Raw genomic sequence first — 56,419 nt, 5'->3', positions numbered from 1 at the left:
GAGTTCGGCGACGATTTCGATGCCCGCATGGGTGCCGAGGCTGTCCGCGAACTGCTGCACGCTATCGACCTGGAGCACGAGATTGGCCGTCTGCGTGAAGAGATTCCGCAAACCAACTCCGAAACCAAAATCAAAAAGCTGTCCAAGCGTCTGAAGTTGATGGAAGCCTTCCAGGGTTCCGGCAACCTGCCAGAGTGGATGGTGCTGACCGTTCTGCCGGTTCTGCCGCCAGATCTGCGTCCACTGGTCCCGCTGGATGGCGGTCGCTTCGCGACTTCCGACCTCAACGATCTGTATCGTCGAGTGATCAACCGTAACAACCGTTTGAAGCGCCTGCTGGATCTGTCCGCTCCGGACATCATCGTGCGCAACGAAAAGCGTATGTTGCAGGAAGCCGTTGACGCACTGCTCGACAACGGTCGTCGTGGCCGCGCTATCACAGGTTCCAACAAGCGTCCTCTGAAATCCCTGGCTGACATGATCAAGGGTAAGCAAGGTCGTTTCCGTCAGAACTTGCTCGGTAAGCGTGTTGACTACTCCGGTCGTTCGGTAATTACCGTAGGTCCGACCCTGCGTCTGCACCAGTGCGGTCTGCCGAAGAAGATGGCTCTCGAGCTGTTCAAGCCTTTCATTTTCGGCAAGCTGGAAATGCGTGGTCTGGCGACCACCATCAAAGCTGCCAAGAAGATGGTCGAGCGCGAGCTGCCGGAAGTGTGGGACGTTCTCGCTGAAGTAATTCGCGAACACCCGGTTCTTCTCAACCGTGCACCGACCCTTCACCGTCTGGGTATCCAGGCGTTCGAACCGGTACTGATCGAAGGTAAGGCTATCCAGCTGCACCCTCTGGTCTGCGCCGCGTACAACGCCGACTTCGACGGCGACCAAATGGCCGTGCACGTACCGCTGACGCTGGAAGCCCAGCTCGAAGCGCGTGCGTTGATGATGTCGACCAACAACATTCTGTCGCCAGCCAACGGTGAGCCAATCATCGTTCCGTCGCAGGACGTTGTATTGGGTCTGTACTACATGACTCGTGAAGCGATCAACGCCAAGGGCGAAGGTCGTGTGTTCGCGGATCTGCAGGAAGTTGACCGTGTGTTCCGTGCCGGCGAAGCCGCACTGCACGCCAAGGTCAAGGTGCGGATCAACGAAACCGTCAACGACCGTGATGGCGGCAGCGTGACCAACACCCGTATCGTCGACACCACTGTCGGCCGTGCGCTGTTGTTCCAGGTTGTGCCAAAAGGTCTGTCGTACGATGTCGTCAACCTGCCGATGAAGAAAAAGGCGATCTCCAAGCTGATCAACCAGTGCTACCGCGTGGTTGGTCTGAAAGAGACCGTGATCTTCGCTGACCAGTTGATGTACACCGGTTTTGCCTACTCGACCATTTCCGGCGTTTCCATCGGCGTTAACGACTTCGTTATCCCGGATGAAAAAGCCCGCATCATCGGTGCTGCCACCGACGAAGTGAAAGAAATCGAAAGTCAGTACGCCTCCGGCCTGGTAACCCAGGGCGAGAAGTACAACAAAGTGATCGACCTTTGGTCCAAGGCGAACGACGAAGTTTCCAAGGCGATGATGGCCAACCTCTCGAAAGAGAAAGTCATCGACCGTCATGGCGTCGAAGTCGACCAGGAATCCTTCAACTCGATGTACATGATGGCCGACTCGGGTGCGCGGGGTTCCGCAGCACAGATTCGTCAGCTGGCCGGTATGCGTGGTCTGATGGCCAAGCCAGACGGCTCCATCATTGAAACGCCGATTACTGCGAACTTCCGTGAAGGTTTGAGCGTACTTCAGTACTTCATCTCGACTCACGGTGCTCGTAAAGGTCTGGCGGATACCGCGTTGAAAACCGCGAACTCCGGTTACCTGACTCGTCGTCTGGTAGACGTAGCGCAAGATCTGGTTGTAACCGAGATCGATTGCGGCACCGAACACGGTCTGCTGATGACTCCGCACATTGAAGGCGGTGACGTTGTAGAGCCGCTGGGTGAGCGCGTATTGGGTCGTGTTATTGCCCGTGACGTATTCAAGCCAGGTACCGAGGACGTCATCGTTCCTGCCGGCACCCTGGTAGATGAGAAATGGGTTGAGTTCATCGAGCTGAACAGCATCGACGAAGTGATCGTGCGTTCGCCGATCAGCTGCGAAACCCGCTACGGCATTTGCGCCAAGTGCTACGGCCGTGACTTGGCTCGTGGTCACCAGGTGAACATCGGTGAAGCTGTCGGCGTAATTGCTGCACAGTCGATCGGTGAGCCGGGTACCCAGTTGACGATGCGTACGTTCCACATCGGTGGTGCGGCAAGCCGGACCTCCGCAGCCGACAGTGTTCAGGTGAAGAATGGCGGTACCGTCCGTCTGCACAACCTGAAGCACGTTGAGCGCGTGGATGGTCACCTGGTAGCTGTGTCCCGTTCCGGTGAGCTGGCCATCGCTGATGACTTCGGTCGTGAGCGTGAGCGTTACAAGCTGCCGTACGGTGCCGTGATTTCGGTTAAAGAAGGTGACAAGGTCGACGCTGGCGCAATCGTGGCCAAGTGGGATCCGCACACTCACCCGATCGTTACCGAAATGAAAGGTACCGTGACCTACGTGGGCATGGAAGAAGGCATCACGATCAAGCGTCAGACTGACGAATTGACCGGTATGACCAACATTGAAGTACTCGACGCCAAAGATCGTCCAGCTGCCGGCAAGGACATTCGTCCTGCCGTGAAGATGGTCGACGACAACGGCAAGGATCTGTTGCTGCCAGGCACTGACGTTATCGCTCAGTACTTCCTGCCAGCCAACGCCCTGGTCGGTGTAGCGGACGGTGCGAAGATCGCGATCGGTGATGTTATCGCTCGTATTCCGCAAGAAACTTCGAAGACCCGTGACATCACCGGTGGTCTGCCGCGTGTTGCCGACTTGTTCGAAGCCCGTCGTCCGAAAGAAGCGTCGATTCTGGCTGAAGTCAGCGGCACCATCGCGTTCGGTAAAGAGACCAAAGGCAAGCGCCGTCTGGTCATTACCCCGAACGACGGTAGCGATCCGTACGAAGAGCTGATTCCGAAGTGGCGTCACCTGAACGTGTTCGAAGGCGAACAGGTAAACCGCGGCGAAGTTATCTCCGACGGTCCGAGCGATCCACACGACATCCTGCGTCTGCTGGGTGTGAGTGCGCTGGCCAAGTACATTGTTAACGAGATCCAGGACGTTTACCGTCTGCAAGGCGTGAAGATCAACGACAAGCACATCGAGACCATCCTGCGTCAGATGTTGCGTAAAGTTGAAATCGCTGAATCCGGCGATTCCAGTTTCATCAAGGGCGACCAGATGGAATTGACTCACGTTCTGGTAGAGAACGAGCGTTTGAGCAACGAAGACAAATTTGTCTCCAAGTTCACTCGCGTTCTGCTGGGTATCACCAAGGCGTCGTTGTCCACCGAATCGTTCATCTCGGCGGCTTCCTTCCAGGAAACCACCCGCGTACTGACCGAAGCGGCGGTAACCGGCAAGCGCGACTACCTGCGCGGCCTGAAAGAAAACGTGGTCGTGGGTCGTCTGATCCCGGCTGGTACCGGCCTGGCTTATCACAGCGAGCGTAAGCGTCGTCGTGATGCCGACAAGCCGTTGCGCGTAAGCGCCAGTGAAGTGGAAGCTGCACTGACCGAAGCGCTGAACTCTAGCGGTAACTGAGTTCTGCGATAAATGAGCGTAAGGCCCTGGCAGCTCCGTTCATCGAATCGCGACAATTTGTCGAGGTTGGATGGGCGGGGAGGTCGGGGCCTTGCCTTGACTGGGGACAAGATCCTCTTTAGACTCTTGTACCCCTAAATTTGGCGGGGATTCGTTCCTGCCATTTTGCTTTTCTTGCAAGACAATAGCGTCGCAAGACAACAGTGGAGCTAGTAGATGGCAACTATCAACCAGCTGGTACGTCAGCCGCGTAAGCGTATCGTCGAGAAATCCGACGTGCCTGCGCTGCAGAACTGCCCGCAACGTCGTGGCGTGTGCACCCGTGTGTATACCACTACGCCGAAAAAACCTAACTCGGCACTGCGTAAAGTATGCCGTGTGCGTCTGACCAACGGTTTCGAGGTTTCCTCGTACATCGGCGGTGAAGGCCACAACCTGCAAGAGCACAGCGTGGTACTGATCCGCGGCGGTCGTGTAAAAGACTTGCCAGGTGTTCGTTACCACACCGTTCGCGGTTCTTTGGATACTTCCGGCGTTAAGGGTCGTAACCAGGGTCGTTCGAAGTACGGTACCAAGCGTCCGAAGTAATGGTCGCTTGCTGCAAAAAACTGATTTCTATTTTTCTGAGTCGATAAGAGTAAGGTCGGAGGCGTCCCTGATAGGGCACCAATTCCGAGCGAACCTGAAGACCGTTTGAGGGCTTATCCATGCCAAGAAGACGCGTAGCAGCCAAGCGCGAAGTGCTTGACGATCCAAAATACGGAAGCCAAATCCTGGCCAAGTTCATGAATCACGTGATGGAAAGCGGCAAGAAAGCCGTTGCCGAGCGTATCGTTTATGGCGCGCTGGAAAAGGTTAAAGAACGCAAGAACAGCGACCCCCTGGAAATCTTCGAGAAAGCTCTCGACGCCATCGCTCCGCTGGTCGAAGTAAAGTCGCGCCGTGTAGGCGGTGCTACTTACCAGGTTCCGGTTGAAGTTCGTCCGTCCCGTCGTAACGCTCTGGCAATGCGCTGGTTGGTAGACTTCGCTCGCAAGCGCGGCGAGAAGTCTATGGCTCTGCGTTTGGCTGGCGAACTGTTGGACGCTGCCGAAGGTAAAGGTGCTGCAGTTAAGAAGCGTGAAGACGTGCACCGTATGGCTGAAGCTAACAAAGCTTTCTCGCACTACCGCTTCTAATTTTAGCGTCACTAATTTTGCGAGGGCTTTATGGCTCGTACTACACCGATTAATCGCTACCGTAACATTGGTATCGTTGCTCACGTGGATGCTGGTAAAACCACCACCACCGAGCGCGTCCTTTTTTACACTGGCAAAAGTCACAAGATGGGCGAGGTGCATGACGGCGCCGCGACCACAGACTGGATGGTTCAGGAGCAGGAGCGTGGTATTACCATTACTTCTGCTGCTATTACCGCCTTCTGGCAGGGTTCTGCGAAGCAGCACAAGGACCAATACCGCTTCAACGTCATCGATACCCCGGGTCACGTAGACTTCACTATTGAAGTTGAGCGTTCCCTGCGTGTACTCGACGGCGCTGTCGTTGTGTTCTGTGGTACTTCCGGCGTTGAGCCTCAGTCCGAAACCGTATGGCGTCAAGCCAACAAGTACGGTGTTCCACGTATCGTTTACGTGAACAAGATGGACCGTGCCGGCGCGAACTTCCTGCGCGTGATCGCTCAGATCAAGCAGCGCCTGGGTCACACTCCGGTGCCGATCCAGTTGGCTATCGGTTCCGAAGACAACTTCCAGGGTCAGATCGATCTGATGACCATGGAAGCGGTTTACTGGAACGATGCTGACAAGGGCATGACTCCACGTCGCGAAGCTATCCCTGCTGAACTGCAGGAGCTGGCTGAAGAGTGGCGCAGCAACATGGTTGAGGCTGCGGCCGAAGCCAGCGAAGAGCTGATGAACAAGTACCTCGAAGGCGAAGAGCTCTCCATCGAGGAAATCAAGGCCGCTCTGCGTCAGCGTACCATCGCTGGTGAGATCGTTCTGGCTGTTTGCGGTTCTTCCTTCAAGAACAAGGGTGTTCCCCTGGTTCTCGACGCCGTTATCGACTACCTGCCTGCACCAACTGACATTCCTGCCATCAAGGGTACTGACCCGGATGACGAGGAAAAGCAGATGGAGCGTCACGCAGACGACAACGAGCCGTTCTCGGCTCTGGCGTTCAAGATCGCTACCGACCCATTCGTGGGTACCTTGACCTTCGTTCGAGTTTACTCGGGCGTGTTGGCCTCCGGCGACGGCGTGATCAACTCGGTTAAAGGCAAGAAAGAGCGCGTGGGTCGTATGGTGCAAATGCACGCAAACGCCCGCGAAGAGATCAAGGAAGTACGCGCTGGTGACATCGCGGCCCTGATCGGCATGAAGGACGTCACCACTGGTGAAACCCTCTGCAACGCTGACAAGCCAATCATCCTGGTTCGCATGGACTTCCCGGAGCCGGTTATTTCGGTTGCCGTAGAGCCTAAAACCAAGGATGACCAGGAAAAAATGGGTATCGCTCTGGGCAAACTTGCTCAGGAAGACCCGTCTTTCCGCGTCAAAACTGATGAAGAGACTGGTCAAACGATCATCTCTGGCATGGGCGAGTTGCACCTGGACATCCTGGTTGACCGGATGCGCCGTGAGTTCAACGTCGAAGCCAACATCGGTAAGCCTCAGGTTTCCTATCGTGAGCGCATCACGAAGAGCTGCGAAATCGAAGGCAAGTTCGTTCGTCAGTCCGGCGGTCGTGGCCAGTTCGGTCACTGCTGGATTCGTTTTGCACCTGCTGACGAAGGTCAGGAAGGTCTGCAATTCCTGAACGAAGTAGTGGGTGGTGTGGTTCCTAAGGAATACATCCCGGCTATCCAGAAGGGTATCGAAGAGCAGATGAAGAACGGTGTTGTTGCCGGCTATCCGCTGATCGGCCTGAAGGCTACCGTGTTTGATGGTTCTTACCACGACGTCGACTCGAACGAGATGGCGTTTAAGGTGGCTGCTTCCATGGCGACCAAGCAACTGGCCCAGAAGGGCGGTGGTGAGTTGCTCGAGCCGATCATGGCGGTAGAGGTTGTTACGCCTGAAGACTATATGGGTGACGTGATGGGCGACCTTAACCGTCGTCGCGGCATGATCCTGGGTATGGAAGATACGGTTTCCGGTAAGGTTATCCGTGCTGAAGTTCCGTTGGGCGAGATGTTCGGTTATGCGACCGACGTTCGTTCGATGTCCCAGGGTCGCGCAAGCTACTCTATGGAATTCAAAAAATACAATACGGCTCCGTCGCACATCGTCGAAACCGTTACCAAAAAACAAGGCTGATTCAGTCCTTTAGGCAAGGAGTTAATTGTCGTGGCTAAAGAAAAATTTGATCGTTCCCTACCGCACGTCAACGTTGGCACCATCGGTCACGTTGACCACGGTAAAACCACTCTGACCGCTGCTCTGACTCGCGTCTGCTCCGAAGTTTTCGGTTCGGCCGTAGTTGAATTCGACAAGATCGACAGCGCGCCAGAAGAAAAGGCTCGTGGTATCACCATCAACACCGCGCACGTCGAGTACAACTCGAACATTCGTCACTACGCTCACGTTGACTGCCCAGGTCACGCTGACTACGTGAAGAACATGATCACCGGTGCTGCCCAGATGGACGGCGCGATCCTGGTTTGCTCGGCCGCCGATGGTCCGATGCCACAAACCCGTGAGCACATCCTGCTGTCCCGTCAGGTAGGCGTTCCGTACATCGTGGTTTTCCTGAACAAGGCTGACCTGGTAGACGACGCTGAGCTGCTGGAACTGGTTGAGATGGAAGTTCGCGACCTGCTGTCCACCTATGACTTCCCAGGCGACGACACTCCGATCATCATCGGTTCTGCTCGTATGGCGCTGGAAGGCAAAGACGACAACGAAATGGGCACCACTGCCGTTCGTAAGCTGGTTGAGACTCTGGACACCTACATCCCAGAGCCAGAGCGTGCTATCGACAAGCCATTCCTGATGCCAATCGAAGACGTATTCTCGATCTCGGGTCGTGGTACTGTTGTGACTGGTCGTATCGAGCGCGGTATCGTTCGCGTTCAAGATGCACTGGAAATCGTTGGTCTGCGTGACACCACCACCACCACCTGCACCGGTGTTGAGATGTTCCGCAAGCTGCTCGACGAAGGTCGTGCTGGCGAGAACTGCGGCGTTCTGCTGCGTGGCACCAAGCGTGACGACGTTGAGCGTGGTCAGGTTCTGGTTAAGCCGGGTTCGGTTAAGCCGCACACCAAGTTCACCGCAGAAGTTTACGTTCTGAGCAAGGAAGAAGGCGGTCGTCACACTCCGTTCTTCAAAGGCTACCGTCCACAGTTCTACTTCCGTACTACTGACGTGACCGGTAACTGCGAGCTGCCAGAAGGCGTTGAAATGGTAATGCCAGGTGACAACATTCAGATGACTGTTACCCTGATCAAAACCATCGCAATGGAAGACGGTCTGCGCTTCGCTATCCGTGAAGGCGGCCGTACCGTTGGTGCTGGTGTTGTAGCCAAAATCATCGAGTAATCTCTTTTTTGAGATGGCTTTGATGCTTTGAGAAAGCCCCCGCTCAGCGGGGGCTTTTTTATTGGGTTGACACCTATCTGGGGCGTCTATAGAATTGCGCCTCCTTTTAACGGGCGTATTGCGCCCGGTGGGAATAGCAGCCGGAGTCTGAAATCCAATGCAAAATCAGCAAATCCGTATCAGGTTGAAGGCTTTCGACCATCGCCTGATCGACCAATCAACCCAGGAAATCGTGGAAACCGCGAAACGTACTGGTGCTCAAGTGCGTGGTCCAATTCCACTGCCTACCCGTAAAGAGCGGTTCACCGTTCTGGTCTCCCCGCACGTCAACAAAGACGCGCGTGACCAGTACGAGATCCGTACTCATAAGCGCGTTCTGGACATCGTCCAGCCAACGGATAAAACCGTTGATGCTCTTATGAAGCTTGATCTTGCGGCCGGTGTGGAAGTGCAGATCAGCCTCGGCTAAGACTCGGTCTTAGTCGTGTAACGCTCTGAAATGGGCGGCCATAGCGGGTGAAAGCCCCGTACACTCATGAGGTTTACAACATGACTATTGGTGTAGTCGGTCGTAAATGCGGTATGACCCGTATTTTCACCGAAGAAGGTGTCTCCATTCCGGTCACGGTCATTGAGATCGAGCCGAATCGCGTCACCCAGTTCAAAACTGAAGAGACCGATGGCTATCGTGCAGTGCAAGTCACTGTCGGCGAGCGTCGCGCTTCGCGTGTAACAGCAGCTCAGGCTGGCCACTTCGCCAAGGCGAACGTTGCCGCTGGTCGTACCGTAATGGAATTCCGTCTTGAAGAAGGCGAGTACCAGGCCGGCGATCTGATCAACGCTGAAATCTTCGCCGCTGGTCAACTGGTTGATGTAACCGGTCAGTCCAAGGGTAAAGGCTTCCAGGGTACGATCAAGCGTTGGAATTTCCGCGGGCAAGATAACACCCACGGTAACTCCGTATCCCACCGCGTTCCAGGCTCTATCGGCCAGTGCCAGACTCCTGGTCGTGTATTCAAGGGCAAAAAAATGTCCGGTCATATGGGCGCTGAGCGCGTGACCGTGCAGTCCCTCGAAGTAGTGCGCGTGGACGCTGAACGCAATCTGTTGTTGGTCAAGGGCGCTGTTCCTGGCGCTACTGGCGGCAACTTGGTTGTACGTCCAGCAGCCAAGGCTCGCGGTTAAGGGGAAGCTGACATGCAATTAAATGTAAATGACGCTCAAGCGATCGAAGTTTCCGAACTGACATTTGGCGGCGAGTTCAACGAGACGCTGGTTCACCAAGCAGTCGTGGCCTACATGGCCGGCGGCCGTCAGGGTAGCAAGCAGCAAAAGACCCGTTCCGACGTTCGTGGTGGCGGTAAGCGCCCATGGCGTCAGAAAGGTACTGGCCGTGCTCGTGCCGGTACTATCCGTAGCCCAATCTGGCGTGGCGGCGGTACCACTTTCGCAGCTCGTCCACAGGATCACTCCCAGAAGCTGAACAAGAAGATGTATCGCGCAGCAATGCGTTCCATCCTTGCTGAGCTGGTGCGTACTGATCGTCTGGTCGTGGTTCAGGATTTCGCCGTTGAGACGCCGAAAACCAAAGACCTGCTGGGCAAACTGAACAACATGAGCCTGACCGACGTTCTGATCGTGTCGGACGCTGTTGATCAGAACCTGTACCTGGCTGCTCGTAACCTGCCACACGTAGATGTACGTGACGTGCAAGGTTCCGATCCAGTTAGTCTGATCGCATACGACAAGGTGTTGATCACCGTGTCGGCCGTGAAGAAATTCGAGGAGCTGCTGGGATGAACCAGGAACGCGTATTTAAAGTTCTGCTTGGCCCGCACGTTTCCGAGAAGGCTACGGTTCTGGCAGACAAGAAAGGCCAGTTCGTTTTCAAGGTTGCTACTGACGCAACCAAGCTGGAAATCAAGAAGGCCGTCGAAAGCCTGTTCAGCGTGAAAGTAGAGCGTGTTACTACCCTGAATGTTCTGGGTAAGAGCAAGCGCACTGCTCGCGGTCTGGGCAAGCGTAATGACTGGAAGAAGGCAGTTATCTCCCTTCAGCCAGGCCAAGATCTCGATTTCAGCAGCAGTGCTGAGTAAGGAAGGGGTGCATCATGGCAATCGTTAAATGCAAACCGACTTCCCCTGGCCGCCGTTTTGTGGTCAAGGTGGTCAACCAGGAGCTGCATAAAGGCGCTCCTCACGCACCGCTGCTCGAGAAGAAGTCGAAGTCTGGTGGTCGTAACAACAATGGCCGTATTACCACTCGTCACATCGGTGGTGGTCATAAGCAGCATTATCGTCTGGTCGACTTCCGTCGCAACGACAAAGATGGCATCGCTGCCACTGTCGAGCGTATCGAATACGATCCAAACCGTACTGCTCACATCGCTCTGCTGCTGTACGCAGATGGCGAGCGTCGCTACATCATCGCCCCTAAAGGCGTGAGTGCTGGCGACCAGCTGATCGCAGGTGCTCTGGCACCGATCAAGCCGGGCAACGCTCTGCAACTGCGTAACATTCCAGTTGGTAGCACCGTACACGGCATCGAATTGAAGCCAGGTAAAGGCGCGCAGATCGCTCGTTCCGCTGGTGCTTCGGCTCAGCTGATCGCTCGTGAAGGTGTCTACGTGACCCTGCGTCTGCGTTCTGGTGAGATGCGTAAAGTGCTGGCTGAGTGCCGCGCGACCCTGGGCGAAGTCTCGAACTCCGAGCACAGCCTGCGTTCGCTGGGTAAAGCTGGTGCCAAACGCTGGCGTGGCGTTCGCCCAACCGTTCGTGGTGTTGCCATGAACCCGGTTGACCACCCACATGGTGGTGGTGAAGGTCGTACCTCTGGTGGTCGTCATCCGGTATCGCCATGGGGCTTCCCGACTAAGGGCGCGAAGACTCGTGGTAATAAGCGTACCGACAAAATGATCGTCCGTCGTCGCAAGTAAATAGAGGGATACGACAGTGCCACGTTCTCTGAAAAAAGGTCCTTTTATCGATCTTCACCTACTGAAGAAGATCGAAGTGGCGGCGGAAAAGAACGATCGCAAACCAGTTAAAACCTGGTCGCGCCGTTCGATGATCCTGCCACAAATGGTCGGTCTGACCATCGCAGTACACAACGGTCGTCAACACGTCCCAGTTCTCGTTAACGAAGACATGGTCGGCCACAAACTGGGCGAGTTCGCCGGTACCCGCACTTATCGCGGGCACGTGGCAGACAAGAAAGCCAAGCGTTAAGGGGTTAGGAAATGGAAGTAGCCGCTAAGTTGTCGGGCGCTCGAATCTCCGCCCAGAAAGCCCGCTTGGTCGCCGACCAGATCCGCGGGAAGAAGGTGGGCGAAGCGCTCAACCTGTTGGCTTTCAGCAGTAAGAAAGCCGCCGAGATCATGAAGAAAGTGCTGGAGTCGGCCGTAGCCAACGCCGAGCATAACGAAGGCGCAGACGTTGATGACCTGAAGGTCAGCACCGTTTTCGTCAACGAAGGGCGTTCGCTGAAGCGCATCATGCCACGTGCCAAAGGCCGTGCTGATCGCATCGTCAAGCGGTCTTGCCATATCACTGTCAAGGTTGCTGACAAGTAACGGAGTCGAAGAGATGGGTCAGAAAGTACATCCCATTGGCATTCGCCTGGGAATCGTCAAGGAGCACACCTCCGTCTGGTACGCAGACGGTCGGACTTATGCGGACTACTTGTTCGCTGATCTGAAGGTGCGTGAGTATCTCCAAGACAAACTAAAAAGCGCGTCCGTAAGCCGTATCGATATCCATCGTCCGGCCCAAACTGCACGTATCACCATCCACACCGCTCGTCCAGGTATCGTTATCGGGAAGAAAGGTGAAGATGTTGAGAAACTGCGTCAGGACCTGACCAAGCAAATGGGTGTGCCTGTGCACATCAATATCGAAGAGATCCGCAAGCCGGAGCTCGACGGTATGCTGGTTGCGCAGAGCGTAGCTCAGCAGCTGGAGCGTCGCGTAATGTTCCGTCGCGCTATGAAGCGCGCTGTACAGAACGCCATGCGCATTGGTGCCAAAGGCATCAAAATCCAAGTGAGCGGTCGTCTCGGCGGTGCTGAAATCGCACGTACTGAATGGTATCGCGAAGGTCGTGTGCCACTGCACACCCTGCGTGCCGACATCGACTATGCCAACTACGAAGCTCACACCACTTACGGTGTGATCGGTGTAAAGGTTTGGATCTTCAAAGGCGAAGTAATTGGTGGTCGCCAAGAAGAACTGAAACCACAAGCACCAGCGCCTCGTAAAAAAGCTGCTAAGTAAGGGGTACGCCAAATGTTGCAACCAAAGCGTACGAAGTTCCGCAAGCAAATGACTGGTCACAACCGTGGCCTGGCATTGCGCGGTAGCAAAGTCAGCTTCGGCGAGTTCGCGCTGAAGTCTGTTGCTCGTGGTCGTCTCACCGCTCGTCAGATCGAGTCAGCGCGTCGTGCTCTGACCCGTCACGTAAAACGTGGCGGCAAGATCTGGATCCGTGTATTCCCGGACAAGCCGATCTCCAAAAAACCTCTCGAGGTTCGGATGGGTAAAGGTAAGGGTAACGTGGAATACTGGGTTGCCCAGATTCAGCCAGGCAAAGTCCTGTATGAAATCGAGGGTGTTTCTGAAGAGCTGGCGCGTGAGGCTTTCGCCCTGGCTGCTGCAAAGCTGCCGCTCGCCACCTCCTTTGTTAAACGGACGGTGATGTGATGAAAGCGAATGAACTTCGTGAAAAATCCGCACAGCAGCTGAACGAGCAACTGCTCGGCCTGCTGCGCGACCAGTTCAATCTGCGTATGCAGAAAGCAACTGGCCAGTTGGGGCAGTCTCATCTGCTCTCGCAAGTTAAGCGTGACATCGCTCGCGTGAAGACTGTGCTCAACCAGCAGGCAGGTAAGTAATCATGGCTGAAGCCGAAAAAACTGTCCGTACGCTGACTGGCCGTGTTGTCAGCGACAAGATGGACAAAACCATCACCGTTCTGATCGAGCGTCGCGTTAAGCACCCGATCTACGGTAAATACGTTAAGCGTTCGACTAAGCTGCACGCGCACGACGAAACCAATCAGTGCCACATCGGCGACAAAGTCACTATTCGTGAAACTCGTCCTTTGGCCAAGACCAAGTCTTGGGCGCTGGTTGATGTTCTCGAACGCGCTGTGGAAGTCTAAGGACTAGGGGTCGGAGAAATTATATGATTCAGACTCAATCCATGCTCGATGTGGCCGATAACAGCGGCGCTCGCCGTGTTATGTGCATCAAGGTGCTGGGTGGCTCCCATCGTCGTTACGCTGGTATCGGTGACATCATCAAGGTTACCGTCAAGGAAGCAATTCCTCGCGGTAAAGTGAAAAAAGGCCAAGTGATGACTGCTGTTGTAGTCCGCACTCGTCACGGCGTACGCCGTGCCGATGGCTCCATTATCCGCTTTGATGGCAACGCTGCTGTTCTTCTGAACAACAAGCAAGAGCCGATCGGCACCCGTATCTTTGGGCCAGTGACCCGTGAACTTCGTACTGAGAAGTTCATGAAGATCGTCTCGCTCGCCCCAGAAGTGCTGTAAGGAGATCCGACATGCAAAAGATTCGTCGTGACGACGAGATCATCGTGATCGCCGGCAAAGACAAAGGTAAGCGCGGTAAGGTGCTGAAGGTTCTTGCTGACAACCGTCTGGTTGTTGGTGGTCTGAACCTGGTCAAGCGCCATACCAAGCCTAACCCGATGTCGGGCGTACAAGGCGGTATCGTCGAGAAAGAAGCGCCACTGCACGCTTCCAACGTCGCCATCTTCAACGGCGAAACCAACAAGGCTGACCGCGTTGGTTTCAAAGTAGAAGACGGTAAGAAAATTCGTGTCTTCAAGTCGACCCAAAAAGCGGTTGATGCTTGAACACTGCTAGGTAGAAGACCATGGCACGACTAAAAGAGATTTACCGGAAGGAAATCGCTCCGAAACTTAAGGAAGAACTTAAGCTTTCGAACGTGATGGAAGTTCCGCGCGTTACCAAAATCACCCTGAACATGGGTCTGGGCGAAGCGATCGGCGACAAAAAAGTCATCGAGCACGCTGTTGCTGACCTGGAAAAGATCACCGGCCAGAAAGTCGTTGTGACCTACGCTCGCAAATCCATCGCTGGCTTTAAAGTCCGTGAAGGTTGGCCGATCGGCGTCAAAGTGACCCTGCGCCGTGAGCGTATGTACGAGTTCCTGGATCGTCTGCTGTCGATCTCCCTGCCTCGGGTTCGCGACTTCCGCGGCCTGAATGCCAAGTCCTTCGATGGTCGTGGTAACTACAGCATGGGCGTAAAAGAGCAGATCATCTTCCCGGAAATCGACTACGACAAGATCGATGCTCTCCGCGGTCTGGACATTACCCTGACCACCACTGCCAAGAACGATGATGAAGGCCGCGCTCTGCTGCGTGCGTTCAAATTCCCGTTCCGCAACTGATTGGAGTAGGACCATGGCCAAGATGAGCATGAAAAACCGCGAGCTGAAGCGTCAGCTCACGGTTGCCAAGTACGCCAAGAAGCGTGCAGCACTGAAAGCAATCATCGTTGATCTGAACGCAAGTCCAGAAGCGCGTTGGGAAGCTACAGTAGCCCTGCAGAAGCAGCCACGTGACGCAAGCGCCTCGCGCATGCGTAACCGCTGCCGCCTGACTGGTCGTCCGCACGGCGTTTACCGCAAGTTCGGCCTCGGCCGTAACAAGCTGCGTGAAGCGGCAATGCGTGGTGACGTACCAGGTCTGGTTAAAGCCAGCTGGTAAATACTGTCAAAGTCTCGGTGTTCGGGGTCGCAAGATCCTGACCACCGGTGGCCTTGAATCTGAATCAAGCCCCTTTTGGGGCTTGATTCATTTCTGGGGTGTGTCTAGAATACCCGGCTCGCCTGAGCCCGTGTTTTATACGCTCGGAGATTCTCGGCGACACGTAGTAGCCGCAAGGCTAATTTTTCTGTATTAGGAGCGTCTAGCCCATGAGTATGCAGGACCCGTTAGCGGACATGCTAACTCGAATCCGTAATGCCCAGATGGCTGAAAAGTCCGTCGTAAGCATGCCATCTTCTACTTTGAAGGTAGCTGTTGCCAAAGTCCTGAAGGACGAAGGTTACATCGCGGGTTATCAGATCAGCAGCGAAACCAAACCACTGCTGTCTATCGAGCTGAAATATTTCGAAGGCCGTCCGGTTATCGAAGAAGTCAAGCGCGTTAGCCGTCCAGGCCTGCGTCAGTACAAGTCCGTCGAAGATCTGCCGAAAGTTCGTGGCGGTCTCGGTGTGTCTATCGTCTCCACCAACAAGGGTGTGATGACTGATCGTGCTGCGCGCGCTGCCGGTGTCGGCGGCGAAGTTCTTTGCACTGTGTTCTAAGGGGGGATAAGCATGTCTCGCGTCGCTAAGAACCCCGTTAAGCTGCCAGCCGGTGTCGAAGTAAAATTCGCAGGCCAACAGCTTTCGGTGAAGGGTGCCAAGGGCACTCTCGAACTGAACATCCATTCGTCCGTTGAGATCGTTGAAGAAGCCGGTGAGCTGCGTTTTGCTGCTCGCAATGGCGATCAACAGACTCGCGCAATGGCTGGTACCACTCGTGCGTTGGTAAACAACATGGTCCAAGGCGTAAGCCAAGGCTTCGAGCGCAAGCTCCAGCTGGTCGGTGTTGGTTACAAAGCGCAAGCTAAAGGCACAGTGCTGAACCTGGCTCTTGGCTTCTCGCACCCAGTGGATTACGAACTGCCGGAAGGCATCACCGCTGAGACTCCTAGCCAGACCGATATCCTGATCAAGGGCATCGACAAGCAGCTGGTAGGTCAAGTGGCCGCCGAGATCCGCGACTTCCGTCCACCAGAGCCGTACAAAGGCAAAGGTGTGCGCTACGCGGACGAAGTCGTCCGTCGTAAAGAAGCCAAGAAGAAGTAGGGCATAGCAAATGACCGACAAAAAAGTTACTCGACTGCGTCGCGCTCGCAAAGCACGCCTGAAAATGCACGAACTCGAAGTCGTGCGTCTCTGCGTGTTCCGCTCTTCGCAGCACATCTACGCCCAGGTCATTTCGGCCGACGGCAACAAAGTCCTGGCAAGTGCCTCGACTTTGGATAAAGAACTGCGTGATGGCGCCACTGGCAACATCGACGCGGCCACTAAGGTTGGCCAGCTGGTCGCTACGCGTGCTAAGGCCGCTGGCGTCTCGCAGGTGGCTTTCGACCGCTCTGGCTTCAAGTACCACGGCCGCGTTAAAGCGCTGGCTGATGCTGCTCGTGAAGCTGGGCTGGAGTTCTAAGTTATGTCAAATAACGACCAAAAGCGCGACGAAGGCTACATCGAGAAGCTGGTTCAAGTTAACCGCGTAGCCAAAACCGTTAAAGGCGGCCGTATCTTCACTTTCACCGCGTTGACCGTGGTTGGTGATGGTAAAGGCCGTGTTGGCTTCGGCCGTGGCAAGTCGCGTGAAGTGCCTGCTGCGATCCAGAAGGCAATGGAAGCTGCTCGCCGCAACATGATCCAGGTTGATCTGAACGGCACCACTCTGCAGTACGCAATGAAGTCCGCTCACGGCGCTTCGAAGGTGTACATGCAGCCTGCTTCTGAAGGTACCGGTATCATCGCTGGCGGCGCAATGCGTGCCGTTCTCGAAGTTGCTGGCGTTCAGAACGTTCTGGCCAAGTGCTACGGCTCGACTAACCCGGTAAACGTGGTTCACGCCACTTTCAAGGGTTTGAAAGCAATGCAGTCTCCTGAATCCATTGCCGCCAAGCGTGGCAAAAGCGTCAAGGAGATCTTCTGATCATGGCTACCGTTAAAGTTACGCTGATCAAAAGCATGACCGGCCGCATCCCTAACCACAAACTGTGTGTTAAGGGTCTGGGTCTGCGTCGCATCGGTCACACTGTAGAAGTCCAGGATACTCCCGAGAATCGCGGGATGATCAACAAGGCTTACTACATGCTGCGTGTCGAGGGTTAATCGATGAAACTCAATGATCTGAGTCCAGCGCCGGGTTCCCGTCGCGAAAAGCATCGTCCGGGCCGTGGTATCGGTAGTGGTTTGGGTAAGACTGGTGGCCGTGGTCACAAAGGTCAAACCTCCCGCTCCGGTGGCACCATTGCTCCAGGCTTTGAAGGCGGTCAACAGCCGCTGCATCGTCGCCTGCCGAAGTTCGGTTTCGTTTCCCTGAAAGCCATGGATCGCGCAGAAGTGCGTCTGTCCGAGCTGGCTAAAGTGGAAGGCGACATCGTCACCGTGCAGTCCCTGAAAGATGCCAACGTGATCAACGTCAACGTACAGCGTGTGAAAATCATGCTGTCCGGTGAAGTGACTCGCGCTGTCACTATCGGCAAGGGAATCGGCGCCACCAAAGGTGCGCGTGCGGCTATCGAAGCAGCTGGCGGCAAGTTCGAGGAATAAATGGCTAAGCAAGGTGCTCTCTCTGCGCTCGGCAAAGGCGGTATGTCTGAACTCTGGGCTCGTCTGCGTTTTCTGTTCCTGGCGATTATCGTCTACCGAATAGGCGCACACATCCCGGTTCCAGGTATCAACCCGGACCGACTCGCGGACCTGTTTCGACAGAATGAGGGGACCATTCTTAGCTTGTTCAACATGTTTTCCGGCGGCGCGCTGGAGCGGATGAGCATCTTTGCACTGGGGATCATGCCGTACATTTCGGCATCGATCATCATGCAGTTGATGACAGCCGTCAGCCCGCAGCTGGAGCAGTTGAAGAAGGAAGGTGAAGCTGGCCGTCGCAAGATCAGCCAGTACACCCGCTACCTCACCGTCGCTCTTGCTCTTGTCCAGGCCATTGGCATGTCCATCGGCCTGGCGGGGCAGGGCGTTTCGTTTACTGCTGATTTCAGCTTTCATTTCGTTGCGGTAACCACATTTGTGGCTGGTGCGATGTTCATGATGTGGCTGGGTGAGCAGATCACTGAGCGCGGTGTAGGCAACGGTATCTCGATGTTGATCTTCGCAGGTATCGTCGCCGGTCTTCCGAGAGCGATCGGGCAGTCTTTCGAGTCTGCACGTCAGGGTGATATCAATATCTTCGCCCTGGTTGCCATCGGTTTGCTGGCAGTAGCGATTATCGGTTTCGTGGTGTTCATTGAGCGTGGTCAGCGTCGTATTGCTGTTCACTACGCCAAGCGTCAGCAAGGCCGTAAGGTGTTTGCTGCGCAGACTAGCCACTTACCGCTGAAGGTGAACATGGCCGGTGTTATTCCGGCTATTTTCGCGAGCAGCATTTTGCTGTTCCCGGCTTCGTTGGGTGCCTGGTTCGGTCAGTCTGAAGGTATGGGCTGGTTGCAGGACATCTCGCAGTCGATCGCTCCTGGTCAGCCGTTGAATATTCTGCTGTTTAGTGCAGGGATTATTTTCTTCTGCTTCTTCTATACGGCGTTGATGTTCAATCCGAAAGACGTAGCGGAAAACCTGAAGAAGTCCGGTGCCTTTATTCCGGGCATTCGTCCAGGTGAGCAGTCTGCGCGCTACATTGATGGCGTTCTGACTCGCTTGACCCTGTTCGGTGCTCTATACATGACGGCCGTGTGCCTGTTGCCCCAGTTCCTGGTGGTTGCAGCCAACGTTCCGTTCTACCTTGGCGGGACCTCGTTGCTGATCGTCGTCGTGGTTGTGATGGACTTCATGTCCCAAGTACAATCGCACCTCGTTTCGCACCAGTACGAATCCCTGATGAAGAAAGCCAACCTGAAGGGTTACGGCAGCGGCATGCTGCGCTGACCCATAAGGTTCGAGGAGTTGGTGATGAAAGTTCGTGCATCGGTGAAAAAGCTGTGCCGTAACTGCAAGATTATTCGCCGCGAAGGTGTTGTTCGAGTAATTTGCAGCGCGGAACCGCGTCACAAACAGCGCCAAGGCTGAGTGTGATTGTGCTTCAAGCCCGGTAGCTAGTGCGCTACCGGGTTGATTATTTGTTATTACAGCGATATTATCTCGCGCCCTATTTCTTGGCTTCCGGGGCGTAGGTAGCTGTCAATTGGAGTCCCACTGAATGGCCCGTATTGCAGGCGTTAACATTCCAGATAACAAGCATACTGTTATCTCGCTGACCTACATCTATGGTGTTGGTCGCACTACTGCACAGAAAATTTGTGCAGAGACTGGGGTAAACCCAGCAGCAAAGATCAAAGATCTGAGCGACGAGCAAATTGAACAGCTGCGTGGCGAAGTGGCGAAGTTCACCACTGAAGGTGACCTGCGTCGCGAAATCAACATGAAAATCAAGCGCTTGATGGACCTCGGTTGCTATCGCGGTCTGCGTCATCGTCGTGGTCTTCCAGTACGCGGTCAGCGTACCAAGACCAACGCGCGTACCCGTAAAGGTCCGCGTAAGCCGATCCGCAAGTAATCGCCCCAGCGAATCGACAGGAATTTAATCATGGCAAAACCTGCTGCTCGTCCTCGTAAAAAAGTTAAAAAGACAGTGGTTGATGGCATCGCCCACATCCATGCATCTTTTAACAACACCATCGTGACCATCACCGACCGTCAAGGTAACGCTCTTTCCTGGGCTACCTCCGGTGGTTCGGGTTTCCGCGGTTCCCGCAAGTCCACCCCGTTTGCTGCTCAAGTAGCTGCTGAACGTGCTGGTCAAGCTGCGCTGGAATACGGCCTGAAAAACCTCGACGTCAACGTCAAAGGTCCAGGTCCAGGTCGTGAATCCGCAGTCCGCGCTTTGAACGGCTGTGGCTACAAGATCGCCAGCATCACCGACGTGACGCCAATCCCGCACAACGGGTGCCGTCCGCCGAAGAAGCGCCGCGTGTAATCCAGGAGATTGTAAAGAATGGCTCGTTACATTGGTCCAAAATGCAAACTCGCTCGTCGCGAAGGCACCGATCTCTTCCTGAAGAGCGGCGTGCGCGCGATCGAATCGAAGTGCAACATTGAAGCAGCACCTGGTATCCACGGCCAACGCCGCGGTCGCCAGTCCGACTACGGCACCCAACTGCGTGAAAAGCAGAAGGTCCGTCGTATCTACGGCGTTCTCGAGCGTCAGTTCAGCGGCTACTACAAAGAAGCTGCTGGCAAGAAAGGTGCAACCGGTGAAAACCTGCTGCAACTGCTCGAATGCCGTCTGGACAACGTTGTATACCGTATGGGCTTTGGTTCGACTCGTGCCGAATCCCGTCAGCTGGTATCGCACAAGTCGATCAGCGTAAACGGTCAGACCGTTAACGTTCCGTCCTACCAGGTTCGTGCTGGTGACGTGGTTGCTGTTCGCGAGAAAGCAAAAAACCAACTTCGCATTGTCCAAGCTCTCGATCTGTGTGCCCAACGTGGCCGCGTAGAATGGGTAGAAGTAGACACTGAGAAGAAGTCGGGCGTTTTCAAGAACGTTCCAGCTCGCAGTGATCTGTCCGCCGACATCAACGAAAGCCTGATTGTCGAGCTCTACTCCAAGTAAGGGCTAGAAAATAGGTGCATCCATGCAGATTTCGGTAAATGAGTTCCTGACACCCCGCCACATTGATGTGCAGGTTGTCAGTCCAACCCGCGCCAAGATCACTCTCGAGCCTCTCGAGCGTGGTTTTGGCCACACCCTGGGCAACGCGCTGCGCCGCATCCTGTTGTCCTCAATGCCTGGCTGTGCAGTAGTCGAGGCCGAGATTGACGGTGTGCTCCACGAGTACAGCGCCATCGAAGGTGTACAGGAAGACGTAATTGAAATCCTGTTGAACCTTAAAGGTCTGGCTATCAAGCTGCACGGCCGTGACGAAGTTACGCTGACCTTGTCGAAGAAGGGTTCGGGGGTGGTTACCGCTGCCGATATTCAGCTGGATCATGATGTCGAGATCGTTAACCCCGATCACGTAATCGCTAACCTGGCGTCTAACGGCGCCCTGAACATGAAGCTCGTAGTAGCTCGTGGTCGTGGTTATGAACCAGCAGACTCGCGTCAGAGCGATGAAGACGAAAGCCGCAGCATCGGTCGCTTGCAGCTCGACTCTTCGTTCAGCCCGGTTCGCCGTATCGCATACGTGGTGGAAAACGCCCGTGTCGAGCAGCGTACCAACCTGGACAAGCTGGTTATTGATCTGGAAACCAACGGTACTCTGGATCCTGAAGAGGCAATCCGTCGCGCTGCAACCATTCTGCAACAGCAGTTGGCTGCGTTCGTCGACCTCAAAGGTGACAGTGAGCCAGTGGTTGTCGAGCAGGAAGACGAGATCGATCCGATCCTGCTTCGCCCGGTTGACGATCTGGAACTGACTGTACGTTCGGCTAACTGCCTTAAGGCGGAAAACATTTACTACATCGGCGACCTGATTCAGCGTACCGAAGTAGAACTGTTGAAGACTCCGAACCTGGGCAAGAAATCCTTGACTGAAATCAAGGACGTTCTGGCCTCCCGCGGTCTGTCCCTCGGCATGCGCCTCGACAACTGGCCGCCTGCAAGTCTTAAGAAGGACGACAAGGCGACTGCCTGATCGTCGTAATCACCGAACGTAGTGTTTGGTAAGGAATGAACCATGCGTCATCGTAAAAGTGGTCGTCACCTCAGCCGCACCAGCTCGCACCGCAAGGCCATGTTCCAAAACATGGCGGTGTCGCTGTTCGAGCACGAGCTGATCAAAACTACTCTGCCAAAAGCTAAAGAACTGCGCCGCGTTGCCGAGCCGCTGATCACTTTGGCCAAGACAGACAGCGTTGCTAACCGCCGCCTGGCTTTCGACCGTACTCGTTCGAAAGCTATCGTTGGTAAGCTCTTCAACGACCTGGGCAAGCGTTACGCTACCCGTGAGGGTGGCTACCTGCGCATCCTCAAGTGCGGTTTCCGCGCTGGCGACAACGCGCCTATGGCGTACGTCGAGTTGGTTGATCGTGCTACTGCTGGCGAAGCTGTATCCGCCGAGTAAGACGTCAGTCTGAAACAAAGAACCGGGCCTAGCGCCCGGTTTTTTGTGTCCGCTTCAAAAGCCCGCCGAGCCGCCTATAAATTGAAGAGTGATCAGGTTTCTCTATCGATTTATATCAGTCAATGAATTAGAAGATGTCATCTCGATCGTCAATACTTCCTTTCAGCCGTTTAGCCGGCAGTTCAAGACCGACAAAGGAAGAGATCGCATGAGCCAAAACAAAACGCTTACCACCGCCAGTGGCGCTCCTGTCGCCGATAACCAGAATTCCCGATCCGCCGGTCCTCGTGGCCCGCTGCTGCTCGACGATTTTCATCTGATCGAGAAGCTTGCCCACTTCAATCGTGAAAACATCCCGGAACGCCGTGTACACGCCAAAGGCTCGGGCGCTTACGGTACCTTCACCGTGACGCGTGACATCACTCAGTTCACTAGCGCCAAGCTGTTCGAGACTGTAGGTAAGCAGACTCCGACGTTTCTGCGGTTCTCAACCGTTGGTGGTGAGCGTGGTTCGGCAGACACCGAACGTGACCCCCGCGGCTTTGCCTTGAAGTTCTATACCGAAGAAGGTAACTGGGACATTGTCGGCAACAACACACCGGTGTTTTTCATTCGAGATCCGCTGAAATTCCCGGACTTTATCCACACGCAAAAGCGTCTGCCGCAGAGCAACCTCAAGAGTGCGCAGGCGATGTGGGATTTCTGGTCGCATTCTCCAGAGGCATTGCATCAGGTCACGATCCTGTTTTCAGATCGCGGCATACCTGATGGTTACCGTCACATGCACGGCTTTGGTAGCCACACGTATAGCCTGATCAACGCCAGTGGCGAGCGTCATTGGGTCAAGTGGCACTACAAGACCCGGCAGGGCATCAAGAACCTGGCACCGGCAGATGCAGCGCGTCTGGCCGGGACTGATCCTGATTACGCTCAGCGCGACCTGTTTGAGGCCGTCGAGCGCGGTGACTTTCCGAAATGGAGCGTGTGCATTCAGATCATGACGCAAGCTCAGGCTGCCGCACATTATGAAAACCCGTTTGATGTCACCAAAACCTGGTCGCAGAAAGAGTTTCCGCTGATCGAGGTCGGTGAGCTGGAACTCAATCGCAACCCGCTCAATTACTTCGCTGAGGTTGAGCAAGCCGCATTCGGTCCTAGCAATATGGTGCCGGGTGTTGGTCTGTCGCCGGATCGCATGCTGCAAGGCCGAGTATTCGCGTATGCGGATGCACATCGCTACCGTGTTGGTACCAACCACCAGCAACTGCCAGTGAACGCGCCTCGCAGTCCTGTAAACACCTATCAGCGTGATGGCTCCATGGCTTTTGGAAGCAATGGCGGTGCGGCACCGAACTACGAGCCGAACAGCTATGTGGAGGCACCTAAACAGGCGCCTCGTTATGCCGAGCCTGCGTTGGCTGTAAGCGGGGCTGCCGATCGCTATGACCATCGTGAGGACACCGACTACTACAGTCACGCTGGTGCACTTTTCCGATTGATGAGCGATGAGCAGAAAAACTTGCTGGTCAGCAACATCGCTGGAGCAATGGCAGGTGTGTCGAGTGATGTGGTCGACCGGCAGTTGCAGCATTTCTTCAAGGCCGACCCGGCGTATGGAGAAGCAATCGCAACGCTACTCAACGTACAGCTTAACGAAGTCTAAATGAGAAGCAGAACCGCCCTTATTAGGGCGGTTTTTGCGTTATTTCAGCTGGTTTTCTCAGAATATCTTCGCTTTTATTGCGTCTGCCGAGTGACGTTGCAGCCCGGTTGGTTCAAACTACAGACTTTAAAGCAGGGAGATGTAGGGCGATGCAAGGCCACCCAGACGTTATCGATTACCTCAACACGTTGCTGACCGGCGAGCTGGCCGCGCGTGATCAATATTTCGTCCACTCGCGGATGTATGAGGACTGGGGTTTCACCAAGCTCTACGAACGTATCAACCATGAAATGGAAGAAGAAGCAGGTCATGCTGATGCGCTGATGCGTCGCATCCTGATGCTCGAAGGCACACCGCGCATGCGTCCGGACGACCTCGATGTCGGCACCACCGTACCGGAAATGCTCGAAGCGGATCTGCGTCTCGAGTACAAAGTTCGCGCCGCTCTGTGCAAAGGTATCGAGCTTTGCGAGCAGCACCAGGATTACGTTAGCCGCGAAATGCTACGCATCCAGCTCAACGACACCGAAGAAGATCACACTTACTGGCTGGAGAAGCAGTTGGGTCTGATCAAGTTGATCGGTCTCGAGAACTACCTGCAATCCCACACCTGATCTCAGCGAATACAAAAAAGCCCCTGTCACCGATAAAGTGACAGGGGCTTTTTCATTGCGTCAGGTCAGGCGCGATCACGCTCCAGCAGCGGCTTGAGGTAGTAACCCGTGTGAGACTGCTTCATTTCGGCCACCTCTTCGGGTGTGCCGACCGCAATGATCTGTCCACCCTTTGACCCGCCTTCCGGCCCCAGATCCACCAGCCAGTCGGCGGTCTTGATCACGTCCAGGTTGTGTTCGATGACGACGACTGTGTTGCCGTGGTCGCGCAATCGATGCAGTACGTCGAGCAGTTGCTGGATGTCCGCGAAATGCAGCCCTGTCGTCGGCTCGTCAAGGATGTACAACGTCTTGCCGGTATCGCGCTTGGAGAGCTCGCGGGACAGTTTGACCCGCTGGGCCTCACCACCGGACAAGGTTGTCGCCGATTGCCCCAGCTTGATGTACGACAGGCCGACGTCCATCAACGTTTGCAGCTTGCGCGCCAGCGCCGGTACAGCGTCGAAGAACTCACGCGCTTCCTCGATGGTCATCTCAAGCGTTTCATGGATGCTCTTGCCCTTGTATTTGATCTCAAGGGTTTCACGGTTGTAGCGTTTGCTCTTGCAAACATCGCATGGCACATAGATGTCGGGCAGAAAGTGCATTTCGACCTTGATCAAACCATCGCCCTGGCAAGCTTCGCAGCGACCGCCCTTCACGTTGAAGGAGAAACGCCCGGGGCCATAACCGCGGGAACGTGATTCAGGCACGCCAGCGAACAACTCGCGAATCGGCGTGAACAAACCGGTGTAAGTCGCCGGGTTGGAGCGCGGCGTGCGACCGATCGGGCTCTGATCGATGTCGACAACTTTGTCCAGATGCTCCAGTCCCTTGATGCTGTCGTGGGCCGCGGCTTCCAGCGTGGTTGCGCCATTCAGAGCCGTGGCGCTCAGTGGGAAAAGCGTGTTGTTGATCAGCGTCGATTTGCCCGAGCCGGAGACTCCGGTCACGCATGTCAGCAGGCCGATCGGGATTTCCAGGTCGACATTGCGCAAGTTGTTGCCGCGAGCGCCCTTGAGCGACAACGACAACTTCTTGTTGCGGGGCGTGCGTTTGGCGGGTACCTGGATTTTCACCCGGCCCGACAGGTACTTGCCGGTCAGGGAGTCCGGGTGGGCCATGACTTCGGCCGGTGTACCTTCGGCGACGATATGACCGCCGTGAACCCCGGCGCCTGGGCCGATATCCACCACGTAGTCGGCCAGACGGATCGCATCTTCGTCGTGTTCGACGACGATCACCGTGTTGCCGATGTCGCGCAGGTGCTTGAGGGTACCCAGTAGCCGGTCGTTATCACGCTGGTGAAGGCCGATCGATGGTTCGTCGAGGATGTACAGAACGCCCACCAGCCCAGCGCCGATCTGGCTCGCCAGACGAATACGCTGCGCTTCACCACCGGACAGCGTGTCCGCGCTGCGATCCAGCGACAGATAGTCGAGGCCGACGTTGACCAGGAACTGAAGGCGTTCGCGGATTTCCTTGAGAATCTTGTCGGCGATTTCCCCGCGACGGCCGGTCAGTTTCAGGCCACCGAAGTAGTCACAGGCATCGCCGATCGGCAGATTGGTGACTGCCGGCAAGGTTTTCTCACCGACCCACACATGCCGCGCCTCACGGCGCAAGCGTGTACCGCGGCAGTCCGGACACGACTGGGTGCTGAGGAACTTGGCCAGTTCTTCACGCACCGAGGCCGATTCGGTTTCGCGGTAGCGCCGCTCCAGATTCGGCACGATGCCTTCGAACGGGTGCGAGCGTTTGACGATGTCGCCACGGTCGTTCAGGTACTTGAAGTCGACGTTCTGCGAGCCACTGCCGTGCAGGATCTGCTTTTGTTGATCGGCCGGCAGTTCGTTGAATGGCACTTCCAGACTGAACTTGAAGTGGGAGGCCAGTGACCCGAGCATCTGGAAGTAATAGACGTTGCGCCGGTCCCAGCCACGTATCGCGCCTTCGGCCAGCGTCAGTTCGCCATTGACCAGCCGCTTGATGTCAAAGAACTGCTTCACACCCAAACCATCGCAAGTCGGGCAGGCGCCGGCCGGGTTGTTGAAGGAAAACAGCTTCGGTTCGAGTTCGCTGATGGCGTGACCGCAAATCGGGCAGGCGAAGCGTGCGGAGAAGATCATCTCTTCGCCGGGCTCGTCGTCCATCGGCGCCACCAGGGCGATGCCGTCCGCCAGTTTCAGTGCGGTCTCGAAGGATTCGGCCAGGCGCTGCTGCAGGTCGGGACGGACCTTGAACCGGTCGACCACGACATCAATGGAGTGCTTCTTCTGTTTGTCGAGCTTGGGCGCTTCGTCCAGCTCATACAACTTGCCGTTGATCCGGGCGCGTACAAACCCTTGGGCGCGCAGCTCTTCAAAGACCGACAGGTGTTCGCCTTTACGCTCGCGGATGACCGGGGCCAACAGCATCAGTTTGCTGCCCTCCGGTTCGGCGAGGACCAGGTCGACCATCTGGCTGACAGTCTGCGCTTCCAGCGGAATGTCATGGTCCGGGCAACGCGGAATACCCACGCGTGCATACAGCAAACGCAGGTAGTCGTAGATTTCGGTGATGGTGCCGACGGTCGAGCGCGGGTTGTGCGAGGTCGATTTCTGTTCGATGGAGATCGCCGGCGACAAGCCTTCGATGGTGTCGACGTCGGGCTTTTCCATCATCGACAGGAACTGGCGGGCATACGCCGACAGCGATTCGACGTAGCGGCGCTGGCCTTCGGCGTACAACGTGTCGAACGCCAGGGAAGACTTGCCGGAGCCGGACAGGCCGGTGATGACGATCAGCTTGTCCCGTGGCAGGGTCAGGTCGATGTTCTTAAGGTTGTGGGTTCGAGCCCCACGAATCAGGATCTTGTCCAAGGTGGCCTCGCTTGGCGGGCGTCGAAAACGTAGGAGTATACGGCCAAATACTGGATGGATGCACACTATCGAATGATGTCATTGAAGGCTTACATGAAAGCTCTGTCATCTACACGCGGCAAAGCGTCGCGATATACCCTGCCAATCGATGGGACTGGTAGAATCGCCGCCGGTTCACATGAGGTTTTTCCATGCACGATCCCCACAGCGAACGCATGAGTGGCAGCGAGACCCGCGCAGCGAGCGGTCTGGCCCTGGTGTTCGCCTTCCGTATGCTTGGCATGTTCATGGTGTTGCCGGTGCTGGCGACCTATGGCATGGACCTGGCAGGCGCGACCCCGGCCCTGATCGGGCTGGCGATTGGCGCTTATGGCCTGACCCAGGCGATTTTCCAGATTCCCTTTGGTTTCATTTCCGACCGTATCGGTCGCCGCCCGGTGATCTACCTTGGGCTGATCATCTTCGCCCTGGGCAGCGTATTGGCGGCCAACGCCGATTCGATCTGGGGCGTGATCGCCGGTCGCATCCTGCAGGGCGCCGGGGCGATTTCCGCAGCGGTCATGGCGTTGCTGTCGGACCTGACCCGCGAACAGCACCGGACCAAGGCCATGGCCATGATCGGTATGACCATCGGTCTGTCGTTCGCCGTCGCCATGGTCGTGGGGCCATTGCTGACCCGTGCCTTCGGCCTGTCCGGGCTGTTTCTTGCCACGGGCGGCATGGCGCTGTTGGGCATTGTGATCGTGATGTTCATGGTGCCGCGCTCCACCGGGCCGTTGCAGCATCGCGAGTCCGGCGTGGCGCGCCAGGCTTTGATTCCTACCCTTAAACACCCGGATCTGCTGCGTCTGGATCTGGGGATTTTTGTCCTGCATGCAATGCTGATGTCGAGCTTCGTTGCCTTGCCGCTGGCGCTGGTGGAAAAAGCCGGGCTGCCCAAGGAGCAGCATTGGTGGGTGTACCTGACTGCGTTGCTGATTTCCTTCTTCGCCATGATTCCGTTCATTATCTACGGCGAGAAGCGACGCAAAATGAAACGAGTTTTACTCGGCGCCGTCGTGACGCTGATGCTCACTGAGCTATTCTTCTGGCAGTTTGGCGATAGCTTGCGGACTCTGGTGATCGGTACGGTGGTGTTCTTCACCGCGTTCAATCTGCTGGAAGCCTCATTGCCATCGCTGATCAGCAAGGTTTCACCGGCCGGCGGCAAAGGCACGGCGATGGGGGTGTATTCCACCAGTCAGTTCCTCGGATCGGCATTGGGCGGGATACTCGGCGGCTGGTTGTTCCAGCATGGCGGTTTGTCGGTTGTCTTCCTGGGATGTGCCGGGCTGGCTGCACTTTGGTTGGTCTTTGCTGTTACCATGCGCGAACCTCCCTATGTAACGAGCCTGCGCTTGCCGTTGTCGCCCGAAGCGATTCGTGAAGCTGGCCTGATCGAGCGCCTCAAGGCCGTCGTAGGGGTAACAGATGCAATTGTCGTTGCCGATGAAGCCGCCATTTACATCAAACTGGACACAGAATTATTGGATCGCACCACTCTCGAGCGTCTGGTGAACAACCCGGCCGCGACAGCGTGCGAAGCCTAGGAGAACGCAATGGCCCGTGGGGTTAACAAAGTCATATTGGTCGGCACTTGCGGCCAGGATCCTGAAGTTCGCTACCTGCCCAATGGCAACGCCGTGACCAACCTGAGTCTGGCGACCAGCGAGCAATGGACTGACAAGCAAACCGGTCAGAAAGTCGAAAAGACCGAATGGCACCGTGTGTCGATGTTCGGCAAGGTCGCAGAAATCGCTGGCGAGTACCTGCGTAAAGGTTCGCAGGTCTACATCGAAGGCAAACTGCAGACCCGCGAGTGGGAAAAAGACGGTATCAAGCGTTACACCACTGAAATCGTGGTCGACATGCAAGGCACCATGCAATTGTTGGGTGGCCGTCCTCAGGGCGACCAGCAGGCTCAGGGCGGCGGTAACTACCAGCAATCCGCTCCGCGCCAGCAGGCTCCACGTCCTGCTCCGCAACAACAGCCACAGCGTCCGGCCCCACAGCAGGCCGCACCGCAACCGGCTCCGGATTTCGACAGCTTCGATGACGATATCCCGTTCTGACCCTCATAAGAGAAGAGTGTAAAGATAAGAAGCGAAGCCATTGATTTGGCTTCGCTTTTTTATTGTTTACAGATATTTGCGGAGTAAGGGCTACATTTGTTAAGCGTTTACCTTTCGAAGGTGTAAACAAATGGCCCTCAATCCCTACGCGGTAAAGACGCTCGTATTGAGTTCCGGAGAGCGGTTGCCGGTGCTTATTGCTCTGGCCACGGGAGTCCCCCTATTCGAGCCGTCTATTTACGTGCTCAGCGAGATTCGCGCTACCAACAAAGCGAGCAATACGATTGACCAGGTCTTGCGGTCGATCATGGTATTGCAGCTATTCCTCGACTCGAGCTCAATTGATATTGATCAGCGGGTCCGACAGGGCGGAGTTTTTCGTCTGAGCGAGCTCGACGAACTTGTCTGGCACTGCAGGCGCCCTGTCGCGGATCAACTGAAGCGCAATTCAATTCTCCCTCCCCGGCAATCCGTTCGTAGAACCTCCACGGAAAGCGTGCGCCTTGTTCAACGACAAGCTGCACCAACGGAGGTGGCGGGCCACACCGCTGCTAACCGTATTCGGGTCATCCGTGACTATCTCGATTGGCTTGTGAGATACCACATGGCTCGCCATCGCTGGGGTGCAGCTGAGGGAGAGCGGCTTTGGAATGAATGGACGTCCTGCAAGGCTGCGCTGGACGCCCGGCTGCCGCGCCACAAAGGGCGAAATGCCATCGGGCAACGGGAAGGGCTACAGCCAAGGGTGGTGGAGCGACTTCTCAATTTTACATCGCCAATATCGCCAGAAAACCCTTGGAAAGGGGGAGGCACATGCATTCGAAACGCTCTCCTGATCCGCTGGCTCTACGAGCTTGGCCTGCGTCGTGGCGAAGTGTTGAACGTCAAGATTTCCGACATTAACTTTCGGTCGAAGGAGCTGACGGTGGTTAGGCGAGCAGACGATCCGGAAGACCCTCGAAAGGACCAGCCACTGGTCAAGACCCGTGATCGAAAGATTCCGTTGTCCCCAGGCCTTTGCAAACTGACGCACGAATACATCATGAGCACACGCCGAGCCACTGAGGGCGCGAGACGTCACCCATTCCTGTTCATCGCCATGGGCACAGGTGCGCCTCTGTCGCTCAGTGCTGTAAATGCGATCTTCGCCGAACTCCGCAATGCATTTACTCGTTCAGGCACAGTAGCTCATAAGGCAAATTTTGATAGGGCACGTTTGCGCGGGTCAAGCTTCGAAAAGGTTAAGATGATCGGTGATCATGGCGAAATGCTATTTTTTTCCGATAACAGTAAGCTCAATACTCTGCAGGTACGCTCAAGGTGGTTAGGACGAGGATATGTCAAAAATTCAAGCGATAAGAGTTGAGGATCGACTGATCGAGCTGCTACCACAAGGTGTGGATCGTCTCGGTAGATTGTTTGAAATTGATAGCGTCAGTTTATTATTGGGGACTAATGGCTCGGGAAAGACGCGGATGTTGTTGTCTCTCGCGAATGCTGTTGGCTCTTCTCAAGATGACTCTGTCCAATTCTATTTTCAAGGCACTCCTAACGGAAACTACGAGCCGCGCGCCCCGTACAATAAAGATTTTTGTGCGATCTACTACTCAGCGTTGCCGTACAGGCGAAAGTTCGTCCGGAAGCCTGGGGTTATAAACGCATCTCCTAGCATTAAGCCTTATACTGATAGCCGAAGAATTGAGCAGCTGGGTGAAGTGGCCGAAGTTTTAAAAGTAGATACTCGGTTAATCGGTACTTTTGGGTATTCCAGAATTGTTTTTCGAGCGGTTCTAATTCCCGCTCTAAAGAGCTTTAGGGAGATATTGTCATCAGAATTGGAGCGCACCATTTTTGATCTCAATAGCTTAGTGAGTAAGCTTGATTCTGCAGAGTTGGATGACTATAAGATTTTAGATGGCAAGCGAGAATCGATATTAAAGCGGCTTGAGGAGCTTTTGGAGCAGGAGATAGACGTTCGGATTGGAGAGACTGATCGATGTTTGTTTTTGTCGGCATTAGAGTATATGTATTCGAAAGACAAGCACTATGACGAAAAGTCAGCGGCGCTTGCGTTTCTGGTTCATGTGAGTCTCATTCTTGCTCCTTCGGATATATCATCGTTTAAAAAGTTAGAAAGTATAGTAGACGGTACGAAGGTTGTGCTGGCCAATTATGCCTATAAGGAGGACTTTGACTGGAGTCAAAGAACTCACAGATTTCAAATTGACGGCATTAGCCAATCGGAGATAGTTCGGCGGCATGAGACTCCTATAAAAATAGAGTGGTCAAATCTGAGTTCAGGGTTGCAGGCCTTAGTGGAGCAATTTTCGTTAATTGATGAAGCGATAGGCAAAGCTGCTGCACAGGGGCGCTTTTCTATCTTGTTATTGATTGATGAAGGTGACGCCTATTTGCATTTGGATTGGCAGCGTAGATATTTTTCTATGCTGAATAAATTTCTCGGTGGCCTCAAGCGAAAACATAATCTACACAGTTTACAATTGATTATGGCGACGCACTCTCCTTTGCTAGCAGCGGATATTCCGGGTGAGCTGGTTACTAGCCTTGACTCTAGCTCCTCCATAAATTCATTTGCCGCACCTTTGGAGGAGGTCATTGCTGGGGCTTTTGGTTCTAACTCTCTAGGAGAATTTGCTGCTGGTAAAATTAATGAAATATATAAAAGGGCGCAAGCTGGAAAGACTACTGGCGAGGATCGCAATGTAGTTGAAGTTATTGGGGATGTGGCTATTAAATCAGCTTTAAGACGGAGTTTTCAAGAGTGATTATAAATATCTCTGATGTGTGGGATGACGCAGTAGCCCATCACTCAATATTTCTCAATGCTGAAATTGATAAAGGATTGCTAGCGTTAAGCGATTCATTTTTAGATGTTGCTATTTGTGACTTTGTCGAAACAAACAGAAGGGTAATAGTGGGCGGAACTCCGCTAGAGTTACCTGTGTGCATTGCAGATTATGAAAGTCGCTTTGGTGGTGGATTTCTACGTGAATGTGCTTCTGAGAGGCTCAAAGATATTTTTGATTTTTCTGAGTTCTCAAAAAAGTCTCAAAGACCTTGGACTGCGTATCATCTTTGTCTTCAGGCAAAATACAAAATATGTTGTTATTGTCATATGGTAAGCACCGGAACTTGCCTCCCTGATGAGGGCTTAAAGGGATACAGGCCACCGATTGATCATTACTATACGAAGTCAGATTATCCCTTTCTAGCGTTGACCCTCTCAAATTTTATACCATGTTGTGAAAAATGTAACGGCAGCCAGATGAAGCACGCGGTTGATTTTGCAAAAAACATTCATTTAAATCCATTTACTGATGAAGAGTCTATCGAGTTTGAGCTTCGTCCTATAGTAGTTGCTGAGGGGAAGGTTGCTGAAGCTCTTGCGTTAGCGCTACCTTCGACGAGTTACCGGTTGACTGTCGAGGCTAGAAAAAATCATGCTGCGTCTAGTGCGTCAATCAAGACGTTTCAGTTAAAGAGCCGTTACGAAGATTATTCCACCCAGGCATTTTATCTCGCAAGAAAAATGAAAGGCTACACCGCGCGCCAAGCTATGCTTGATGCGGCATTAGATTTTCCGCTTACGCTAAATGATCATCTAGAGTTTGAACTGGATTCCTACAAAAGCTTTCCTTACGGAAAGGCAAGGGTGTGTATTGCAAAACAATATGGTGCAATACCTGAGTGACGAAACTTGTGCGCTTTCAATGATGCATGTTTTCTAAGCGGGCTTTCATAGTAGTGAAGGCTAAATTATTTTCCGGGTTTTCAGTAAGTCATTAGATATCTGAAAATTATGTCTTCTGGCTACCAATAGGTAGCCAGCAGGTTTCGCTGCTCGGTTGTCATTCGAGAGTGTTTGAGTCCTTCTGCGGTTCTTGAGGTGATTCCAAGAACGGTTTGCGTCCGTTTAATTTGTCACGCTGTTCTTTCAGCGTAGGTCGCCCTTCAATAACACGAAAAATGCGTTCCGTAATATTTTTCCATCCGGGCCAGTAATTATGGTCTCGAAACTGGTTCTCATCCCAAAAGTCCTCCCACCAGCAACTTCTCTCCTCATGTTGAAGAACGTTCATAGGGTGGCTTTTTCCGGCTAACAGTGAAGAGTATGCGCTCTCGCTAACCAAGTAGCCTTCAACAAATACACCGCTGCCGCCTTTACCTGTCCAGCGCTTGTACAGGCCTTGAAGTACAAGGCTAAGCGAGGCCAAACTTGACTCACCTCCTGCCCCAATGACGTCGCTAACGTGGTATGGTGTTGAGAAGGTTTGTGAGTTCCAGTCAGAGAAGCTTTTCACAAAAGCGAACTCACCGGCTTCGCTTTTGTTGCGGACTAAGTGGATTTTTGGGTTTTCCCCTGACTCAGATGGAGTTAGAAGCCAGTCTGGACCTAAAAATGCATCTTCAGGTATACGCGTATAAACGGAAGAATATGGGCTACCCTCGCCATGTAGGAGCCAGTCTTTTTTACACCCTAGCAGATCTGCAATTTGCGAGAGCTCCGTCAGCGACGGCTCTACTTCCCCTGCGCACCAACGCTCAACATTCCCTGCGTGAGTCCACCCTAACGCCTCCGCGAGTCTAGAAGGTGTTGCCACTTTTGAAGGCCGCAATTCACTTATTTCAGTCTGCAGATAGCGTAGGCGCTGACCTAGTAAGGCGACTCGTGAATTACGTTCTTCGCCCGCAATTTGTGGTTGCACCCATGCACGTATAGCTTGCCGGGCCTCCGCCTCAAGTGAGCGGTCATGGCGGTCAGCCAATCGACTCAAGGCGTTTAGGACCTCTGGTGGCAGATTCCGAACCGTTATTTTCCCAGCGGGGGCGTCGCTATTGAACATCTTAGGCACCGGTAAACAAGAGATGGGATTCAAGACTAAAACAAAATGACATCAAAATGCAGCATTTTGTTTTTTGCCATGCCTCCGGCCTGTTCGCACGCTGTCGCAACCCTCCCGTTTGATCAGGGGCTACCTATGCATTGGTATAGCTGGAGTCGATCAAGCCGGTTCAGCAGTAGGCTGGCCCCAGCTCGGGTCGTATCCGGGATAATTAAGTACTGAGCTTGGAAATTTTTATATTGACCTCTTGAAGCTCCACTCCGCCTGGCCCGTAATCAAACGCCGCTCCCAGTTCAATCCCAAGGGTCAACTGTATTTCGCGCACAAGGTTCCTGCTGTGCTCTATAACTTCTTTAACCTGCTCGGCAGAAGACAGGAACCATTCACCGCCACCTCCACTCAAGATTTTTTCAAGATACTCATAGATAGGCTCGAAAAACCGTTCATTTTCACGCGTGGTATGCTTACAGTAGTTGTATAGCTCATAAAATGCACGCAGCCTATTATCACTTTCTGAATAGAAACTAATGCTAGCTTGATCGTCTTCTAGTACCACATTGTAGAGATGCTCGCGCAGTCTCTCCATAGAGGAAATTTGGCGGGTCATTGTATGATACAGATTCTCTCTCCCCGAAAATTCAAGCAAAGCACTCACTACTTCTTCGGCGCGAGTCAAATCAGAACTGATATTAAATAGATTTAAACCGGTCTGTTTATTTCCCCGATAACTTATATGCCCTTCGTACACTCGGAAATCACCTTCACGGTCCGCTTGCAACCAGCTAATTCCCAATTGTTCATTCAACCTTCGAAGAGCCCAACCAAATTCCTTGGCGTGTTCAAGGTCTTTACACCTGACAAGCGTAATTTCGGTGTCCAGCACATTCTGAAAGTTATCGATGAGTGCTTCGCAGTATGGCCCGCCTTTATAATCCATTTCAAATGCGCTGTTCCTTGGGAAGAAATAGCGATAAAGTTGGCCGCGATCTCTAAAAATGAAAACGCTGCCAAATTTTCTTTCCAATTCTTCTAAAGTCTCTATGAATAGAGACCTATGCTTGACGTATTGCTCAAACTGCATAGCAATCATCTGCTTAGCTACGACCTTGTCAGCATCTTTTTTCTGCCATATCAAAAGCAAGAAAGTTGCTGTGGTTGAAGCTGCAGCAAGAAGCGTAAACGACCCTGACATTACTGACCCAAAAGCGGACCAATCCTGAGGGTCAGCAGAAACACTACCCAATTTCAGGTAATAGGTAACCAGCACCGCCAGAGGAACTAAAGTCCCTAAAACCAGAAAAAGAACCAACAGAGCTAACAACACCTTTCCGAGAGTACTGCCCGCGAAATCTTTCATCCTTTGATAATTCCTTAAAGCACTCTACTGGGTTAATTAATCCTCGATATTACTACATGTTCACGGGAGAAATTAGAGCGTCTCCGACCAAGTCAGTACAAGACGTCTGACCCGTGCTGAAATAGCTCTCCATCAAACTGTCCCCAGCAAGCCCTTAACCCCATGAGGAGAATGAGCTTTTTCGATTTCTAGTACGCCGGGAAGCGCAAGCAAACCCGCTGCGAGCGTTTTTTGGCCGAGATGGAACAGGTGGTGCCGTGGAGCGGTTTGGTGGCATTCATCGAGCCGCATTATCCAAAGTCGCATCGCGGTCGAAAGCCGTATCCACTGGAAGCCATGCTTCGTACTGGGGGATCTACTGAGCGAAATGATTTCAATTCGAGAGCTGCATTGCTAGCAGGCGCAGCTATGGCGGGTCCGGTAATCCCAGCGGTAATCATTTCAGCATTCGCAGCGAGCCCTGATAATCGCCGCTACGGCTTGCCTTTTTACTAGGCCCACAAGGCTGTCAATTTAGACGACGTGCTGGCGATAGCTCGGGGCAGCAAGGCAGTCAAGGAAAGAGCTTAAACTTACTGTCTGGATAACGTTGTTCAGGCTTCACGCTTGAGGTGTCTAAACCGTAAGTCCGGAGCAACCAGCGAGTCGTCCCGCCATATTCGCTGCCCACATTCGCCCTACCGTGCAGCGCGATCCTGTTATTGACCAGCACGATGTCACCTGGATACAACTCAATACCCTGTACGCACTGGACGCATCCTGCCTGGAATTGTTGTATCGCTTCCTGAGCGGCAGAGTCTGCATCTGCTGGTCCGGTGTTGCTGTGGCTATATCGAATCCAGTTTGTATCTTTGACGCGGAACAGCAGACTGGCGTCATCCCTCACCAATTCATCTCCTAGGATCTCGTGCATGCCAGATTCGAAGGTGCGTTGCGAGGTGATCCAGTATTGTGGCTTGCGCAATTCATCGACCAAATTGTCAGGCATGCCTTTGAGTACAGCCTCCAGCGACATGACATTGGTCGGGACGCCATCTGGGTTGCGCAGGCAGCAAAGACCCACGAAATCCGGAGAAGGAGCGATTCTTTCATCTTCCGGATCGTTCTGACCGCGAATTGGGAATGACACACCATCGGTGTGGCCGGACATGGATTTGGTGGATTTTTTGGGAATGTCGCCAGTGCCGGGAATAACGACAAGGTTTACAAAAAGATCCCCACCATTTTCCGACCCATAAGAGATTGTTGCGGAGCCCAGTGCGGCAAAGGCCGCCACGGCACTCACCATCGCAAGCGCGGTACCCTGGCATTGCGGAACTGGCGCGAACGCCAAGGGGGTGCTTGGCAGCTGGGTCGGATCAAAAACAGCTCGCAGATGGACTGCTGGGGCAGACCAGGCATAGGCGATCACGTCGGCCAATGTAGTGGCTCCGGCCGATGCCAAGTGGGCTTCAATAGAGGGAACGATTCGAACCCCCAATGCCACCGGATCTTCAAGCATTGTACGGATGTCGGCCTCGGCGTGAGAGGCCATCAAATCCCCCACAGCTGCGCGGAGTGCCGCGCAAAAATGAGCAATAACCATTGTTTCCCTACAGTATCCGGTGATATAAAATTGATACGACCACCGCCGTGAAGCGTCACGCGCATCGACCCATCAAATCAGTACGTCATGAAAAATTCCAATGCTGTTGTTGCCGATTGTCTCAAGAGCTGGGCCTCTTTGCTAGGCGATTTGGCCGAGAACGTCTGCACCCGACAAACCCGATCGGGTCTACGGTGCAAAGTGTCGCTACCGTCGGGGCATAACGTTGTAGCTGTCGGCGAAGACAGCTCCGGCGCGGTTCGTAACCTGCTGATTGAGCTGACAAAGCAGATGCCGACGCTTCCGGAATGCGAACTCGGAAAAGATCACCCTGTCACACGTGAAGTCATTCAGGCAGCGCCTGGAAAGGCGCAGTTTAGAACTCAGGGTACGGATGAGGGTAAGCGAATGGACGCAGCAGCGACTACTAAAGTGCGCCGGGAAACCATAGGCGTCACCACGAAGAGAACATTGCATGTGGCTATCGTTGAGCTTGCGGCTGCCCGCGAGATCGACACGGCAGTGATGGCTCGGTCTCTGTTAATGGCAGGTTGGGATCGATTCCGAAAGGACCGCATTACGCACGATCCTGATGAGTTATTTGACCAGTACGAGAGCGTTGCGCTCAGCTCAGGTGGTACAGAATCCGAGCAATGGATGGTTCGCGTCGACCGGAAGCTTGCGATTAAAATTCAATCGGCGGCGCAGGAATATGAGCGTTCGGCGTCGGCAATTACCCGTGGTCTTCTAGCAGAGGCTCTGCGTCACGAGTCAGTTGTTGCTTCTCCGCTTGCTGAGGCGCCTGATAAAGGGGTGGTAGAAAACGCTATTGCGCAGATTGGCGTTCATCGCGGTCCTGCTGCCAGGCAACTGGCTCGCCAGGTAGGACTGGGGGAACAGCGGGTTCTGATGAACGAAATCCTTTCTGGAGCCGTCATCCCACCAATCCGTGTGTTGAATGACGTTGCGGCAGTGTTGAACCTGCCTTCGGAAGTCTTGAAGGTGGCGTTGAATGACTGTTTCCAACTGCAGACGGTATCGGGGTTTAAGGCCCAAGAAGGCAAGCCTGAGGTGCGAATTCAACCGCAGACTTGGCAAGAAGCTGTTATCGCCTTGGGGCTTCCTCCAGATGAAGAGCAACGGTTGCTGAGCCTCGATCAGTGAATCCTTTTGATCGGGCTCGCCAGCAGGCCATAGCTGCTCGCTCACAACTGTCTGCGCACTCACCGGCTCCGTTGGCTTCTCCGCAGCTGCTCGATAATATCGAGACGGTGTTTAATGTAGCTGTTGATCGTATGCCGCATGGGCACCCACTGCTCGGGAATGGTTGCGGTGCGCTTCGTCGAGATCAGCGAACAATCTACGTCAGAAATGACGTGTCACTGGCGGATGGGGCCTACCTGATAGCTCACGAACTAGGCCACTGGTTCTTGGACGCGGACAAAAAGGAGCTCACCGTGGCTGAGCTGTCCGCGATCTATGCATCGCATGGCAGCTCGGCGACCATGATTGTCGAATCTTACGGCACTCATGAGCGCTTAGAGCTCCAGGCAAATGTGTTTGCCAGGGAGCTTCTGATGCCCAGAGACCTGGCCCGAGATCTGTGGGGTAAAGGGCTAACGTCAGAACAGATCGCTACCGCTTGGGTGGTACCGCTAGAAGTCGTAAGGCAGCAGATGATCGATGCGTTGATGCTACCTGCTCTCCCGCCGCACCCTGGATCACCGTTGCCCACACTCGACAAGGCTCAACTGAGCGCAGCTACGGCCGTTGAACGATTTGTTAACGTTGTCGCTGGGCCAGGAACCGGGAAAACCACGACCCTCGTCCATCGCATCAAGCATCTCATTGAGAGTGGCGTTGAACCGAACAAGATTCTTGCCCTCACGTTCACCAACAAAGCAGCAAACGAACTAGTGGAGCGATTAAAGGCATCTGCAATTCAGGGGGCATCGGACGTCTGGGCTGGAACGTTCCACGCGTTCGGGCTGGAGTTCCTCCGTAAATTTCATCACCTCTACAACCTGCCCTCCGAGGTGCAAGTTGCGGACTTGCTGATGCAGGTTCGACTCCTGGTACGGCAGCTACCAAAAGTCACTCTGAAGTACTACCTCCGCCTGCAGGATCCGTACGACTGGATACCCGACGTCCTTGGGTACATCAAACGGCTCAAGGAAGAGTTGATTACACCTCAAGAATACCGAAATCGGCTTAGCCTCCTTGGTCCATGTGATCCAGATGTTGACGCCCAGCGGCACGACGTTGCGGTCCTGTACGAGGCCTTCCAGGTCGCGATGGCTGACAAGAAGCTCGTCGATTATACCGACCTCATCGCGCACCCTTCACGACAAGCCAAGTCGAACCGGGCCGCTATCGGGTTGTTCATCGATCATTACGATCACGTCCTGGTCGACGAGTATCAGGACGTGACTGAGGTCATGGTCGAGTTGCTGCGGCATCTAGCCGTCAACGCAAAATCGGTCTGGGTAGTAGGTGATGTCAGACAAGCGATCCACCATTGGCGTGGCGCTTCGATTATGAGCCTTGTGAAGTTTGGTCCGGCGTTTTCCGCTCTTGCCGCGAAGTCGACTGCCAAGAGCTACTCGTTGCAGATCAACCGGCGGAGTAGTCCGGAGATTCTTAGCCTGTTCAGCATTGCTGGTAAGCGTCACGCCCTGGAGTCCCGCCAACCACTCGAAGCAGTTGTCCCCTCGAAGGGATCTCAGGGTAAAGTGCCCACCCTCTTTACGTGCATTTCTTCGCGTGCTGAGAGCGCAACCCTGCTTCAGAATATTCAGCACCTGAATCAGGCAGGTACGAAATTTAGAGACCAGGCAATCATTAGTCGCCGCACCGCTGACATCGAGCGTGTCGCCGAGGATCTCGCACTGGCCAACGTACCGTTCCTGCACATCGGAGACCTATTCCAGAGGCCAGAGATCAAGAAGCTCATGTGCTTGATACAGCTTCTGTGCACTCGCCAACCCAGATCTCTCGTTGGGCTCATGTACGACCCGCAATTCGGGTTCGACGTGTCGGATATCGAATTGCTCATCAATGCAACCGCCGCCGGCACTGGCACAGGTTTTCAGCGAGGCAAATGGATTTTCAAACCTGTCGCAGGATTGAGTCCGAATGGGGCTGTGGCGAAAGCCAACTTGGCGGCGCTCCTGCAAGGCTGCCACCGCCGCATGACTCCTTGGCAGCTAGTATGCAAATTGTTGATTGATCGTCGTTTCGGTGTTCCCCCGGTAGCGGATCAATCCATTGCTGCCCATACCATTCGGCTGTGCCTCTGGCTGTTTGCATACTGCGTTCGAAACGCTGATGGTGACGGCGCCCAACCGAAGCTATCGGAGTTTCTGTTGCGAGAGGACCTGCGACGCCGAATTGGCGAAAAGCTGGCTGATAGAGGGCTGCCGCCAGAGGCGCGAGCACTGGATGCGATATCGCTGCTGACGGTGCATGCCAGTAAAGGTTTGGAGTTTTCGGCAGTGCATGTCGTTGATGTCGACAATTCGGCATATGGTCCTGATCGTCCGTTCAATTACAATTACCGGCCATTGATGATCGTCCCGCCTGAGATCCTTAATAGCAGTGCGGCCGAGCACCAATTTGAGGAGTCGGTTGAGCGAAACAACCTTCTCTATGTGGCTTTATCTCGGGCGAAAGACGATCTGTTCCTGTACGAAGTGGATGCTGCGAAAAGACCATTACCTATTCGGGTTGCTGGGACTGCGTTGAAGCATCACGATGGAATTCGGATTCGCCAGGTGCCTGCGCCTGTTCCACCCTCGACGTCTACACATCCGGTGGAACCGATTAGCTTCGGGGCACTGGAAACCTATTTAGCGTGTCCGCTTCAATACCATTATCGTTACGAGCTTTCTCTCACAGCGGAGCAGGAGATTGATATCTCCATACGTGCCCGATGGGCTGTCATGGACATGCTCCGAGCTCATCTTATGGATAATATTCCAGCGCAGGCTGCTTTGGACGACGCTTGGACGTTGCATCGGTTACCTCCACCGGAAGATGATCCAGGATTGCGCCGTGATGCCGTGGAAGCTGCTAATCGTGGTCTGAAGGTCTTCAAGGACCTGGGCGGCAAAGTGGTAGATGGGCTGGTGTCGGAACTAGAAGGGTTGAAGATCACGCTGCCTTGGTTGATCTATGTTAAAGACAGCAACGGTCATCATCTTCACTGGCTTCGTGCTCAAGGACTGGGACACACGCTCAGCCAGTTTAGGCCATTGATGAGATCCATTAATGGGCAGCGCGTGGCCAACGGTACGGTGCATTCTTTGACCACCGGGACTCAGAGCTCAGAAGCCTGTTCGAAAATGCCTGAGCGAACTGCGGTCTACCATGCGGTTACGGGCTTCCTGGCCGGAGATCGGCAACCGAAGAAGGGCTGGGCATGCGGTCGATGTGCTTATCTCAGTATTTGCAGCAACCGACCGTAGTATTAGCAGTCCTCGGTGGGAATGCTCACCCTACAGGTCTTATTGGATCTCATATGCCCATGAGCTTTACCGACTTCGGCCTGGACTATGGCAACCCGGACTTCGCCAACTATGCCGTAGCCTACGGCGCCAATGGCCATCGCGTGGAAAGCGCCTAGGGCTTCCTGCCGCTGCTGGATCACTGCATCAACACCCCCAGCGTGCATGGTAGTTGGCGGCTCAGTGGATTGCAGAGAGAACGATCGCGTCCTCAACGGTGAGTTGCGGGAACGCGCGGTTGCGATCTAGTCGACGAATCGATCGATGGATTTAGGGGAGGGGGCTTCGCTAGCGTTCTAATGCAGTGGATGGATTGGGCTGACTCCGACCCTAAACGCTATATTTACATAAGTGGCTATCGAGAAATTGTAATTATTTAAAACTATGATGTGGGGACTTTATGGATATGAGAGTCAAGGAGTTTTTTGCCAAAAGCGAGATGCTCGATTACGCAGTCTTGCGGCCATTGTCGCATCTAAATGTATGCTGGGAATTGATTTGGGATGGCCAAAATTACGTAGATGAAGAAGATACATTTTCGGGTGTTTTGATTCGTCTGATAGACCGCATGTCTTCAGCTTCGCCTCCTAAAAAATATCATGAAAACGAAGACATTTTGGCAGAAAGCGTTGTTGCTTCTTTAGGTTGGGGAATAGAGAAAGTTGGAAGGCGTTGGGAGGGTGCTGATTATGTATCTATACTGGAGCAAGGCTCTATTGGTAACGCCGTTAACCAGGACGAGCTATTTTTAGCTACGACTGGCAGGGTTGTTGCTGCTATTAATCATGGGCAGCACAGGTTTGATGATATGGAGGAAGGGCATCAAACTATTCTCGCTGCTGCGTTATCAATATTAGTTTTCTGCGAAGTGGTTGAGCGATAGATCGCTACCATGTCTCATTCTTTTCATTGTAAATTTCGTCACTGAGGGCGGGGCTGGCGGAGTCGGTGCGAAAGTGTAAATAAAAGGTATTTGCTCAGGCAGTTGTTGTTAGTTTAAAGGCGCCAGCAAATAATTTTCTTTTATGTATATGATATTTTGCATGTTAATTTCTGTTGCACTTCGGTAGCTAGGCATAACCGTTCTGATCCGCAGCTTTTTCAGAACTCTAAATACTAGAAGCGAAGCCATTGATTTGGCTTCGCTTTTTTATTGGTTACAGATTTTTGTGGAGTAAGGGCTACATTTGTTTCTTGCCGTGGTTCATCTTCGCCAAGATTGGCGTCGGCGAGAAAGACGCAAACGTAATTTAGTGGCTGATTTGCCGGTATTTTTCGTCAAGTGCGACGGTCATTATGTAGCTTGTCGGAGTTCGTTCCTTACCCTTCGCCTCAAGCTGGCGCCACAGCATCTTCTGTATTTTCTTCTTCGTCTCCTGGCACATCCTCTAGAACGAAGCGAGCGTCGAAGCCTGGATAAGTGGTGTTCACGTCATCGAGTATGCAGTTCACCAGATGCAATGCGTCGTCTGTTGTGGGCTCCAACATGCGATGGAAAGGGAGTGGGAGGCGATGGAAGCGATGCAGAGGATTCAGGCAGTGAGTGAAGTTGGTGTCCCGCATTGCTCCCCATTGGCCGTGGACAAATCCGGAGGCCCAGCCGTAGTAGCGGTCATAGTCCTCTTTCGTGCCCGATTCCTCCGCCAGCCGTCGAAGGTCTTTCCCGCACCAGTGGCCCAGGTCAATTTCCACGTATTCCTGGAAGTAGTCTTCGTTCGCCAGCGCCTCGAGCGTCGCTTGGGTAACGAACCGAGGCCTTTGGCCCGACATTTCCTCGTGCTTCAGCAGTGCCAACTTGGCCTGGCCGGCACCGTATGAGCGAAACTTCTTCCACATCTCGTCGGTGCCGTTTCGAACAAGGTAGGCTAGGGATATCCGGCATTCTGTGAGCGAGCGGAGCAGTAGTCGGCCAGTGATCGCGGAGCTTAGTGGTCCCATGCTCATCTCGGCTAGGCAGGCCAGTGCATAGAACCCGAAGCCGAACACACCGTCGTGTTTGGGATTTAGTCCAGTAGTGCTAAGAGATTCATACCAGTGCTGGAGTAGAGCCTCTCGGACTTCAATGAGATGCCTTTGAATGTCCTCTGGATGGAACTCGCCCTCTCTTGAGTCGAGGGGGGCAGCCACGCAGGTGGTGTGCTGCAGAACGTACTCCCAAAATAGGTTCGGCCATGGATGGAGAACCGCGTCGGCAAAGGTCATTTCCATCGCGCGGATGGACGGCCTAACCGACCGCATATCCCCTCTGTAGGGGTAATCCGTGAGCTCGTACCACTCTTCCTCCGGCATGTGGATTTCGCCGAGCGCCATTCTGAAGAGAATGCTGACCCAACGGACATCCGTAGCTTCCTGCGATTGATGGTCAAAGGTGGTTTGAACAGCTTTTCCGAGAGTTTGCCAATCGTCTTCGTTAGGCTCAACTGCTAAGGCGGTTTTCCACCACTGATGTGCTGGTAGGCCTTCAAGCAGGAGCAAGGGACGCAGTGCCTGGGCCCCCGTATGTGACTGACGCACGATGCCAACAATTTCTTCTACGAGCTCTCGAGATTGGTCTTGGAGATCTGAGTGCCTAAGTGTCCATCCGCTGCCGTTCTCCTCCGGCGGCCTTCGGTAGCGCACGCCAATTGAGGCGATCTTCCGGAACAGCTCCAAAGCCGCTTCTCGAGGGACGACAGTGATGATGAGACAAGCCCAGAGCATTTCTGGTAGTCGGTCATTAGACCATGAAGCGAAGCTGATGCCCGGTATTTGCATGAATGGAGGCACCAGCGTCTTGCCTACCCTTTTATGCCCGGCAAGCGGCGTTGTATTTCGACAGCTACGATGCGTTTTTTTCTTCTTCTTCGACATGCGTGTGCCCAGTTTTTGATCGTCAGTCGTTGGGTTCATCAATAGGGGCGCTGACTGTCGGCACGAGGCCGGGACTTGATGAATCGCGCAGCTCACCCTTGTCGGTATCATCGTTCCAATGGTGCATTTGAGGTTTCCCCCTTTTCAGCCATACGAAGCCTTCAGAGCGACGCCAGGATGCGTGCGAATTACCACCTCCGGGCCAAGCACCACGTTCGGCAACAAACACCCAGACGCAAGAGAGACTGTCTTCCTTGAGGAATGCGTCGAAAATTTTTCCATCAATGAATGCGTGCGAACCATCATCTCGGCTTTTGCCGCTTACGAAGCAAGGCGTGCCTGCGCTGTCCAAATAGACGCTGGGGTTGTCAGCATCAACTTTGAGGCCAAGCCGGTGAGCTAACCAAGGTGCAGGTAGCAACGCTTGGGCTCCATCAGGCAACGAGGAGTCACAGTGCGATTCCCAGTAATACTGATAGCAGGGATAGGCGATCTCAACTTCGCCAATGTCGCGGAATTCCATCCGCGACCACTGCTCCTGATCCCACGTAGAACGCCACGGCGCCTCGAGTAAAAAAGCGGAGTTGGTGGCGCCCCGAGTTGACCAGTCGTTGACCTCAATGTCGTGCTTGGCAAGCAGGTATTCAATGAGTCTTTTCTCATCTTTCTGCCTAACGACTATTGGCAGAAGAAACCGCCACTCCTGTTTTCTGAGTCCGTGCTCACGTTTAGCTTTGTCCTTGTAGTATTCGGATACAGAGCGATGTTCATTGAGAACAACCCATTTGCGTCTTTCGGAATCCTCCCTGGCTATGAGGTTCTTCATGTTCACAGAGGGGTCTTCTCCGAAGGGCCATTTGCTCAGCTCGGCCTCAGAGGTGTCCCTCATGGAGATTTCATGCTTGGGGATCGAGAGCTTTGGAACGCGCCGAGCCTCGTCCGGAAGCAAAACGGTGGGATCGATGTCTCGATGGAATCCTATATCTAGCGGGCCTGAATACTGGCGAGAGCCATGGTAGGCCGACTCAGACATCCAATTATTGTCAGCAAGGCTGCACAGAAGCTCGTCGAGAGCTAGCCATTGGTACTTTTTGCCTATTCGCTCACCAGCGGGGCGCTCGCGACCATGTTGATGCCGGAAGCTTTGGTCATGAGGGAAGCGCTTGGTTGTCCAACCATAACCATAGGCGCGTTTCGCGACCCAGAACTGAGCAGCTTTGGCGTCTACGTGTGGCTGCCTGTCGTGGCGACCCGCTGAGGCATCAAAGCGCGGCTTATATTCCTTGGTGTATCTCCTCTTCTCAGCTGGGGTCAGTAGTAAGAAAAGCAGAGCTTCGCACCGCTTGAATAATGTCTTATATTCTTTGGATTCTTCAGCGTCTTTATGCCCTAGGAGCATTCTGAATGGATTGTCTCTGAAGGAGTGCATCATACGGAGAATCTCGGATCTCTCCTGGCAGTGATTGATCACATCTTCTTCAAAACGCTCATATAGCTCATCCGCCGAGAGCGGTTCAGGCTTCCTCAGCGAAATGTTCAGGAATGAACCGACCCGAGGTTGAATCTCATAGTTGGCGAAATCCCCAATCCATCCAGTACAGGAGTGACTGATTTGTGAATCACCAGCCTTTTCGACGACTTTTTTGAGAGAATCTTCCGTGACAGTGAGTCGAATTGGTTTCGTCCCGTACGGCGGACGGGCATGCTGGATGTCGATGCTAGTAGGTAGGCTCTCGTGGAATTTGGCAAGCTCGATAATTCCAAGTGCCGAGTCCCTAAGATGTATCGACAGAGGCACCACATCACGGTCAAACACGGATCGGTAGGCAACCTCTGCGAATATCGGCAACCGGTCTTTGCTTGGGTCTATACAGCAGGCACCGTAAGCGGCGGTGTGCAGGCGCTCAACGACGTAAAGGTCATCAACGGTCTGGAAGGCCTCACTCAGTTCTTTGTAGAGGCTCAGGTTGTGACGTAGCAACGAGGTGAGGGCCTTCGTTGCTTTGTCCCGAAGCTCCCTACATGTGCTAGAGGTGAACCAGGTGAGGGTAATAGCACAGAGGTACTGAATATTGGGGGCTGCATCCTCACTTTGTTCAAGTGCGCTCCAATCAATCAAGCGTCGGGTGATACTTCCCTCGTCAAGAGAGAGATCGTTGATCTGGCGAGTCCAGAATGAATCGCGCTCAGCTATCTTCATGCTGAGCAGCTTTTTGTGAGTGAACTGTGCGTTAAAAGGGTGGTCAGGGATCGTGCTGAGTTGAATAATGATGTCGAAGTAATTATTGAAATAGTTCTGGAGTGCTTCGTATATTTCGAAGGTTCGTTCCGTGAAGGCACTACTGTTGCGCCACTTCAGGCTCTCAATAAACGATTCGCGAACTTCATAATCGTTTGCCCAGGTATTGATGTCGCCAGGCAATAGATCTAGCAGTTCTCTATTGAAGCGCTCAGGCAGCTGTATGGAAAGAGCTTCAACCAGGCCAGTCCACTCCCAATCGAGTTGATCGCCATCATGAATAAAGCTGAGAGAGCCATTCTCAAGTGCTGCCGAAGGGTCTTGAACCTCTTTGAGTAGGGCATCAGCCATCAGATGATCCTGCAATCTCTGAAAGCTGAATCGGATGATGTCTTCTGGGTAATCAAATAGGTTGCCACCATCACTTTGTTGGCCTGGATCTACCCTGAACAGCCCATTGCGCTGAAGTACTTCAAGCCAGTTTGTGCCTGTTGGTGCAGGATGACCCTCAAATCGCTGCCCTACGATTTGTATGGCTTGGTTCTGAGGAACGTAGTCACGGCGTTTGTCCGCCATGTCCAAAGCTATTGCGCCCAGAGCTTGGATAGTAGGCGGTACTAAAGTCTCGGTGCCGTCCTGGCCTACCCCTAGATTTCGAGCGATGCTTTTTAGATAGAATATAAATACGTCTCTAGTTCCATTTAGCCCTAGTGGGAATGAGGTTTTTTTGTCTTTTTGAAGGGCGATACATGCACTTCTAAGAAAGAGCGGATTTACAAACTCCTCAGATAGCCAGGGGCTGTTTGGCTGAGATATTCCACGCTTGCTAAGATAAATTCGGGCTGCCCTTGCTTGCTCGCCAGCCGTCTCAAAGCCTCGGACTTCAAAAGAGGGCAACCTGTCAAGCACCGGCTCTGGGATTATATTCTTCATGTACTCAGTTCGGCAGCTGATTACCAGTACCAAGTTACGGTACTTTTCAACTTTAGTGATAAACTCTGCCAGCTCAGCATTCCAGAGCCTCCGGCCAGCCCCTTCATTTATGGCGTCGACTAACAGTAGGCCTCGTTTACCAGTAGCCTCGCACGCAGCGCTTAGAGTTTTAAGGAAGACGTCAGAGGTGATATCGCCCAGCTCTAGCCTTGACGTGATCTGTTTCCAGAGGTTGCCACCGCTAAGATGCTGCCCCAAGATCAATATCGCCCTTCTTCCCTCCGATACGGCCCGTTGCGCAATATTCCCCAATAGGTGAGATTTGCCTGTTCCCGCTCTGCCATATAAGAGGATCGTTCGTGAGTTCTCTCCGTCAAAATACTGGCCTCCGAGTAACGAGAGCAGAGAATCGACTTCACCGCCAATTCTGCCGAGTCTGTATTCTAAGTCGCTCGAATCTTGGTCATGCCCGTTTTTGGGTTTTTCTTTGGATGCGTCAGACTCCCATTTGGCATTCCACAACTGTGACAATTGCTTGCTGATTTCAGTGGCGGATTCTGTGCATTCTGCAATGGGCCATGGGCGCCACGGGTCTGTTGTTATGTCTAGCGCCAATTTCTCAAGGCTTTTAGCTGATTCGCGGATGTTAATGGCTATGGGGATTGCCTTTTCGCCTAGATTTCTCTCAACCTTTTCCAGGCTAATCGCGTCACAGAGCTTGGCTATTTGACTCCGGATCTCAGAAGCTACGCTTTCATCATGAAGCGCTGCTTTGAATAGCTTTTCGATTCGTACTTCAACGTGATCCTCGGGATGATAGCGCTCTTCCAAAGACTTAACTGATAGCTCAATCTTTTCTCTGAACCAACATTCCGAAAGCTCAACATCGCCAAACCAAAAATTACGAAGCCCTTCAGCGTTCGCTCGTATCAGCCGCTCAGTAATGGTAGAGGCTGGCCAGGGAACAAATTCTACTTGTTTCCCTTTAGGAGCAAGGCTTTCCCACTTAGCCTTGTGCGTTGCCCAATGCTCCCATCCGGTCATGCCTCCGCCTTTTCGACCTGTCTTATCAGTAAGGTCACATGGAATGGCAATGACATACTTTGTCAGAGAAGGATGAATCGTGAGAGCTTGTTTAACTGACTCGTCAATATTGGCCCAGTCAATCTCGCTGGACTTTAAATAGTATTTCGCTTGGTAGCCGATTTCGCTTGTGTCTTTGAGCAACCAGTAGGCCTCGATCCCGCCGTCTCCCCCTGCACCTTCAATTCGCCTGAATTCTGCGTAAGCGGCTGGCCGGTCAAGGTGTGCCAGCTGACAAATGAGCTCTTCGAAAGCGAGGCGCTGTCCTGATTCCATGCCCCTGATGCGTGAGTAATCCATGCGGGTATCCGTAGCAAAAACTGATTGATGGCACCTTGCTTTATTCGAGTGTAACCGTTCGGGCAGGTATCGACATGCTGGATTGGCACTTCCGGAATACGATGGGTTCCACCAGGTTTTGGACAACTACTGAACCTGTGCCGAGCTCTGCTGGCGGAGCTATTGAGTGCCGTTCGCCACCACAGCAGTAACCTGGTTAGTCCGTAAAGTATCGGAGGCTTGACCTCACTGTCGGCAGCTCTGCAGCGTCAGTAGGGAGTCACCTGACCCTCCGTTCGAGCTTGGCCGTGCGAATAGATGATTTGCCATGACAGCGGGTTTGAAATCGGTTTAGCTGACACGGCTTTACTGTGTGAGGGTGGTTGCTAAAACAAGCAAAATGTAAACAGCCCGCCCAGTTGCAGGGAGCTTATTTACATCCTTTCTTTTCAGAGATCGCTATTTTTGTCCAACCTCTTGATTTAAAAAGCGTATACGAGCTGTTTACGCTCTACACCTATACAGAACCGTTCTGATTCCTGCAAGCAGCAATAGAACCTGAAAAGCCCGGCTTCCGTATGGATGCCGGGCTTTTCGCATTTTCACCTGGGAAAATCCTGCGGGGGACAGGCCCGACCCAGGTGCGGTGGTATTCTGCTACAGGTGTAGAGCCTGTGAAGAATTGCCCATGGATCGCCTATCCACGTTGTTGTCACAGTTTGGCGTACGCGCAAATCTGTTTTACAGCGGCAAGCTGTGCGGAGTGTCTACCTATGAGGGTGCCGACCAACGCGGTCATATTCATCTGTTGCAGGCCGGCTCTGTCACGTTGAAAGTCCCTGGGCGGCGCGAAATGCTGTTAACGCGCCCAAGCCTGATTTTCCTGCCACGCCCCAGCCGTCACCAACTCATCGCCAGTGAGCCTGAGGGCGCTCAGCTGTTATGCGCGTCGATGGTGTTTGATGGCGGTGTCAGCAATCCTCTATGTGTTTCGCTTCCCGACCTGCTGGTGCTACCCCTGGATGAGTTGCCGCTGCTGGCGGACACCTTGAGATGGTTGTTCAGTGAAGCTGCGGATGGGCATTGTGGCAGGGAAGCGGTGCTTGATCGCTTGTTCGAACTGTTGATTATCCTGCTGTTGCGGCATTTGCTCGATCATCAGCAGTTGAGCACCGGCATGATGGCCGGATTGGCCGATGCGCGCCTGGCTCGTTCGCTGATACAGATGCACAACCAGCCCCAACGACCCTGGTCCGTGGCGGAGCTGGCGAACGAGTCGAACATGTCGCGCGCCGCGTATGCGCTGCATTTTCGTGCGGTCCTGGGACAAACCCCGCTGGATTATCTTTTGAGCTGGCGGATCAGTCTGGCGCAGAAGCGTTTGCGGGAGGGACGGCCGATAACGCTGATCGCCGACGAAGTGGGCTATGAAAGTCCTTCGGCGCTCGCCCGTGCCTTTCGCCGCAAGACCGGCAGCAGTCCACGGGACTGGATGAAATCACTGAGCGATGAGGGCATCTTTCTAGCGCAAGACGGCGATGACCTGAATGTATGAACTGATTCAGGCCATCGGTGGATGAGGTTGTCAGCTCAAGGGGTTTCCAATCGGGTCAGCGAATGGCCTGCCACGAACAGGGACGCGGCAAGCAAGCCGATGTCCTTGAGCAGGAACTGGCCTGGCGCGACGGTAATGGCCGGGAAACCAAGACCGGGCTCGACCACACCGGGCGTCGAGAACATAAAGCTCAACGTGGTGAAAAACAATCCGGCCGACAAAGCGCCCCCAATCAATGAAAGCTTTGGTGAGAACAGGCGGCCCGCAATCAGTACACCGATCGAAACCTCCAGGACACCCAGCAAACTGGAAAACAGATCGACGCTGAAAAGCTGATAGACCCAACCCAGCAAGGGACTGTTGCTCACCAGGGGGACCAGCCCCTGCGCTTCGTAGTGAGTGAATTTCATTCCGCCGAACCAGAAGTAGATTACGGCAAGAGCGAAATAGATACCGTAGGTCCCGATCGCCATGGTGGTGAGACCCAGGGATGTTTTTTTCTTCAGGCTGTCGGTGCTGATAGTCATGCTGTTCATTGTTCAGGCTTCCAGTGAGTTTTCTCGAAAGTGGCATGGGTGCAAGCAACAATCCCCCGCGGATGCGTTGGGAGTGAGGCCATTGTTAGCGTTGGCATGACTTTCCAGCGTTCTGGCGGTCTTGCGTTCGGTGCAGATCGTCCAGATTCACAGGCGATAAAAAGCCCATGGCATTTGCGGCCATGGGCTTTTGCATTTTTGTTGCCGGTCAGGTTCTGGCAAATGCCAGCATGACCGAAGTGCTTATCGGGCCAGGAACTCGTCGGTCGACACCACGCTGGCATAAGCAAAACCCAGTGCCGACATGAAGGCGGCATGCACATGGGCTGCCGGGACGGTGAGGCCATTGAACTCCAGATCGCGGGAGGCGCAGGCGTCATGGATCACCGTAACGCTGTAGCCCAGATCATTGGCCGCCCGGGTGATGCCATCGACGCACATGTGGCTCATGCTGCCGACGACCACCAGCTCCTTGATGCCTTGCTCGTCGAGGATCGACTGCAGCTCGGTTTCGCGGAACGAGTTGACGAAGTGCTTGAGCACCACCGGCTCATTGGCCTGGTTGAGGACTTTGGGGTGAAGCTTGGCGCCCTCGGAGTTCGGGGTGAAAAACGGCGCGTCTTCTGAGGTGAACTCGTGGCGAATGTGCACCACCGAATCACCGGCCTCGCGAAAAGCCTTGAGCAGGCGAACGGCGTTGTCGGCAGCGGCATCGGCGCCGACCAGCGGCCACTTGCCTTGGGGGAAGTAGTCGTTTTGGATATCGACTACGATGAGTGCTTGCTTGGCCATGACTGTTTCCTCGAAGTGCGGTTTGGTGTGGAATCAAGTATTGGCTTGTGCAGGCCTTCCGAGGATTGGCCGCACCGACAATTGAAAGGGGAAAACTGACAATGGACGCACAAAGGCCAATCGCCGAGCTGGGGGTGGTGATCTATCCCGGCGCGCAAATGGCGGCGGTGCACGGCTTGACGGACCTGTTCGGGGTGGCCAACCGGATTGCCGGGGAGCATCAGGCAGCGCATCTGCCGTTGTTGCGCGTCAGCCATTGGCAGGTCGAGGGTGACCGGGAACCGGTGCGGGTTTACGACAGCCATCCCGGCCCCGAGCACGCGTTAGTGGCGGTGCTGATTCCGCCGTCGATTGCCGGATTCTCCGAAGGCCAGGCGCCGCAAGGGCTGATTCAGTGGATTCGACAGCAGCACGCCAACGGAGCAACTCTGGGCGGCGTCTGTGTCGGCTCGATCCTGCTGGCTGAAAGTGGTCTGCTCGACGGTCGTAGCGCCACGACTCACTGGACTTCGTCCAAGACCTTTGCCGAGCGTTATCCGGCCATCAAACTCAAGGCCGACACGCCGATTGTCGACGATGGCGACTTGATCACCACTGCCGGATTGATGGCCTGGTCGGAACTGGGGTTGCGTCTGGTGGATCGTCTGCTGGGGCCAAGCATTGCCACCGGCACCGCGCGTTTTCTGGTGGTCGAACACAGCGACAGCGCCAGCGAGTGCGGCAGCAACTTTGCGCCGATCCTCAACCATGGCGATGGGGCGATACTCAAGGTCCAGCACTGGCTGCAAAGCACCGGGGCCACTGACGTTTCGCTCACGACGATGGCTGAGCGCGCAGGGTTGGAGGAGCGTACGTTTCTGCGCAGGTTTCGCGCGGCCACCGGGCTCAAGCCCACCGAGTACTGCCAGCACCTGCGTGTCGGCAAGGCACGGGAAATGCTCGAGTTCACCAATGGCACCATCGATCACATTGCCTGGACCGTGGGCTATCAGGACCCGGGGGCTTTCCGTTCGACGTTCAAGAAAATTACCGGGCTGGCGCCGAGTGATTACCGGACGCGGTTTGGGGTGACGCCAGCCGCTGCGAACCGATAATCACCACAACCTCCCTGCAGGAGCGTTTATTGATCGTGCAAATTGCATGGAGTGGATTTGCTGTCGTGCAGAATAAAGCAGGCGCCATGCCATCACCGCTTGCGTAAATGTTTGATTGAAAAAGCGTTTTCCCGCTACGCCGATTGGCCTGATCTCTGCACCTGCAAAGGCTACATTCTCAAGCGACGATTCAAGGGGGATGCATGACCCCGGCAAACCGCAAGAAACTGGTGGTCGCCCATTCGGTGCACCCTGATGCGCCGCAGCATGAAGTCGAAACCAACCGCGCGTTGGCCCGCTGGCTGGCGCAAATCCTTGGGCTCAAATTCGGTGGCAGCTTCGACCCGCAACAGCATGCCGGTCGAGACCTTTACTTGCTGCCAACCCAGACGCTGGTGGGTGCCGCGGCCGCTCGTCAACTGGGCATCAAGGGGCCGGAAGATTTGTGGGGCGGGTATGTCGAACATGACTTCATCTGCACCAAGGCGATCAGCCACGGCTTGTTGAACTACCACGCTCATGCGCCGAAAGGCTGGGCGCCGCTGTTTTCCGAGCGTGTGCGCAGTGTCGTGCTCGACGGTCTCAGCGTGTTCTCGTTCGCTGATGCACGGCCGGCGGCGGAGCATCTGCTCTACACCGGGCCAATACGTCTCAAGCCCATTCATGCTTGCGCCGGACGCGGTCAGGAAGTGATCAGCAGCCTCGATCAATTCGACGAGATACTCGCTCGCCCTGAAGCCAAAGCGTTGTTCAATGAGGGCGTAGTGCTGGAACAGGACCTGGACCAGGTGATCACCCACAGCGTCGGTCAGAGTTTCATCGGCAACACCGTGCTGAGTTACTGCGGTGATCAATACTTGACCGAAGACGCTCACGGCGAAGAGGTCTATGGTGGTTCCAACCTGCTGGTGGTGCAGGGTAATTACGACGATCTGTTGAAGCTGGACTTGCCGGAGGATGTGCAACTGGCGATCCACCAGGCGCAGGTGTTCGACAGGGCCGCTGATGAAGCCTATCCCGCTTTTTATGCCTCGCGGCGTAACTACGACATCGCCCAAGGGCTGGCCAGCGACGGCAAGCGGCGTAGCGGGGTGCTCGAACAATCCTGGCGCATGGGCGGTGCCAGTAGCGCCGAAGTGGCAGCGTTGCAGGCATTTCTCAATGATCCTGCAATGCGTGCGATCCGGGTGTCTTCGGTGGAAACCTACATCGATCAGGCGCTGCCCGCGGACGCCATCGAGGTGTACCGGGGACCGGCGCAAAACAGTGATTTTCTTCTCAAGTATGTAACGGTCAAATCCTATGACGGCTAGAAGCGAAAGCATTCAAATCGACATTGACGACGAACAGATGAGCGGGACGTTCCTCAGTCCCAAATCCAAGGTCCCCGGCGTGTTATTTGTACACGGCTGGGGCGGCAGTCAGGAGCGAGACCTGGAACGGGCCAAAGGTATTGCCGGCCTGGGGTGTGTCTGCCTGACATTCGATCTTCGCGGACACACCGGAGGCACGGGTATTCCACTGTCACGGGTGACTCGCGAAGATAATCTGCGTGACCTGTTGGCAGCTTACGATCGCTTGCTGGCGCACCCGGCACTCGATACCTCGGCCATTGCCGTGGTGGGCACCAGTTACGGCGGTTACCTGGCCTCGATCCTGACGTCGTTGCGCCCTGTGCGCTGGCTGGCGTTGCGGGTGCCGGCGCTGTATCGCGACGATAAATGGCACACGCCAAAGCGTGACCTGGACAAGCTCGACCTGCGCGATTACCGCAGCACGCTGGTGCGTGCCGACAGCAATCGCGCCTTGCACGCCTGCTCGGAATTCACCGGAGATGTTCTGCTGGTGGAATCGGAGACCGATGCCTATGTACCTCACGCAACCATCATGAGCTACCGCGCGGCGTGCCAGCAGACGCACTCGTTGACGCACCGGATTATCGACGGTGCCGATCACGCATTGAGCAATCCGGTTTCACAGCAGGCTTACTCCTCGATCCTCGTGGACTGGATCACGGAAATGGTGGTGGGTGAGCGTTTGAGCATTATTCAGTCCAAGTGATTGGTGGTGTTCTTTAAGGCGCCATCGAAGGCGCCATCGCGGGCAAGCCCGCGATGGCGTCAGTCCAATCACAGCAGATCACTTGGGTTTCTTGGCAATCCGCAGCGACTTCGCCTTGGCTTCCACCAACAAATACATCACCAACGTGATCAACAGCGGCAGCAGAAAATAGATCGCCCGATAGGCCAGCAACCCCGCCACCAGGCTGCCCCGTGACGCCTCATGTTGCAGCAGCGCGACGAACACCGCTTCCAGCACACCAAGCCCGGCCGGGATGTGCGTGATGACCCCGGCGATGGCACTGATCAGCAACACTCCAAGCACCAGCGGATAATCCAGTTTGCTCGGCAGCAAGGTAAAGATCACCGCGGCCATCAGTGACCAGTTCAAGGCACCCAGGCACAGTTGCAGGATTGCCATGCGCAGCGATGGCAAGTTGATTTCCACACCGCGAATCGACCACTCGCGGCGGCTGGAAAAACGGCAGGCTGCGAGGTATCCGGCACTCGCCAAGAGCAACAACACGCCCACCGCCTGCAATGCACCGCTGCTCAATTTCCAGCCTGGCGGCATCCGCACCAACCCACTGCTGAACACTACGCCGGCGATCAGCATGTAGCCGAACCAGTTGGTCGCCAGGCTCAGGCCGAGAATCTTGGCGATATTGCTCTTGCTCACCCCCAGTCGCGAATACAGACGATAACGCATGGCGATGCCGCCCACCCAGGCGCTCAGGTTGAGGTTGAAGGCATAGCTGATGATCCCTACCGGGAGAATCTGTTTCCACGTCAGGTCCTGGCGGATGTAAGTGCGGCCGATCAGGTCGAAACAGGCGTACACCAGAAAACTCACCACGGTCAGGCTGGCCGCGATAATCAGAGTACGCACCTTGAAATCAGCCAGGGTTTCGAGCACTTCGGCCCATTCGATACGCTGGGCGAACATCGTCAACAGGACGATCAGCGCCAGAAAAAACAGCAGGGTCAGCGGTCTTTTCCAACGGCCCAGACGCGATTTGGCCGGATGCTCGGCGTGGGGCGCCGCGGGTGCTTCAGTGCGGCTCATGTCGATCGCTCCCGGTCGGTGCGGTGAACGCTTTCAGTCGTGGTTTATGCGCGGGCAGCCACCCGGCCCAGGCAGGGAAATGGCGCAGGAAGTGGAACACCAGAAAACCCACGGTCATGTGCCAGACTCGTCCACGCGGGGCCTTGTCCACGGACATGAATTTGCAGTGGTTGTCACTGAGGTCTTCGAGGCGCTCGTACAGTATCCGGTTGAACTGGCGATCGCGGATCAACACGTTGGCCTCCAGG

The 56,419-nt window shown here is 54.4% G+C and carries 57 protein-coding genes and 2 pseudogenes (2 of these 59 running past the window's edge); 49 read left to right on the top strand and 10 right to left on the bottom strand.

What is annotated here, in order from left to right; genetic code table 11:
- The 35 genes from rpoC to bfr form a co-directional block, all read left to right on the top strand.
- Positions 1 to 3,690 carry the 3' portion of a DNA-directed RNA polymerase subunit beta' gene (gene rpoC, locus ASD60_RS21380; RefSeq protein WP_056855885.1) on the top strand. The gene continues 510 nt to the left of window position 1, outside the view, so the window shows 3,690 of its 4,200 coding nt (coding positions 511-4,200); its start codon lies off the left edge, out of view; the stop codon is at positions 3,688 to 3,690.
- 216 nt (positions 3,691 to 3,906) lie between these two features.
- A complete protein-coding gene (gene rpsL, locus ASD60_RS21375) occupies positions 3,907 to 4,278 on the top strand; it encodes a 30S ribosomal protein S12 (protein WP_003186084.1) in 372 nt (123 codons plus the stop codon).
- A 119-nt stretch (positions 4,279 to 4,397) separates the two neighbouring features.
- Positions 4,398 to 4,868, top strand: a complete 471-nt coding sequence (gene rpsG, locus ASD60_RS21370; RefSeq protein ID WP_002555493.1) for a 30S ribosomal protein S7 — start codon at positions 4,398 to 4,400, stop codon at positions 4,866 to 4,868.
- A gap of 30 nt (positions 4,869 to 4,898) precedes the next feature.
- Positions 4,899 to 7,004: an elongation factor G gene (fusA, locus tag ASD60_RS21365; RefSeq protein WP_046815908.1), complete on the top strand. Its 2,106-nt coding sequence runs from the start codon at positions 4,899 to 4,901 to the stop codon at positions 7,002 to 7,004.
- 30 nt (positions 7,005 to 7,034) lie between these two features.
- Complete coding sequence (gene tuf / locus ASD60_RS21360) at positions 7,035 to 8,228, top strand: elongation factor Tu (protein WP_008065716.1); 1,194 nt, start codon at positions 7,035 to 7,037, stop codon at positions 8,226 to 8,228.
- 157 nt (positions 8,229 to 8,385) lie between these two features.
- Entirely contained in the window at positions 8,386 to 8,697 is a 312-nt protein-coding gene (rpsJ, locus tag ASD60_RS21355) for a 30S ribosomal protein S10 (RefSeq protein ID WP_003186070.1), read from the top strand.
- 80 nt (positions 8,698 to 8,777) lie between these two features.
- A complete protein-coding gene (gene rplC, locus ASD60_RS21350; RefSeq protein ID WP_003186059.1) occupies positions 8,778 to 9,413 on the top strand; it encodes a 50S ribosomal protein L3 in 636 nt (211 codons plus the stop codon).
- A 12-nt stretch (positions 9,414 to 9,425) separates the two neighbouring features.
- A complete protein-coding gene (rplD, locus tag ASD60_RS21345) occupies positions 9,426 to 10,028 on the top strand; it encodes a 50S ribosomal protein L4 (RefSeq protein WP_003228735.1) in 603 nt (200 codons plus the stop codon).
- Positions 10,025 to 10,324, top strand: a complete 300-nt coding sequence (rplW, locus tag ASD60_RS21340; RefSeq protein ID WP_002555488.1) for a 50S ribosomal protein L23 — start codon at positions 10,025 to 10,027, stop codon at positions 10,322 to 10,324. The genes rplD and rplW overlap by 4 nt, the downstream gene beginning before the upstream one ends.
- A 14-nt stretch (positions 10,325 to 10,338) precedes the next feature.
- Positions 10,339 to 11,163 carry a 50S ribosomal protein L2 gene (gene rplB / locus ASD60_RS21335; RefSeq protein WP_003186055.1) on the top strand — a complete coding sequence of 275 codons (825 nt, stop codon included), beginning with the start codon at positions 10,339 to 10,341 and terminating at the stop codon, positions 11,161 to 11,163.
- A gap of 16 nt (positions 11,164 to 11,179) precedes the next feature.
- Positions 11,180 to 11,455 carry a 30S ribosomal protein S19 gene (gene rpsS / locus ASD60_RS21330; protein ID WP_002555486.1) on the top strand — a complete coding sequence of 92 codons (276 nt, stop codon included), beginning with the start codon at positions 11,180 to 11,182 and terminating at the stop codon, positions 11,453 to 11,455.
- A gap of 11 nt (positions 11,456 to 11,466) precedes the next feature.
- Positions 11,467 to 11,799, top strand: a complete 333-nt coding sequence (rplV, locus tag ASD60_RS21325) for a 50S ribosomal protein L22 (RefSeq protein WP_003103908.1) — start codon at positions 11,467 to 11,469, stop codon at positions 11,797 to 11,799.
- Between the two features lie 13 nt (positions 11,800 to 11,812).
- Positions 11,813 to 12,499: a 30S ribosomal protein S3 gene (gene rpsC, locus ASD60_RS21320; protein WP_003176422.1), complete on the top strand. Its 687-nt coding sequence runs from the start codon at positions 11,813 to 11,815 to the stop codon at positions 12,497 to 12,499.
- Between the two features lie 12 nt (positions 12,500 to 12,511).
- Entirely contained in the window at positions 12,512 to 12,925 is a 414-nt protein-coding gene (gene rplP, locus ASD60_RS21315) for a 50S ribosomal protein L16 (protein WP_003228729.1), read from the top strand.
- Entirely contained in the window at positions 12,925 to 13,116 is a 192-nt protein-coding gene (gene rpmC, locus ASD60_RS21310) for a 50S ribosomal protein L29 (protein ID WP_002555481.1), read from the top strand. Before rplP ends, rpmC begins: the two co-directional genes overlap by 1 nt.
- 2 nt (positions 13,117 to 13,118) lie before the next feature.
- Positions 13,119 to 13,385 (top strand): 30S ribosomal protein S17, encoded by a 267-nt coding sequence (rpsQ, locus tag ASD60_RS21305; protein WP_003176419.1) that lies wholly within the window; start codon positions 13,119 to 13,121, stop codon positions 13,383 to 13,385.
- A 23-nt stretch (positions 13,386 to 13,408) separates the two neighbouring features.
- Positions 13,409 to 13,777: a 50S ribosomal protein L14 gene (gene rplN, locus ASD60_RS21300; protein WP_002555479.1), complete on the top strand. Its 369-nt coding sequence runs from the start codon at positions 13,409 to 13,411 to the stop codon at positions 13,775 to 13,777.
- Positions 13,778 to 13,788: 11 nt separating this feature from the next.
- Complete coding sequence (rplX, locus tag ASD60_RS21295) at positions 13,789 to 14,103, top strand: 50S ribosomal protein L24 (RefSeq protein WP_003186046.1); 315 nt, start codon at positions 13,789 to 13,791, stop codon at positions 14,101 to 14,103.
- Positions 14,104 to 14,123: 20 nt separating this feature from the next.
- A complete protein-coding gene (gene rplE / locus ASD60_RS21290) occupies positions 14,124 to 14,663 on the top strand; it encodes a 50S ribosomal protein L5 (RefSeq protein ID WP_003210069.1) in 540 nt (179 codons plus the stop codon).
- 13 nt (positions 14,664 to 14,676) lie between these two features.
- Positions 14,677 to 14,982, top strand: a complete 306-nt coding sequence (rpsN, locus tag ASD60_RS21285) for a 30S ribosomal protein S14 (RefSeq protein WP_003176414.1) — start codon at positions 14,677 to 14,679, stop codon at positions 14,980 to 14,982.
- A 209-nt stretch (positions 14,983 to 15,191) separates the two neighbouring features.
- Positions 15,192 to 15,584 (top strand): 30S ribosomal protein S8, encoded by a 393-nt coding sequence (gene rpsH / locus ASD60_RS21280; protein ID WP_003228724.1) that lies wholly within the window; start codon positions 15,192 to 15,194, stop codon positions 15,582 to 15,584.
- Between the two features lie 12 nt (positions 15,585 to 15,596).
- A complete protein-coding gene (gene rplF, locus ASD60_RS21275) occupies positions 15,597 to 16,130 on the top strand; it encodes a 50S ribosomal protein L6 (RefSeq protein ID WP_003176412.1) in 534 nt (177 codons plus the stop codon).
- 10 nt (positions 16,131 to 16,140) lie between these two features.
- On the top strand, positions 16,141 to 16,491 hold the full coding sequence (gene rplR / locus ASD60_RS21270; RefSeq protein WP_003186037.1) for a 50S ribosomal protein L18: 351 nt from the start codon (positions 16,141 to 16,143) through the stop codon (positions 16,489 to 16,491).
- Positions 16,492 to 16,494: 3 nt separating this feature from the next.
- The gene (gene rpsE / locus ASD60_RS21265) at positions 16,495 to 16,995 is read left to right on the top strand and encodes a 30S ribosomal protein S5 (RefSeq protein WP_003186035.1); all 501 of its coding nucleotides are present in this window, start codon (positions 16,495 to 16,497) and stop codon (positions 16,993 to 16,995) included.
- Positions 16,996 to 16,997: 2 nt separating this feature from the next.
- Positions 16,998 to 17,174, top strand: a complete 177-nt coding sequence (rpmD, locus tag ASD60_RS21260) for a 50S ribosomal protein L30 (protein WP_003176408.1) — start codon at positions 16,998 to 17,000, stop codon at positions 17,172 to 17,174.
- 3 nt (positions 17,175 to 17,177) lie between these two features.
- Entirely contained in the window at positions 17,178 to 17,615 is a 438-nt protein-coding gene (gene rplO, locus ASD60_RS21255; RefSeq protein WP_003228720.1) for a 50S ribosomal protein L15, read from the top strand.
- Entirely contained in the window at positions 17,616 to 18,944 is a 1,329-nt protein-coding gene (gene secY / locus ASD60_RS21250) for a preprotein translocase subunit SecY (protein ID WP_056855884.1), read from the top strand.
- 24 nt (positions 18,945 to 18,968) lie between these two features.
- Positions 18,969 to 19,085, top strand: coding sequence for a 50S ribosomal protein L36 (gene rpmJ, locus ASD60_RS28975; protein WP_002555468.1), 117 nt, complete (start codon positions 18,969 to 18,971; stop codon positions 19,083 to 19,085).
- 130 nt (positions 19,086 to 19,215) lie between these two features.
- Entirely contained in the window at positions 19,216 to 19,572 is a 357-nt protein-coding gene (gene rpsM, locus ASD60_RS21240) for a 30S ribosomal protein S13 (RefSeq protein WP_009045849.1), read from the top strand.
- Positions 19,573 to 19,602: 30 nt separating this feature from the next.
- Entirely contained in the window at positions 19,603 to 19,992 is a 390-nt protein-coding gene (gene rpsK, locus ASD60_RS21235; protein ID WP_002555466.1) for a 30S ribosomal protein S11, read from the top strand.
- A gap of 18 nt (positions 19,993 to 20,010) precedes the next feature.
- The gene (gene rpsD, locus ASD60_RS21230) at positions 20,011 to 20,631 is read left to right on the top strand and encodes a 30S ribosomal protein S4 (RefSeq protein ID WP_003176404.1); all 621 of its coding nucleotides are present in this window, start codon (positions 20,011 to 20,013) and stop codon (positions 20,629 to 20,631) included.
- A 22-nt stretch (positions 20,632 to 20,653) separates the two neighbouring features.
- Positions 20,654 to 21,655 (top strand): DNA-directed RNA polymerase subunit alpha, encoded by a 1,002-nt coding sequence (locus tag ASD60_RS21225; RefSeq protein WP_007970428.1) that lies wholly within the window; start codon positions 20,654 to 20,656, stop codon positions 21,653 to 21,655.
- 42 nt (positions 21,656 to 21,697) lie between these two features.
- A complete protein-coding gene (rplQ, locus tag ASD60_RS21220; protein ID WP_007970429.1) occupies positions 21,698 to 22,084 on the top strand; it encodes a 50S ribosomal protein L17 in 387 nt (128 codons plus the stop codon).
- 208 nt (positions 22,085 to 22,292) lie between these two features.
- Complete coding sequence (locus ASD60_RS21215) at positions 22,293 to 23,747, top strand: catalase (RefSeq protein ID WP_056855883.1); 1,455 nt, start codon at positions 22,293 to 22,295, stop codon at positions 23,745 to 23,747.
- 149 nt (positions 23,748 to 23,896) lie between these two features.
- Positions 23,897 to 24,361 carry a bacterioferritin gene (bfr, locus tag ASD60_RS21210; RefSeq protein WP_056855882.1) on the top strand — a complete coding sequence of 155 codons (465 nt, stop codon included), beginning with the start codon at positions 23,897 to 23,899 and terminating at the stop codon, positions 24,359 to 24,361.
- A 65-nt stretch (positions 24,362 to 24,426) separates the two neighbouring features.
- Here bfr and uvrA read toward each other — a convergent pair whose 3' ends face one another.
- A complete protein-coding gene (uvrA, locus tag ASD60_RS21205) occupies positions 24,427 to 27,261 on the bottom strand; it encodes an excinuclease ABC subunit UvrA (protein ID WP_056855881.1) in 2,835 nt (944 codons plus the stop codon).
- Between the two features lie 191 nt (positions 27,262 to 27,452).
- Between uvrA and ASD60_RS21200 the strand changes: the two genes are divergently transcribed.
- From ASD60_RS21200 to ASD60_RS28970, 5 genes are all read left to right on the top strand, one after another.
- Entirely contained in the window at positions 27,453 to 28,850 is a 1,398-nt protein-coding gene (locus ASD60_RS21200) for an MFS transporter (protein ID WP_056855880.1), read from the top strand.
- Positions 28,851 to 28,859: 9 nt separating this feature from the next.
- Complete coding sequence (locus ASD60_RS21195; protein ID WP_056855879.1) at positions 28,860 to 29,372, top strand: single-stranded DNA-binding protein; 513 nt, start codon at positions 28,860 to 28,862, stop codon at positions 29,370 to 29,372.
- Positions 29,373 to 29,502: 130 nt separating this feature from the next.
- Positions 29,503 to 30,738 (top strand): tyrosine-type recombinase/integrase, encoded by a 1,236-nt coding sequence (locus tag ASD60_RS21190; RefSeq protein ID WP_236708499.1) that lies wholly within the window; start codon positions 29,503 to 29,505, stop codon positions 30,736 to 30,738.
- Positions 30,710 to 32,158, top strand: a complete 1,449-nt coding sequence (locus ASD60_RS21185; RefSeq protein ID WP_082557639.1) for an AAA family ATPase — start codon at positions 30,710 to 30,712, stop codon at positions 32,156 to 32,158. The genes ASD60_RS21190 and ASD60_RS21185 overlap by 29 nt, the downstream gene beginning before the upstream one ends.
- Positions 32,155 to 33,084 (top strand): hypothetical protein, encoded by a 930-nt coding sequence (locus ASD60_RS28970; protein ID WP_156386290.1) that lies wholly within the window; start codon positions 32,155 to 32,157, stop codon positions 33,082 to 33,084. The genes ASD60_RS21185 and ASD60_RS28970 overlap by 4 nt, the downstream gene beginning before the upstream one ends.
- Before the next feature lie 157 nt (positions 33,085 to 33,241).
- On the opposite strand, the gene ASD60_RS28965 is transcribed toward ASD60_RS28970, so the two are convergent.
- On the bottom strand, positions 33,242 to 34,237 hold the full coding sequence (locus ASD60_RS28965) for a FitA-like ribbon-helix-helix domain-containing protein (RefSeq protein ID WP_156386289.1): 996 nt from the start codon (positions 34,235 to 34,237) through the stop codon (positions 33,242 to 33,244).
- A gap of 211 nt (positions 34,238 to 34,448) precedes the next feature.
- Positions 34,449 to 35,594, bottom strand: coding sequence for a hypothetical protein (locus ASD60_RS21175; protein ID WP_056855876.1), 1,146 nt, complete (start codon positions 35,592 to 35,594; stop codon positions 34,449 to 34,451).
- Positions 35,595 to 35,756: 162 nt separating this feature from the next.
- On the opposite strand from ASD60_RS21175, the pseudogene ASD60_RS28490 reads away from it, so the two are divergent.
- Positions 35,757 to 35,939, top strand: a pseudogene (locus tag ASD60_RS28490) (IS5/IS1182 family transposase); the annotation flags it as partial.
- Positions 35,940 to 36,147: 208 nt separating this feature from the next.
- Here the strand turns inward: ASD60_RS28490 and ASD60_RS21170 are convergent.
- Complete coding sequence (locus tag ASD60_RS21170; RefSeq protein WP_236708497.1) at positions 36,148 to 37,128, bottom strand: TauD/TfdA family dioxygenase; 981 nt, start codon at positions 37,126 to 37,128, stop codon at positions 36,148 to 36,150.
- 138 nt (positions 37,129 to 37,266) lie between these two features.
- On the opposite strand from ASD60_RS21170, the gene ASD60_RS21165 reads away from it, so the two are divergent.
- The 4 genes and pseudogenes from ASD60_RS21165 to ASD60_RS21155 all read left to right on the top strand — a co-directional run bounded on the left by ASD60_RS21165 (position 37,267) and on the right by ASD60_RS21155 (position 42,567).
- Positions 37,267 to 38,343, top strand: a complete 1,077-nt coding sequence (locus tag ASD60_RS21165) for a hypothetical protein (protein ID WP_156386288.1) — start codon at positions 37,267 to 37,269, stop codon at positions 38,341 to 38,343.
- Entirely contained in the window at positions 38,340 to 41,645 is a 3,306-nt protein-coding gene (locus ASD60_RS21160; protein ID WP_056855874.1) for an ATP-dependent helicase, read from the top strand. Before ASD60_RS21165 ends, ASD60_RS21160 begins: the two co-directional genes overlap by 4 nt.
- A 59-nt stretch (positions 41,646 to 41,704) precedes the next feature.
- Positions 41,705 to 41,933 (top strand): annotated as a pseudogene (locus ASD60_RS28960) (acetolactate synthase large subunit); the annotation flags it as partial.
- Positions 41,934 to 42,084: 151 nt separating this feature from the next.
- Entirely contained in the window at positions 42,085 to 42,567 is a 483-nt protein-coding gene (locus tag ASD60_RS21155) for a hypothetical protein (protein ID WP_056855873.1), read from the top strand.
- A gap of 449 nt (positions 42,568 to 43,016) precedes the next feature.
- On the opposite strand, the gene ASD60_RS21150 is transcribed toward ASD60_RS21155, so the two are convergent.
- Complete coding sequence (locus tag ASD60_RS21150; RefSeq protein ID WP_236708496.1) at positions 43,017 to 44,573, bottom strand: DUF5677 domain-containing protein; 1,557 nt, start codon at positions 44,571 to 44,573, stop codon at positions 43,017 to 43,019.
- On the bottom strand, positions 44,557 to 49,089 hold the full coding sequence (locus tag ASD60_RS21145) for an ATP-binding protein (protein ID WP_177336595.1): 4,533 nt from the start codon (positions 49,087 to 49,089) through the stop codon (positions 44,557 to 44,559). The genes ASD60_RS21150 and ASD60_RS21145 overlap by 17 nt, the downstream gene beginning before the upstream one ends.
- A 667-nt stretch (positions 49,090 to 49,756) precedes the next feature.
- Here ASD60_RS21145 and ASD60_RS21140 point away from each other — a divergent pair.
- Complete coding sequence (locus ASD60_RS21140) at positions 49,757 to 50,623, top strand: cupin domain-containing protein (protein ID WP_056855871.1); 867 nt, start codon at positions 49,757 to 49,759, stop codon at positions 50,621 to 50,623.
- A gap of 35 nt (positions 50,624 to 50,658) precedes the next feature.
- Here ASD60_RS21140 and ASD60_RS21135 read toward each other — a convergent pair whose 3' ends face one another.
- Positions 50,659 to 51,159, bottom strand: coding sequence for a YkgB family protein (locus tag ASD60_RS21135; RefSeq protein ID WP_056855870.1), 501 nt, complete (start codon positions 51,157 to 51,159; stop codon positions 50,659 to 50,661).
- Positions 51,160 to 51,402: 243 nt separating this feature from the next.
- Positions 51,403 to 51,951 carry a cysteine hydrolase family protein gene (locus tag ASD60_RS21130; protein ID WP_056855869.1) on the bottom strand — a complete coding sequence of 183 codons (549 nt, stop codon included), beginning with the start codon at positions 51,949 to 51,951 and terminating at the stop codon, positions 51,403 to 51,405.
- A 101-nt stretch (positions 51,952 to 52,052) separates the two neighbouring features.
- Here ASD60_RS21130 and ASD60_RS21125 point away from each other — a divergent pair, with 101 nt between their 5' ends.
- From ASD60_RS21125 to ASD60_RS21115, 3 genes are all read left to right on the top strand, one after another.
- On the top strand, positions 52,053 to 53,045 hold the full coding sequence (locus ASD60_RS21125) for a GlxA family transcriptional regulator (protein WP_056855868.1): 993 nt from the start codon (positions 52,053 to 52,055) through the stop codon (positions 53,043 to 53,045).
- A gap of 203 nt (positions 53,046 to 53,248) precedes the next feature.
- Positions 53,249 to 54,358, top strand: coding sequence for a DUF3182 family protein (locus tag ASD60_RS21120; protein ID WP_056855867.1), 1,110 nt, complete (start codon positions 53,249 to 53,251; stop codon positions 54,356 to 54,358).
- Positions 54,348 to 55,106 (top strand): alpha/beta hydrolase family protein, encoded by a 759-nt coding sequence (locus tag ASD60_RS21115; RefSeq protein ID WP_056855866.1) that lies wholly within the window; start codon positions 54,348 to 54,350, stop codon positions 55,104 to 55,106. The genes ASD60_RS21120 and ASD60_RS21115 overlap by 11 nt, the downstream gene beginning before the upstream one ends.
- A 78-nt stretch (positions 55,107 to 55,184) precedes the next feature.
- Here ASD60_RS21115 and ASD60_RS21110 read toward each other — a convergent pair whose 3' ends face one another.
- Both ASD60_RS21110 and clsB read right to left on the bottom strand, forming a co-directional pair.
- Positions 55,185 to 56,171: a lysylphosphatidylglycerol synthase domain-containing protein gene (locus tag ASD60_RS21110; protein WP_056855865.1), complete on the bottom strand. Its 987-nt coding sequence runs from the start codon at positions 56,169 to 56,171 to the stop codon at positions 55,185 to 55,187.
- A protein-coding gene (gene clsB, locus ASD60_RS21105; protein WP_056855864.1) for a cardiolipin synthase ClsB crosses the window boundary here: on the bottom strand, positions 56,158 to 56,419 show its 3' portion. Its footprint extends 1,031 nt past the window's final position; 262 of the gene's 1,293 nt are visible here — the last part of the coding sequence; the start codon falls outside the window, past its right edge; it ends in the stop codon at positions 56,158 to 56,160. The genes ASD60_RS21110 and clsB overlap by 14 nt, the downstream gene beginning before the upstream one ends.

Origin of the sequence: Pseudomonas sp. Root562 (assembly GCF_001427125.1) — a bacterium.
Taxonomy (GTDB): Bacteria; Pseudomonadota; Gammaproteobacteria; order Pseudomonadales; family Pseudomonadaceae; genus Aquipseudomonas.
Note: the sequence above shows the minus strand (reverse complement) of the source record. Positions and strands in the feature narration are given on the sequence as shown.

Coding starts and splice junctions, on each gene's coding strand:
- ASD60_RS21120 (WP_056855867.1), top strand. CDS start 53,249: ATGACCCCGGCAAACCGCAAGAAACTGGTGGTCGCCCATTCGGTGCAC.
- rpsG (WP_002555493.1), top strand. CDS start 4,398: ATGCCAAGAAGACGCGTAGCAGCCAAGCGCGAAGTGCTTGACGATCCA.
- rplQ (WP_007970429.1), top strand. CDS start 21,698: ATGCGTCATCGTAAAAGTGGTCGTCACCTCAGCCGCACCAGCTCGCAC.
- ASD60_RS21200 (WP_056855880.1), top strand. CDS start 27,453: ATGCACGATCCCCACAGCGAACGCATGAGTGGCAGCGAGACCCGCGCA.
- fusA (WP_046815908.1), top strand. CDS start 4,899: ATGGCTCGTACTACACCGATTAATCGCTACCGTAACATTGGTATCGTT.
- rpmC (WP_002555481.1), top strand. CDS start 12,925: ATGAAAGCGAATGAACTTCGTGAAAAATCCGCACAGCAGCTGAACGAG.
- ASD60_RS21140 (WP_056855871.1), top strand. CDS start 49,757: ATGGATCGCCTATCCACGTTGTTGTCACAGTTTGGCGTACGCGCAAAT.
- ASD60_RS21155 (WP_056855873.1), top strand. CDS start 42,085: ATGGATATGAGAGTCAAGGAGTTTTTTGCCAAAAGCGAGATGCTCGAT.
- ASD60_RS21175 (WP_056855876.1), bottom strand. CDS start 35,594: ATGAAAGATTTCGCGGGCAGTACTCTCGGAAAGGTGTTGTTAGCTCTG.
- ASD60_RS21190 (WP_236708499.1), top strand. CDS start 29,503: ATGGCCCTCAATCCCTACGCGGTAAAGACGCTCGTATTGAGTTCCGGA.
- rplP (WP_003228729.1), top strand. CDS start 12,512: ATGTTGCAACCAAAGCGTACGAAGTTCCGCAAGCAAATGACTGGTCAC.
- rplE (WP_003210069.1), top strand. CDS start 14,124: ATGGCACGACTAAAAGAGATTTACCGGAAGGAAATCGCTCCGAAACTT.
- ASD60_RS21165 (WP_156386288.1), top strand. CDS start 37,267: ATGAAAAATTCCAATGCTGTTGTTGCCGATTGTCTCAAGAGCTGGGCC.
- rpsC (WP_003176422.1), top strand. CDS start 11,813: ATGGGTCAGAAAGTACATCCCATTGGCATTCGCCTGGGAATCGTCAAG.
- rpsM (WP_009045849.1), top strand. CDS start 19,216: ATGGCCCGTATTGCAGGCGTTAACATTCCAGATAACAAGCATACTGTT.
- bfr (WP_056855882.1), top strand. CDS start 23,897: ATGCAAGGCCACCCAGACGTTATCGATTACCTCAACACGTTGCTGACC.
- rplV (WP_003103908.1), top strand. CDS start 11,467: ATGGAAGTAGCCGCTAAGTTGTCGGGCGCTCGAATCTCCGCCCAGAAA.
- rpsQ (WP_003176419.1), top strand. CDS start 13,119: ATGGCTGAAGCCGAAAAAACTGTCCGTACGCTGACTGGCCGTGTTGTC.
- rplB (WP_003186055.1), top strand. CDS start 10,339: ATGGCAATCGTTAAATGCAAACCGACTTCCCCTGGCCGCCGTTTTGTG.
- ASD60_RS21215 (WP_056855883.1), top strand. CDS start 22,293: ATGAGCCAAAACAAAACGCTTACCACCGCCAGTGGCGCTCCTGTCGCC.
- rplN (WP_002555479.1), top strand. CDS start 13,409: ATGATTCAGACTCAATCCATGCTCGATGTGGCCGATAACAGCGGCGCT.
- rpmD (WP_003176408.1), top strand. CDS start 16,998: ATGGCTACCGTTAAAGTTACGCTGATCAAAAGCATGACCGGCCGCATC.
- ASD60_RS28965 (WP_156386289.1), bottom strand. CDS start 34,237: ATGTTCAATAGCGACGCCCCCGCTGGGAAAATAACGGTTCGGAATCTG.
- ASD60_RS21145 (WP_177336595.1), bottom strand. CDS start 49,089: ATGGATTACTCACGCATCAGGGGCATGGAATCAGGACAGCGCCTCGCT.
- rplX (WP_003186046.1), top strand. CDS start 13,789: ATGCAAAAGATTCGTCGTGACGACGAGATCATCGTGATCGCCGGCAAA.
- rpsL (WP_003186084.1), top strand. CDS start 3,907: ATGGCAACTATCAACCAGCTGGTACGTCAGCCGCGTAAGCGTATCGTC.
- rplW (WP_002555488.1), top strand. CDS start 10,025: ATGAACCAGGAACGCGTATTTAAAGTTCTGCTTGGCCCGCACGTTTCC.
- rpsE (WP_003186035.1), top strand. CDS start 16,495: ATGTCAAATAACGACCAAAAGCGCGACGAAGGCTACATCGAGAAGCTG.
- ASD60_RS21185 (WP_082557639.1), top strand. CDS start 30,710: ATGTCAAAAATTCAAGCGATAAGAGTTGAGGATCGACTGATCGAGCTG.
- rpsK (WP_002555466.1), top strand. CDS start 19,603: ATGGCAAAACCTGCTGCTCGTCCTCGTAAAAAAGTTAAAAAGACAGTG.
- rpsH (WP_003228724.1), top strand. CDS start 15,192: ATGAGTATGCAGGACCCGTTAGCGGACATGCTAACTCGAATCCGTAAT.
- ASD60_RS21125 (WP_056855868.1), top strand. CDS start 52,053: ATGGACGCACAAAGGCCAATCGCCGAGCTGGGGGTGGTGATCTATCCC.
- ASD60_RS21135 (WP_056855870.1), bottom strand. CDS start 51,159: ATGAACAGCATGACTATCAGCACCGACAGCCTGAAGAAAAAAACATCC.
- rplD (WP_003228735.1), top strand. CDS start 9,426: ATGCAATTAAATGTAAATGACGCTCAAGCGATCGAAGTTTCCGAACTG.
- ASD60_RS21170 (WP_236708497.1), bottom strand. CDS start 37,128: ATGGCCTCTCACGCCGAGGCCGACATCCGTACAATGCTTGAAGATCCG.
- rplC (WP_003186059.1), top strand. CDS start 8,778: ATGACTATTGGTGTAGTCGGTCGTAAATGCGGTATGACCCGTATTTTC.
- ASD60_RS21130 (WP_056855869.1), bottom strand. CDS start 51,951: ATGGCCAAGCAAGCACTCATCGTAGTCGATATCCAAAACGACTACTTC.
- rpmJ (WP_002555468.1), top strand. CDS start 18,969: ATGAAAGTTCGTGCATCGGTGAAAAAGCTGTGCCGTAACTGCAAGATT.
- ASD60_RS21110 (WP_056855865.1), bottom strand. CDS start 56,171: ATGAGCCGCACTGAAGCACCCGCGGCGCCCCACGCCGAGCATCCGGCC.
- ASD60_RS21150 (WP_236708496.1), bottom strand. CDS start 44,573: ATGAACCCAACGACTGACGATCAAAAACTGGGCACACGCATGTCGAAG.
- ASD60_RS21195 (WP_056855879.1), top strand. CDS start 28,860: ATGGCCCGTGGGGTTAACAAAGTCATATTGGTCGGCACTTGCGGCCAG.
- rpsJ (WP_003186070.1), top strand. CDS start 8,386: ATGCAAAATCAGCAAATCCGTATCAGGTTGAAGGCTTTCGACCATCGC.
- secY (WP_056855884.1), top strand. CDS start 17,616: ATGGCTAAGCAAGGTGCTCTCTCTGCGCTCGGCAAAGGCGGTATGTCT.
- rplR (WP_003186037.1), top strand. CDS start 16,141: ATGACCGACAAAAAAGTTACTCGACTGCGTCGCGCTCGCAAAGCACGC.
- rpsN (WP_003176414.1), top strand. CDS start 14,677: ATGGCCAAGATGAGCATGAAAAACCGCGAGCTGAAGCGTCAGCTCACG.
- ASD60_RS21115 (WP_056855866.1), top strand. CDS start 54,348: ATGACGGCTAGAAGCGAAAGCATTCAAATCGACATTGACGACGAACAG.
- rplF (WP_003176412.1), top strand. CDS start 15,597: ATGTCTCGCGTCGCTAAGAACCCCGTTAAGCTGCCAGCCGGTGTCGAA.
- rpsD (WP_003176404.1), top strand. CDS start 20,011: ATGGCTCGTTACATTGGTCCAAAATGCAAACTCGCTCGTCGCGAAGGC.
- rplO (WP_003228720.1), top strand. CDS start 17,178: ATGAAACTCAATGATCTGAGTCCAGCGCCGGGTTCCCGTCGCGAAAAG.
- ASD60_RS21225 (WP_007970428.1), top strand. CDS start 20,654: ATGCAGATTTCGGTAAATGAGTTCCTGACACCCCGCCACATTGATGTG.